The organism is Desulfobacterales bacterium (assembly GCA_029211065.1).
Lineage (GTDB): Bacteria > Desulfobacterota > Desulfobacteria > Desulfobacterales > JARGFK01 > JARGFK01.
The window spans coordinates 1-42,813 of record JARGFK010000033.1 but is presented as its reverse complement, the minus strand read 5'-3'; the positions used below and the strand labels follow the sequence as shown (position 1 = coordinate 42,813).

Below are 42,813 nucleotides of genomic sequence, written 5' to 3'. Positions count from 1 at the left end.
TAAAGCGGATCAACTTTTGAATGAATTTAGTCAATTAGATAATGTTCAATTGAACGCGCTCTAATTTGCTCAGACAGTTTGCCGACTGAAACAGAACCATCCGGCGGCTGGCGTAACAGTTCTATGGAGATCATTCAATTAGAACATTTTTGTGATAATAACCCTACATTACCAGCTGATTCATTTCAAAGATGGGCAGGCATATTGAAAGAACGATAAAACCGACAATGACCCCCATGACCAGTATCATGACCGGTTCAAGCAGCGAAGTCATGCTGACAACCGATGAGGTTACCTCATTTTCAAATACATCCGCGATTTTGTTCAACATTCGTTCCAGTTCACCGCTCTGCTCACCCACCTGAATCATCTGCAGAGCCAGACCCGGGAAGGCATTTGATGTGGAAAGCGCCTGATATAAACCCTGCCCTTTGCCGACGTCTCTGGCGGCGGATTCGATGGCATTTGAAATCAAGGTGTTGGCTGCGATATTTTTAACGATCTCCAGCGCCGGCAGCATGGAAACGCCGTTTTCCAGGAGAGAACCAAGGGTTCTGGCAAAGCGCGCCACTGCCAGCTTTCTGGCCAAGGGTCCGGTCAGGGGCAAGGAAAGCAGGAGCTTGTCCCAAAGATATCTTCCCCTAATTGTTCGGGTGATGCTTCTGAATACCGGGATCGCAACACCGGCAGCGAGCAACAGCATCCATCCATAGGATTTAGACAGGCTGCTGACAACGATCAATAGCCGGGTCGGCGCCGGCAGTACCTGATTCATTTCGCTGAAAACACTGGTGATGCTGGGAACAATATATGTCAGCAGCAGAATCAGAACAATGACACCGATAGCGGTCATCAGGGCCGGGTAGGCCAATGCGGATCGGATACGGATTGCCAAGGCCTGCTGTTTTTCGGTAATATCCGCAAGCCGATCCAGGACAATTTCCAAGGTCCCCGATGTTTCACCGGCATGAACCATGTTAATATAAAGGGATGAAAAGGTTCCCGGATATTGCGATATGGCGCCGGCAAAACTGCTGCCCTCGACAATGGCATCTTTTATTTGCGTCAAAAGTTTTTTAAACGAATGCGACTTGGTTTGTGGTATCAGGGTGTCCAGAGCGGTTACCAGCGGAAATCCGGCCCCCACCAGGGTCGCCAGTTGGCGGGTCATCAGGGAAATTTCAGACAAACTGATTCGGGAAAACGGGCGGGTGAATTCAAAAGCGCCGGCATCCTTTTTTGCGGCGGCATTGCCGGCCTCTTTGATGGAAACGGGAAAAACCTTTGAGGCCCGCAGCTTCTGTCTTACCGCGACGGCACTCTCGGCATCGATGACGCCTGCAATTGCTTTTCCCTTGATGTTCAAGGCTGAGTATTCAAATACCGGCATGGGATACACGCAAAATAGAGTGGATCAGGCAGACGGCTTTACAAGAAAATAAAAAAAGCTTCATAACATGACTATGGCGTCCTGCCGTCTATAAAAGATTTATGAAAAATGATCAATGTTATACTCATTTTCATAGCAGGGTTAAGCCGGGAAAGCAACAGTTTGACAGGGGGTTGTTGCCGTCGGACGTCGTTTTTCCGAATTACTGCAGGCTTTAATTCATTCCCTTTTTATGGTATTCGGGATGAGAAAGAGAACCATGAGAAAAGGATGGACTTTCTGAACAGGGTCTGCGCTTCGCTGTCGGTTCGAGGGGCGGGGTTAAAGCGTGTTCCCGACCGTCCAGCGGCGGAAGCGCATCAGACCGCGCTGTATGGTTGCTGAAATAAATAAAAAGGTTTTATAGAACGTTTCATTATCACAAGGAGAAAAAAATATGCCGGAATTCAAGTATCAGGACCCATTTCCGCTGGGTAAGGATGACACAAAATACCGTCTGTTATCCAGGGACTTTGTAAGCGTTGCTGATTTTGAGGGGGAAACGATGGTAAAAGTTGACAGGGAAGGGCTCTCTTATCTTGCCAACCAGGCAATGCGTGAAGTCTCTTTCCTTCTCCGGCCGCGACACAATGAGCTGGCCGCAAAAATTCTTTCCGATCCGGAAGCCTCCCCCAATGATCGCGGGGTTGCCGTTGCGATGCTGCGTAATGCCGAGATCGCTGCCAAATTCGAACTTCCCTTCTGCCAGGATACCGGAACGGCAACGGTGGTCGCCAAAAAAGGCCAACAGATATGGACCGGCTGCAATGACGAGGGATTTCTATCAAAAGGCATTTATAAAACCTATACAGAGGAAAACCTGCGCTATTCCCAGACGGCTGCGCTGGACATGTACAAGGAAGTCAATTCGGGCAATAATCTGCCGGCCCAGATTGACATCTACGCCGCTGAAGGCGCTGAATACAAATTCCTTTTTGTTGCCAAGGGAGGCGGCAGCGCCAACAAAACATATCTGTTCCAGGAGACCAAGGCGCTGCTCAACCCCGAATCTCTGGAGAAATTCCTTATCAGCAAAATGAAATCCCTGGGCACTGCGGCATGCCCGCCCTACCATCTGGCCTTTGTTGTGGGCGGCACCAGTGCCGAAGCCTGCCTGAAAACAGTCAAGCTGGCCTCTACCGGCTACCTGGACACGCTGCCGACAAAGGGAAACAAGGGAGGCCAGGCCTTTCGCGATCCGGACATGGAAGAAAAGCTTCTGAAAGCGGCCCGGGAAAGTGGCATCGGCGCTCAGTTCGGCGGCAAATACTTTGTCCATGATGTGCGTGTCATCCGCCTGCCCCGCCACGGCGCCTCATGCCCTGTGGGCATGGGTGTCTCCTGTTCGGCTGACCGCAACATCAAGGCCAAAATCAACAAAGACGGCATCTGGCTGGAAGCGCTGGACGCCCATCCCGGCCGCCTGATCCCGGATCAGTATCGTGGAAAGCATGAGCACGGTGTTGTCAAAATCGATCTTAATCAGCCGATGAAAAGCATCCTTGCCATCCTGACCCAATACCCTGTTGCCACCCGGCTCGCATTGACCGGCACCATTATCGTTGCGCGCGACAGCGCCCATGCCAGGTTCAAAGAGATCCTCGATTCCGGCAAGGCGCTTCCGGCATATCTCAAGAACCACCCCATCTACTATGCCGGCCCTGCCAAAACCCCCAAGGGCAAGGCTTCAGGCTCCTTTGGCCCGACTACGGCGGGTCGCATGGACGCCTATGTGGACATGCTGCAGGCCAAAGGCGGCTCTCTGGTAATGATCGCCAAGGGAAATCGTTCCCAGCAGGTGATCGATGCCTGTAAAAAATATGGGGGCTTCTACCTGGGTTCCATCGGCGGTCCTGCCGCTTTGCTGGCAGAGGAGCACATCCGCAAGGTTGAATGCATTGATTTTCCAGAACTCGGTATGGAAGCGGTCTGGCAGATCGAGGTGGTTGATTTTCCGGCTTTTATCCTGGTCGACGACAAAGGCAATGATTTCTTCAAGGGTCTGAGGTGAGCAAAACCGGCCTTAAACTTTCTTCCAAAATCCCCCCCACCCCCCTTTTTTAAAGGGGGGCGAGGGGAGATTTCAAACGCCTACAACCCTATGATACGCCTTCACCATGGCTACTTTCTTTTGTCTTTTACTAGTAAGTCGAGTTTCCAGTATACAACACCCGCTAGCGGATTTCGGTAGTAGGGCTCGGTTCGCACGAACCCCAGGGACTCATAGATCGTCATGGCCGCCTTGAGCCTGTCCAGCGTGTCCAGAAGCATCGTAGAATAATCCAGGAGAGTTGCCTCATCGATAAGGCGCTTGGCAAGAATTGTGCCCAAGCCCAGTCCTCTGAACTTCGGTTTGACGAAGAGCCGCTTCATCTCGCATATGCCATTGTCCAGCTTCCGCAATGCGCCGCAACCGGCTGATTCCTGTCCGTCCAGTGCCAGCAACAGAACGCCGTCAGGAGGAGCATACTTCCCGGGGAGTCCGGCAAGCTCCTCCTCAAAACTCTGGAAGCAGAGGTCAACATCGAGGTAGGCCTCATATTCCCGGAACAGGCGGCGAACTTCATCAATTTCGTATGGGGTCTCTGCTCGTTTGATCTTCATCCTTTTTTACCATATGGGTATGATTTTTGTAATTTTAAATTTTTCCTAAATCTTATTACATTATGCAACAAAAAAACTTTTCATCAATCTTCAATTAAGATACAGGCATCAGCCTGTTTGAGGATGTTCCACCTTATATAGCAGATCTATAAACAAAAAAAGGGCTTACAGCCTTCAATAGCTGCAAACCCTTTATTTATCTGGTAGGCGGTACTGGATTTGAACCAGTGGCTTCTACCGTGTGAGGGTAGCACTCTCCCGCTGAGTTAACCGCCCGATGGATTTATTTGTCGACGATTTTCTTTAGCTCCTTACCGACCCTGAAGAAGGGCAATTTTTTGGGAGGAACCGTAATTTTTTCACCGGTTTTAGGGTTTCGTCCGGTGTAGGCTTTGTATTCTTTCACTGTAAAGCTGCCGAATCCGCGGATTTCAACGCGATCCCCCCTGCCAAGGGATTCCATGATGGCGCCGAAAAACGTATCGCAAAAAATTCTGGCCTCTTTGGCACTGAGGAACATTCTGCTTTTGAGAATATCGACCAGTTCCGAGTTGTTCATGGAATCTCCTTAAAGTAATGACAGCAAGATTTAACTGCTTTTTTGTTTTATACTGACGAGATACTTTTCAAGTCAAGTCTTTTCTCGCGGGTTTTCATCATCACTGGCTTCTTCCGGTCCTGTGAAATCTTCCAGAGGGGTATTGTCCCCATGGATCAGTTCGGTTTGGGCGGATTCTTCGGGAAAGGCTTCATCCTCAAAAATCTGTTCTGAATGGGCTGAATCTTTCGGGGCGTCTTCATCCTCAAAAACCTGTTCCGACTCATCAGCGTCCCCCGTGGGCAGTTCATCCCCAGAGGATTCCGGCTCGGAAGAATCTTCCGGGGGCGATTCATCCAGCAGAGACCGGCCGAAGGATTCGATTTCCTTGGGAGTGGGCAGATCTTTAAGGTCTTTTAAGTCAAATACCTCCAGAAACTGTTTGGTGGTGGCGTATATGAGCGGGCGTCCGGGTATTTCCTTGCGGCCCAGAACCCGGAGGAACTTGCGCTCCAGCAGCAGGCGCAATATACCGCCGCAATCCACCCCGCGGATATGTTCGATATCGCTTCGGATGATCGGCTGCTTATAAGCGATGATGGCCAGTGTCTCCAGGGCGGCCTTGCTCATGCGGGGCGGATTCGGCTGTATCAGGCGCTTGATCCACTCGTTGTATTCCGGCCGGGTGCGGATCTGATAGCCGCCGGCGACTTCAGCCAAATAGAACCCGCCCGGGCGGGATTCATATTCATCTGAAAGCGCCTGGAGCGCATCCCTGATTTCTTTGGCGTCCGCCGTGGTGACCTGTTTGATCCGTTCGGTCGTAAGGGCGGTTTCGGCAACGAACAGTAAGCTTTCAATGATTTCTTTTAATTTTTCCATTATAAATAAAATAGCCTGATAATGCCGGTCTGTGAATGCTGCACGATCCGAATGAGATAAAGTTTTACCATTTCCAGGATTGCCAGAAAGGTAACGATAATATCACTTTTTGTGCTGGTTGCGGGAAATAACTCCGTAAACGTAACCGACCCCTTGGCTTCCAGAACATCGATAATTTCAGTGATCCGGTCTTTTACGGAAATTCTGTCGGTGCTGAAGTCTATTTTATGATCTCCGGGGAGGTTTTCAAGAATCTTTTGAAACGCATCAATTAATTCAAACAGCCCGATCTTGACAAACCGGTCATCCGTGTCCGACAGGTATTCCTTTAAATCGGGCGTCCGGACAAATGTGGAATCCCCCAGCAGGTGTCTTTTGGAAAGTTCTTCCGCCATTGATTTCATCCGGAGGTATTCCAGCAGCGGCTTGGTAATTTCCGAACGGGGGTCGATATCTTCATCTTCATATCCATGGGTCGGCAGAAGCATTCTCGATTTTATCTGTGTTAACGTGGCTGCCATAACAATAAACTCGCCGGCGAAATCGATGTTCATGAACTTCAGCCAGTCAAGGTATTCCAGATACTGCCGGGTAATCATTGCAATGGGAATGTCGTATATGTCAATCTCATTTTTTCTGATGAGATGGATCAGGAGATCCATGGGACCTTCGAAGATATCTTCCAGTTTGACGCTATAGCGTTCTTCCTGCATGGACCGTCCTATAATCTCATTGCGGCGCGCACTTCCGCCATGGTTTCTTGGGAGACGGCTGTCGCCTTCAGACAGCCGGATGCAATGATATCTGCTACAAGATCCGGTCGGGCTTCATAATGGGCCCGTTGTTGGCGGATCGGCTCAAGGGCCTTGGTCAGGTTTTGCGCCATGATTTGTTTGCATTCCACACAGCCGATTTGGGCGCTGCGGCATTCCGTATTAATGCGATCAACGGTTTCTTTGTCGGAATAGACCTTGTGGAACTCGAAAACATTGCAAACATCCGGATTGCCGGGATCGCTTTTCCGGGCGCGCTGGGGATCGGTGATCATTCCGGCCACCTTGGATGCAATCACATCAGGGGCGTCCGATAAAAATATGGCGTTTTGATAACTTTTGCTCATTTTACGCCGGTCGATGCCGAGAATTTTGGGCGTTTTGGTTAAAATCGCTTCAGGCTCCGGAAAAACATTGCCGTATAGAAAATTAAATTTGCGGGCAATCTCGCGGGTAATTTCAACATGGGGGACCTGGTCCATGCCCACCGGAACGCCGTCGGCCTTGTACATGATGATATCAGCGGCCTGAAGAACGGGATAGCCCAGGAAACCGAAGGTGGAAAGATCCTTGTTGCTCAACTGAACAATCTGGTCTTTGTAGGTGGGGTTGCGCTCCAGCCAGGGTACCGGCGTAATCATGGAAAGCAGCAGAAACAGCTCGGCATGGGCCTTAACGTGCGACTGCACAAACAGGGTGCTCTTTTCCGGATTCAGTCCGGCGCTGAGCCAGTCGATCATCATTTCGTTGATATAGCCGCCCATGGCGCGGGTATCTTCATAGTCACTGGTCAACGCATGCCAGTCGGCAATAAAGAAAAAACAGTCATACTGTTCCTGCATGTCGACCCAGTTCAGCAAAGCGCCGTGCAGATTGCCCAGGTGCAGCGGTCCGGTGGGGCGCATGCCGCTTAAAATCCGTTTCTTTTTTACCATTGTTAAACTCCTGTCAGCCAAAAATAAAAGCCAGGCCGTCCTTTCCCAGCGAAAATTTTATTAACGGGTTTAAAAAGTATGACATCAGTCGGTTGAGTGTGTTTATAAAGAGCAGGAAAATGATGAGGAGCATGCCCAGGCGTTCAAACCGAAAAAACTGTTTCTGGAGGGGTGCCGGCAATATCATTGCAAGAATCCGGCTGCCGTCCAAAGGGGGAATCGGGATCAGGTTAAAGACTGCCAGAACCGAATTGATAATGGCGCTATAACCCAGCATCATGAGAAGATCCATCCCTACCGGACGAATAAATGAATCGTACCATACCGGTCCATATTTTAATAAGGCCTGAAAACAGGCGCCGGACAGAAGGGCCAGGGTCAGGTTGGCTGCTGCTCCGGCCGAGGCCACCAACAGGGTCCCTTTGCGATAATTATGAAAATTATGGAAATTGACCGGCACCGGCTTGGCGTAACCAAAAATGATGGGTGATCCGGAAAACTTAAGCAAAGCGGGCAGAAGCAAAGACCCGAACCAGTCGAGGTGTTTAAGGGGATTCAACGTTAACCGCCCCGCCCGGCGGGCGGTATCGTCGCCCATGCGAAGGGCGGCATAGCCATGGGCCACCTCATGAATCGTTACCGCAAAAACAAGGGGGACCAGCATGACGATGATATGATTTAAATTAAAATTATTGAACATAATCCTTAACAAACTCGATTTCGTCGCTTCTGGATTTCAACTGGCCGTTTAATCTGGCGTAGCGCACCGCATATAGAATCTCCCGGTAAATCGGACCGGGTTCAAGACCCATTTCTTTCAATTCCTTGCCGGTTATCGATATTTGAACAGGACGCAAGTGCGTGTAGAAATAAGAAATATGTTTTTTAACCCGTTCATACCTGGTGGCGGCCATCATGTAAAGAATCAGTTCAACTTTAAAGCCGCAAAGTTTTTGATAGAGCAGGCTGTTGCTGATGGACTTTCTTTGTTCAAGCCACTTGAGACAGCGATTGGCTTCCATGCGATCTTTGCAGAAAAACTGCTGATAACGGGGAGCCAGTTCAAACCGCAGGCAGACTGCTTCCGATGTTTTCCTGTCAAAGTTTCTGATCAGCGCCATAAAATAAACGGCCCACTTCATATAGGATTCTTCCAGAAAAAGCAAATCATGCCAGGAGATGGCCTTTTTAACGGAATTGAACAGGTCGACCAGCTCCTTGTCAAACCGTATGCGGGGATGGATCACATTCAAGAGATTGTATTCATTCAACCGGACGATGGACGGGGTCGGGTTTTCTTCGGCCAGGATCAGGCGCAGTTCGGCAAAAACGCGTCGTCCGCTCAGGCTTTTAAAAAAATCCATTTTGACGGCATTTTCGATTAAGCTGGAGGTGAGCTTGCCGATGGCAAATCCAAATCGCTGCTCAAATCGAATGGCACGAAAAACGCGGGTGGGGTCTTCCACAAAGCTGAGGTTATGCAATACACGGACAGCTTTTGCCTTGATGTCCTTTTGTGCAGAAAAAAAATCGATGAGCGTGCCGAATTTTCCGGGGTTCAATTGAATCGCCAGGGTATTGATGGTGAAATCGCGGCGATAGAGATCCAGCTTGATGGAACTCATTTCCACGATGGGTAGGGCTGCCGGAAATTTGTAATATTCCATTCTGGCGGAAGCGACGTCGATCTTGAATCCGTCCGGAAAGATAATCACAGCCGTGCCGAACTTGCGGTATGAATGGATCCGCGCCCCCACCATTTTAGCGTATTTCCTTGCAAATTCAATCCCATCGCCTTCGATGACGATGTCAAGATCTTCGTTGGGTCGGTAAAGGAACAGGTCCCGGACAAATCCCCCGGCAACAAAAGCGCCCACGCCAAGTTCAGCGGCAACTTCGCCGATGTCTTTGAGAACACCGAGCAGCCGGTCCGAGAGCCGTTCTTTCATGAATTTTGCTATATTGCGGGTGCGTGCGCGCAGGGGTTCTTTCATGGGATCAAGAGATACTTCAGCCGCCCGCTGGGACTGACGCACCAGGACGTTCAACAGGTCGGTGCGGGTAACCACGCCGATAATCACCGCTTTGTCGATGACCGGCAGAATCCGCTGTTTATTTTCGATTATTTTTTCCTGTATTTCGGAAAGATCCGCATCCGGTCCCACAAAGGCGATTTCCGATGTCATATATTCCCGCACAGAGACATGGTCCAACTGGTGGTAAAGGGCCTTTTCAATAACCTGGCGGGAGATAAGTCCCAGCAGCCGGTCTTTGCCAGGGTTTTTTTCGGCAACCAGCAGGGCGTTGATATTATATCTTGTCAGCAGATTGCCGGCCTCTTTGCATGAGACATCGGCGCCGACGGTTATGGCGGGCGCCGACATCAGGTCTTTTGCCAGACGCCGGGATCGTATATTTTTATAAAGAATTTCAAGCAACTGTTGTTCGGCCTGGACCAGCGTCATCCCCTTAATGGTCGCAGCAGCGGCAAAATTGTGGCCGCCGCCGCCAAAGGGAGTGACAATCGCTCCCACATCCACTTCCGGGATCCGACTTCTGGCCACAATGTATACCTTGTCTTCCATGCGCGCCAGAGCGAAAATCGCATTAAGGTTTTCCATTTTAACCATTTTGTGGACCAGAAAAGCGAAGTCCGGCACATAATTATCCGTGGTCACACTGGTAATGATAATTTCAATGCCGTTGATGGTATAATTCGTCGTTGCCTGAATCATATCGTTGAGCAGCCCGATCTGCTCCGGACTGATTTCCCTGGCAATCAGGTTGGATATGATATTCAGATTCGCCCCTTTTGACAGTAATTCGGCGGCGGCCTTAAAATCCTTTTCGGTCGTCGAGCTGAATGTGAAAGAACCGGTGTCTTCATAGATTCCCAGGGACATAATGGTGGCTTCATCCGGTGAAATGTCGATCCCTTTTGCCAGAATCATTTCGGTCAGAATGCTGACCGTTGCGCCGGTGGGTTGAATCGCTTCGTAATGGCCCCGGATATCATTATCCATGGGTGGATGATGATCGAATATGTGTATTTCCAGATCCGGCCGAGTCAGAACGTCAGACAGCTTGCCGATACGGCTGGGTTGCCGGGTGTCCACCAGAACCAGCTTTTTTATTGAAGACAGGTCGATATCTTTCATGTCGGCCATGTTGAACAGGTAAACCATCGAATTAATAAAAAAATTTCGAAGATTTTTTTCCTGGGAACCCGGAAAGACCACCAGGGCTTCCGGGTAGAGTTTCTGTGCGGCCAACATGGAGGCAAGGGCATCAAAGTCGGCATTGATGTGCGTGGTAATGATGGTGATCCCTCTTTTTTTTGTCGACTGTTTCTTTGCCACGTCCATCTACCTGCTGGTGGTAAAATCAACTGACATGATCTATTGGTTTCTGCCCGGAACCGGTGGCGCTTGTACCTCTATACATAGATGGCGGTGATTATCAAGAACAAGATTCTATAATCTCCGTAAATATATTGATATTTTAACCTGATTGTGATAAAAGATCCAATGAATTATTTTCCGTGTTAACTCTCTTGCGGCAGCAAATCGTTTCTGAAGGGGTTAAAAGAAGGAGGGTAAGTTATGCCGGTTTTTACATGGGTTGGAAAAAATAGAAATAATGTAACTCAGAAAGGGGAGATGGAAGCCCCGAGTCAGGATGTCGTTCGAAACAACTTGCTCAGGCAAAAAATTACCCCCACCAAGATAAAGGCAAAACCCAAAGATCTATTTGAAAATGTCGCCTTTTTTCAGCCCAAGGTGGAAAAGGCCGATATTATGCTGTTTGCCAGGCAGTTTTCCACCATGATCGATGCCGGACTACCCATTATTCAGTGCCTGGATATCCTTCAGTCCCAGCAGGAAAACAAAACATTTAAAAAAATGCTCAAGTCGATCAAAGAGACTGTTGAAGGTGGATCCACCCTTGCAGATGCCTTGAAAAAATATCCCAAAGAGTTCGATGACCTTTTTGTCAACATGATCGCAGCCGGTGAAATCGGCGGTATCCTCGACAATATTTTGTCGCGCCTGGCGGCTTACATGGAAAAAGCGTCAAAATTAAAGGCCAAAGTAAAGGGCGCCATGACCTACCCCATCATTACCATCATCATTGCCGTTATCGTGGTGGCTGTGATCATGGTTTTTGTTATTCCGGTGTTTACCCAAATGTTTGCGGATTTCGGCGGCCAATTGCCGCTTCCGACCCGGATATGTGTGGCCATGAGCGATTTTGCAAGGAAGAATATTCTTTTCGTCCTTGGTGCTGTTGGCGGACTTGTGGTGGGATTTAAGAAATTTTACGCAACTGTCAAAGGTCGTATCGTGCTGGACGACCTTTTTCTCAAACTGCCGGTATTCGGGCCGCTGCTCCGCAAAGTCGCCGTCTCCAAATTTACCCGGACCATGAGCACCATGCTCACCAGCGGTGTTGCTATTTTGGATGCTTTGGATATCGTCGCAAAAACAGCCGGAAACAAAACCGTTGAAAAAGCGGTGTATCATGTCCGCTCGGGTATTTCCGAAGGCCGCACGATGGCCGACCCTCTTCTGGAAACCGGTGTTTTTCCTTCGATGGTCTGTCAGATGATTTCGGTGGGCGAATCAACCGGGGCGCTGGATACCATGCTAGGGAAAATCGCTGATTTTTATGATGATGAAGTCGATCAGGCTGTGGAAAATCTCACCGCCATGATTGAACCGTTTATGATGGTATTTTTAGGGGTCGTCATCGGCGGATTGGTTGTATCCATGTACCTCCCCATATTCCAGATGGCCGGTATGGTGGGTGGTTGACAAATGCCGAAGGGACGCTTCACAGATTTGCAGAACATGGCTTGCCGTTTTCCCGGGAACGGTGACAACGGTCGCCTTTTGTCCTAAATGAGCAGCTTGTACATAAAGCCTGAGAGTGATTTTTATCAAAAACTCCAATGGCTTATGTTGTCTCGGGTGCTGTTTACCTCGTTGCTTCTGGGGTCAACGATTATTCTGCAGTTGGGTGAAAGCGCTTCACCCCTGGCCCCCCCCCTTTTGCTCCTTTATGGTCTGATCGCCGGTATTTTTCTGCTTTCTTTTACGTATGCCGTTATTTTAAAATACGTCAAGCGGGGAATTCTATTTACCTACATCCAGATCAGCATCGACACCGTCGTGGTGTCACTGATTATATTTGTAACAGGTTGTTATTCCAGTATATTTTCTTTTTTATACCTGGTAATCATTATTTACTCAAGTATGCTCCTGTTTCGAAGGGGGAGCATGATCATGGCTGCTCTGTGCAGCATCCAATATGGTATCATGCTGGACCTGGAGTTTTATGGCATACTAAAGCCGTTAAATGCCGCAGGGGTAACCCTGAGTGCCGCCGATTATGCCGGGAGCCATGTTCTTTACAAGATCATGATCACCATGGTGGCCTGTTTTGCGGTCGCTATTTTAAGCAGCCTTTTATCGGAAGAGGAAAGAAAGACCAAAAAAGAGCTGGCGGCCATGGAGGATCACGTCAAGCGGGTTGAAAAGCTGGCTGTTGTGGGAGAGATGGCCGCCGGTCTGGCGCATGAAATTAAAAATCCGCTGGCCTCGCTAACGGGATCGATTCAGCTTTTAAGTGAAGATATTGATTATAATCCACAGCATGAAAGGCTGATGCAGATTGTCTTGAGAGAGGCGGATCGGTTAAGTTCCCTTGCCAGCAACTTCCTTTTGTTTGCCAAACCGCCGGCCGGGAAAACTGAGGCCATCGATCTTGGCAAAGTCTTATCTGAAGTGGTCGAATTGCTCGACAAGACCACCAAAAAAGGTCGGGATGTTTCCGTAACGAAAACAGTGACACCGAATGTCTGGGTTCAAATGGATGCGGGGCATTTGCGCCAGATTTTATGGAATCTACTGCTGAATGCGGCTGAAGCCATAGATGGGAGCGGTCGTATCCAAATACAATTGTATCCATCAAAAAGCAGGTTTGCCTGCATTGAAATCAGCGATGATGGCTGCGGCATGACCCGAGAAACGCTGGAATCGATTTTTGACCCTTTTTTCACAACAAAACCAGGGGGAACAGGATTGGGACTTTCCATAGTCCACAGCATACTTGAGTCCTATAACGGCTGGCTGGAAGTGGAAAGTAAAATCAACGAAGGGACCACGTTTACCTTAAAATTTAGGCTTATCCGACCACCAACTTAAACTTGACACCCATCTGTAAATAGGTTACCTGATTCAAATTAATCTTTTTATTTCATTTATATTTTTGCGGTTATGCAGACAAAATTTTTTGTTTGATTCACCCAAATGAGGTGACCGCGATTGAATATTTTAACTTTTTAAGTGACGGCGGTATCTCATGGATAAAAATAAACCAAGCGATGTCATAGAAAATCGCAGGCAGAAACTTGCCGACTTGATACATATGGATGTCGAGCTTTTTCCGAATGACACCAAGGTTTCCGATACGGTTCTTGAAATTAAACACGCTATTGAAAAAGAGAGCATTGACGTTGCCGAAAAAACGCCTGTTTTCTGTGTGGCCGGTCGTCTGATGGCGATCAACCGGTTTGGGAAAACCGCTTTTGTGCGTTTCCGCGACCGAACCGGACAGCTTCAGGCCTACATTCGAAAAGATCAGGTCGGTGAAAAAATCTACGAGCTTTTCCAGCAGATCGACGTCGGCGACTTTGTCGGCCTGAAAGGATCGGTGTTTCAAACAAAGACGGGTGAATGGACCCTGCTGGCCCAGGAAGTCAAGCTGATCAGCAAGACCCTCCGACCGCTTCCGGAAAAATTTCATGGCCTGAAAGACCACGAAAAGCGTTATCGCCAGCGATACCTTGATTTGATTATGAATCCCCACGTGCGTGATATTTTTATCAAGCGGAGTCAAATTATACAGGCCATAAGGGTATTTCTGCTCAAAAGGGATTTCATGGAAGTGGAAACACCCATGATGCAGACCATTCCGGGTGGCGCCGAAGCAACCCCCTTTAAGACCCACCACAATGCACTGGGAATGGATCTTTTTTTAAGGATCGCACCTGAACTCTATCTCAAACGTCTGGTGGTGGGGGGGTTTGAAAGGGTTTTCGAGATTAACAGAAGTTTCCGCAATGAAGGGATTTCCACCCAGCACAATCCTGAATTTACCATGCTGGAATTTTACCAGGCTTACGCAGATTATCATGACATGATGGATTTAACGGAGGAAATGTTTCCCGCCATCGCTAGGGAGTTGATTGGTTCGGATTCAATCACCTATCAGGGAGATACAATAGAATTGGGGAAAAAGTGGCAGCGAATGGCTCTGACAACAGCGTTGGAAAGAATAGGCGGGATTGACCCCGAGCTTCTTAAAGCCAAGAATAAAGAGGGCTTGTTGGCATTTGCAGCCGATAAGGGGATTCACATTACCAAGAACGGGCGCTGGGGAAAAATTGTTACAAAACTTTTTGATGCACTGGTGGAGCCCCATCTTATCCAGCCCACATTTATTACCGGATACCCGGTGGAAGTGTCCCCGCTTTCGCGCAGGAACAGAGAGACACCCGACCTGACGGACCGGTTTGAACTTTTCATCGCCGGACGTGAAATCGCCAATGGATTTTCTGAACTGAATGATCCCAATGAACAGAAAGAACGTTTTCAACAGCAGGTCGAAGACCGGGAAGCCGGGGATGAGGAAGCGCACTACATGGACCTGGACTATATTGAAGCGCTGGAATATGGAATGCCGCCTACCGCCGGAGAAGGAATCGGAATCGATCGGCTGACCATGTTGTTAACAGATGCCGCCTCTATCCGGGAAGTCATTCTCTTTCCCCATATGAAGCCGCTGGCAAAGGACAGCAGCAGTGATTAAAACGACTAAATCGAGCCGTTGCAGCTACCGGCTGAACCTAAACACGCAAGGCCAATTGAATCATGTCTTTTGAATTGTTCATCGGCGGCCGTTATCTCAGATCCAAACAGCGCCAGGCCTTCATATCGCTCATTACCGTATTGTCCATGGCCGGCGTTACCGTCGGTGTCATGGCCTTGATTGTTGTGATAGCGGTCATGTCCGGCGCCGAAGCGGATTTCAGGTCGCGCATCCTGGGACTGGAACCCCATGTGGTTCTGATGCGACACGGCGGGCTTTTTTCAGACTATCGCCGTATTCTCGAGCGGATCCAAAGTGTTGAAGGGATTGAATCGGCTGCGCCTTATATTTACAGCCAAATCATGCTGCGTTCATCATCCGGGGTGTCCGGCGCCGTCTTGAGGGGGATTGATCCGGAATCGATTCAGCCGGGAGGAAAAACAAACCGTCAAACATCATTTGAAGAAGTATCCGCAAAGCTGTCCGTTAAAAACGGGGAAGAAAAATCGCCGGATGCCGCGCCCGCGATTATTCTGGGGAAGGAACTGGCCGCCGCGTTGGGGCTTGTGGAAGGAGAATCGGTTTACCTGCTGTCTCCCCGGGGAATGATTTCGCCAATCGGGCATGTACCGGTTATGAGACGGTTTAGGGTCGCCGGTATCTTTGAATCCGGCTTTTATGAATACGATCAGTCCCTTGCCTATATCCATCTGCAGGAAGCACAGCAGCTTTTGCGAATGACGGATGCCGTAACCGGTGTGGGGATCCGGGTTAAAGACATTTATAAGGCCGATCAGGTCGCGAAAAAGGTGGTGGCGGCGCTAGGGTTTCCTTATTGGGCCAGGGACTGGATGCAGATGAACAAGAACCTGTTTTCGGCGCTTAAGCTCGAGAAAAAAGCCATGTTTATCATATTGACCCTGATTGTCCTGGTTGCCGCTTTTAACATTGCCAGCACCCTTATCATGATGGTGATGCAGAAGACTAAAGATATTGCCATTTTAAAGGCCATGGGGGCCAGGGATCAAAGCATTCGAAAAATTTTTATTTTTAAGGGTATGGTCATTGGCTGCGTGGGCACCACGATGGGATTGTGTCTGGGATTTTTGGGATGTTTTTTATTGAAACGCTACAAGTTTATCGAGCTGCCGGGAGATGTGTATTATTTTACGACCCTTCCGGTAAAACTGGAATTTTTGGATGTTTTTCTGATAGCATCTGCCGCGATGGTCATCTGCTTTTTAGCGACACTTTATCCGGCCCGGCAGGCCTCAAAACTCAATCCGGTCGAGGCCATTCGATATGGTTGATTTCCAAGGATCAGTGTTCAAAAAGCCACATAACGGAAAGGGCGGCCCCGTCGACTCGGAACCGGCTGATTTTATTCATGCTGCCGGCATATCAAAAACGTTCAGCCATAACAATGTCCGGCTTGAAATTTTAAGGGGAGTCAATTTCAGCCTGCAGAAAGGTGAAACCGTGGCCATTGTGGGTGCTTCCGGCATCGGCAAGTCGACGCTCCTGCATATTATGGGGGCGCTGGACCGGCCTGATAAGGGGGCGCTCTGGTATCAGGGAAAAAATGTTTTCCTGTTCGATGATGATGAACTGGCTGTCTTTCGGAATGAATCGGTGGGCTTTATCTTTCAGTTTCATCATCTCCTGCCCGAATTCACCGCAATTGAAAACGCCATGATGCCGGCACTGATCAAGGGCTGTAAACCCCAACTTGCCGAGGAATCAGCAGAAACCATACTCGTCCGGGTGGGGCTCAAGGACCGGTTGCACCACAAAATCGGTAAACTTTCCGGAGGGGAGCAGCAACGGGTGGCATTGGCCCGGGCACTTGTCTTAAATCCGCTCTTGCTGCTGGCCGATGAACCGACCGGGAATCTGGACAAGCACAACAGTGAACAGGTCCACGAGTTATTGCTGAAGTTGAACCAGGATTTTAACACGACATTGGTTGTTGTGACCCACAATATGGAGCTTGCCGGTTATATGTCAAGGTCTGTGACGCTTAGCGAGGGACAGTTGGTTGACGCCTGAATACGGCATAAAAATTGATGGGAATCAGGTTTAATGTTGACAGCCGAAGGTAATAGAAAAGAATGAATATCTTTAGACAAATTCCAGGTGATAACATCTAAGGGCATCTATGATTAAACGCATCGGTTTTTTGATAATTTTGATGACATGCCTTCTGGCGGGGCCTGCCGGTTCGAAGGAATCTTTACGCGTGGTGGTGTTGCCGTTTGATGTTTATTCCCAGGAAGACCTTTCCTATATGGGGGTGGAGATCCCCGGGGTTATTCTGAAACAGCTGTCCGAAGATGGTGCAGGGGTTGTGGATGTAAATACCGCGGCCGGATTGCTCCCCAAAGAGGGGTCGAGAACTTTGGATGCGTTTCGCAGAATCGGTATCCAAACCGGTGCGGATTATGTTGTCTGGGGAAGCTTGACCTGGATCGGCACAAAATTCAGCATGGATGCAAAAATGGTTGAAGCCATCGGGGAACGTCCACCGGAAACTTTCTTCACGGAAGGCGATGGCATTGAAAACCTTTTTGGAACAGTTAAAGAACTTGCCCAAGATATCGGGTCGAAAATTTTCAAGTGGAAAAAAATTATTGATATCCGCGTTGACGGAAATAACCGGATTGAGGCGGATGCGATTCGCAAGCAAATTCAAACAAAATCCGGAGATTTATTTCAGACCGGAAATCTTTCAAAGGATCTGAAAGCAATCTATTCGATGGGATATTTTGATGATGTCCGTATCCTGTCAGAGGACGCCCCCGGCGGTAAAATAATCATATTTAATGTAAAAGAAAAGGCAACCATCCGGTACATCCGGACCAGCGGCAACCGGGTTTATGATGATGGAAAAATAAAGGAAAATTTAACCATAAAGACAGGGTCCATTCTGAATATTTTCAAAATCCATAATAATATTGAACGGATTGAGGCCCTATACAGGGATAAAAATTATCACAATGTCCGGGTTACCTATGATATTCAGCAGCGGGACAACAATCAGGCGGATCTGACATTCGTCATTGATGAAGGCGCAAAAATTCGCATCGAAAAAATTACCTTTATAGGGAATAATGCATATTCGGAAAAAGATTTGAAAGGGTTGATGCAGACCTCGGAAAAGGGCTTCTTTTTCTGGCTGACGTCTTCAGGCGAATTAAATAAGGAAAATCTGAACCAGGATGCTGCCAAACTGGCTGCTTTTTATCACAACAAGGGGTATGTCGATGCCAAAATCGGTGAACCCCAGGTTGAATTTAAAGACACCTGGATTGAGATTACCTTCAGGATAGAAGAGGGCGCTCAATATGGCGTAGGAGCGGTCGACATCAGCGGCGATCTCATCCTGCCAAAGGAAGACTTGCTTAAAAAAGTAAAAATCCTAAACGAAAAATTCTACAACCGGGAAATTATTCGTAACGACGTGCTGTACCTCAGCGATCTTTATTCAGACGAAGGCTATGCCTATGCCAATATTTCCCCGGCGGTCGACAAGGATCCGGAAAAACGGATCGTTAATATCATCTATCAAATCAACAAGGGCCGGCAGGTATATTTTGAAAGAATACTCATCGGGGGCAATACCAAGACCCGGGACAAGGTCATCCGTCGTGAACTTCAGGTGTATGAACAGGAGCTATACAGCGGATCACGTCTCAAACGCGGCGTCCGCAATCTTTACCGGCTGGATTACTTTGAGGATATCAAGGTGGCCACGGCAAAGGGCGACAGCGATGACAGCATACTACTCAAAATCGACGTGACGGAAAAACCCACCGGCGCTTTTACTTTCGGCGGCGGGTACAGCTCCCTTCAGGATTTTTTTGTCACTGCTTCCATTACCCAACGAAATTTTTTGGGAAGGGGGCAGACGCTTAAGCTTCAAGGCGAGATCGGCGGGAGATCCGACCAATACACATTAAGCTTTACGGAGCCGTGGTTGTTTGATATTCCTTTGTCGGCCGGTTTTGACATTTACAGTTGGAACTATGATTATGACACCTATGAAAAGGATAGTCTGGGTGGAGCGCTCAGGTTCAGCTATCGGGTATTTGATTTTACCCGTGCCGGCATAACGTATAAATACGATCGGGCGGATATCAGTGACATCACGGAGGATGCCGCCGATTCCATTAAAGAACTTGAAGGAATCAATATTACCAGCAGCATAACGACTTACATCAATTATGACTCCAGGGACAGGCAGTTCAATCCCACTGAGGGGTCCGATCACAGCCTGTCGTTTCAATATGCCGGACTTGGCGGCAATATCGGCTTCAGCAAAATTACAGCGGAAACCGGCTGGTATATCCCGCTGTTTTGGGGAGTGGTTAATTTTCTGCATGGTAAAGCCGGTTCTGTCACTGAAAATTCCGGCATGCTGCTGCCGGATTACGAAAAATTTTATCTGGGCGGTATGAACTCGATGCGGGGGTTTGACTGGCGCGGTATCCACGCCATTGACGAAAACGGCGACGAGATCGGGGGAGAAAAATTTGTACAGTTTAATTTCGAGATATTAATTCCCTTAGTTAAAAAGCAGGGCCTGGTGGGCGTTCTTTTTTATGATACCGGAAACGTATACGGCAAAGACGAGAGCATGTCTTTGAGCGGCCTGAGACAAAGTGCCGGGTATGGTATCCGGTGGTTTTCTCCCATCGGGCCGATCCGGCTGGAAAACGGATATATCATTGATACGAAAGAAGGTGAAAGATCCGGAGGCCGCTGGGAATTTACCATGGGTTCGGCCTTTTAACCAAAAATACAAATATTTTAGAAAATTAAAATTATTTTCAGAGGGGGAAACATGCGGTCTTTACAAACTATTTTAGGGATAACACTCTTTACTTTTTTCTTTGGGACTTTTTCGTCTTACGGTGCCGATGTCGCCAAAATCGGCGTGATCGATTTTCAAAGGATCTTAGAGACCTCCAGTGCCGGCAAAGCATCCCAGGCGGAAATTACGAAGCAGGGGAAAGCTATGGAAACCGAGCTTAAGAAAACTCAGGAAGAGCTGGAAGAAATCAAAAAAAGAATTGATCGCGAAGCACTGGTGATGACCAGGGAAATGCGGGAAGAAAAAGAGAGAGAATTTAGAATTAAGATAAATGACTTTAAAACCCTTGAACAAAAATTTAAACAGGAAATTAATAATCTGAACAAAAGGCTTGTCAAGCGGCTGCAGGATGATGTGTTTGCCCTGGTGGAAGAAGTCGGGAAAAAAGAGGGGTATCTGCTGGTGGTGGAAAGAACGGAAGGTGGGGTGGTGTATGCCCCCAATACCATCGATATCACCGATAAGCTGATCCAGCTGTATAACACCCGATTCGCCCAGAAAACAGACAAGAAAGAAAAGAGCGAGAAAAAATAAAGGAATCGTGGTTTTGGTTGATAGATATTCATCTGAGATGACCATAACACTTGCTGCTCTGTCTGAAATGGTAGCGGGAAAATTCAGCGGCGATGGGGCCAAAATTATCCGGGGAGCTGCTCCCTTTGAGGCTGCCGGCGCCGATGACGTCACCTGGGCCGGGGATGCCATATTCCTAAAAAAAATGGATGTGTGCGGGGCGGGCGTCGTTATTGTTCCCCATGATTTTAAAGGAACGTCCGTCATCAACTTGATTTTTTCAAAAAACCCTCAGGCGGCGTTTGCAAGGGCGCTGACATTTTTTTATCCTCCTAATAAACAAAAACCCGGCGTTCATCCGCAGTCCCATGTCGGCAGCAACGTGGTGATGGGTAAGGATGTTGCCGTTGCGCCTTTTGCGGTCATTCAGGACAATGTGACCCTGGGGGATCGCGTCAGCATCCATTCCAACGTCGTGATCGGCGACAACGTTGTGATGGGAGACGATGTGATTCTGTTTCCGAATGTGACCATTCTGGAACGGTGCCGCATCGGCAACCGGGTAACCATTCAGGCCGGCACGGTCATCGGCAGCGATGGCTTTGGATATGCGCCGGACGGAAGGACGTATCTAAAAATCAGGCACACCGGAATTGTCCAGATCGACGATGACGTTGAAATCGGCGCCGGCAATACCATTGACCGGGCAACCTTCGGCAAGACCTGGATCCAGCGGGGCGTCAAGACCGACAACCTGGTTCATATCGCCCATAATGTCACGGTGGGGGAAGATACAATCCTGGTGGCCCAGGTCGGTATTGCCGGCAGTGCGACCATCGGCAAGCATGTGATCGTGGCCGGGCAGGCGGCTATTTCCGGGCACCTGGAGATTGGCGACGATGTGATTATCGGCCCCAGGGGCGGGGTGTCAAAATCTCTTCCCAACGGAGCGGTGGTGTCGGGAGGGCCTGAAATGCCGCATCGAACGTGGCTGAAGGTTCAGCGGATTATGCCCAGACTGCCCGAGTTAAAAAAGAAGATTGACGAATTAGAAAAAAGATTGAAAGAGCTGGAAAAAAAATAAATATCCGACTCCGGAGGGGGTTTTTTTTGTAACTTGATGCTTGGCAGTTGTATTTTATGGCATAAAGATCCAAAGCAGGGTTACAATACTTTGAGAGGTCTATCATTCTAAGGGGGTGAAATGGAAAAAAAATACGATATCCAGGGAATTCTGAAATTATTGCCGCATCGCTATCCCTTTATTCTGATCGATCGCGTTCTTGAATTAATACCCGGCGACCGGATTGTCGCCCTTAAAAACGTCACCATCAACGAACCTTTTTTCCAGGGGCATTTTCCGGCCTTTGCGGTCATGCCGGGCGTGTTGATTGTTGAGGCGATGGCCCAGACCGGCGGGGTGCTGTATCTCGATTCTCAACCCCCGGAAAAAGGGGGTGCGCTGGTTTATTTCATGGGAATGGACAAGGTAAAATTCAGGAAGCCGGTGGTCCCCGGTGATCAGATTATTTTTGAGGTGAAGCTGCTCAAACAAAGGCTGAAAGCGATTAAAATGGCGGGAACGGCTAAAGTCGACGATAAGGTCGTTGCCGAGGCGGAGTTAATGGCAACATTTGGAGAGTGATGATGATACATTCAACAGCAATTGTGAGTTCCAAGGCGGAGCTGGATACAAACGTCGAGATCGGGCCCTATTCCATCATCGGGGAGAGTGTTTTTATCGGATCCGGTACGGTTATCGGGTCCCATGTCGTGATTGATCCTTATGTCACGATCGGTCCGGATTGTAAAATATTTCAGTATGCCGCCATTGGCGCCGTACCCCAGTCGCTCAAATTCGAGGGCGAAAAAACATATGTTAAAATCGGACGCGGCAGTATGATCAGAGAATTTGTGACGATTCACCGGGGGACCGGATTCGGCGGCGGTGTAACCGAAATTGGTGAAGAAAACTTTCTGATGGCCTATACCCACATTGCCCATGATTGTAAAATCGGACGGAAAGTGGTGATGGCCAACAATGCGACCCTGGCAGGGCATATCACCATCGGGGATTATGCCACGGTGGGCGGGCTGGTGGCGATTCACCAGTTCGTCAAAATCGGCGATTATGCCTTTATCGGCGGAAAATCCGCGATCCCTAAAGACATCCCCCCCTATGTGATTGCTGCCGGTGACCGGGCCAAACTTCACGGCTTGAATCTGGTGGGTCTCAAACGCCAGGGGATGTCCCCCAAAACGTTATCTCTGCTGAAAAAAGCGTACCGGATTTTCTTCCGGATCGGGCTGACGGTTAATGAAGCCGTTGAAAGAGTTCGGGCGGAAGTTGAGCAGGTACCTGAAGTGGTGAAGTTTATCGAATTCATTAAATCGTCCGAGCGGGGTGTAACCCGTTGAAATCGCCGACGATTGCGGCAAAAGCATCGGGCGTTGGATTACTCCCATGCAAAGGAACACCAAAACCATGCGGATAGGGCTGATTGCCGGCAGCGGCCAGTTCCCCATCATTTTTTCCAAAAAAGCACGGTCGAAAGGCTTTAGCGTCTATGCCGCGGCCCATCACCACGAAACGGACCCGACGCTTGAAGCGTATGTTGATGCGATCAAATGGATTCATCTCGGTCAGATCAAGCGATTGCTGCAATTTTTTAAGGAAAACAATGTAAGCGAAGCCGTCATGCTGGGCGCAATTAATAAAACGCGGATGTTTTCGGACGTGAAGCCCGACATGAAAACCATCTCTTTGATCGTCAAGATGCGCCATACCCATGATGACGGTATTTTAAGAGCCTTTGCCGGTGTGCTTGCCGATGAAGGCATCCAGGTCAAACCGTCTACCTTTTTGCTGCCGGGCCTGCTGGCGCAGAAGGGGTGCTGGACAAAACGCAGGCCTGCCAAAGCTGAAAGGGCCGACATGGAGCTGGGGTGGAAACTGGCCAAAGAAATCGGTCGTCTGGATATCGGCCAGTGTGTGGTGGTGGGGGGCGGGTCGGTCCTGGCGGTTGAGGCTATCGACGGTACGGATGCGACCATTCGGCGCGGCGGTCAACTGGGGAATGGAACTGCGGTTTTGATTAAAGTCAGCAAACCGAATCAGGATTTAAGATTCGATATGCCGGCTGTGGGGGTCGAAACCATTCAGACCATGAACTCGGCCGGTGTAACCGCGCTGGCGCTGGAAGCCTGCAAAGCGGTTGTCTTTGATCGACAGGAGATGGTTGAACTGGCGGATGCATGCGGGATTGCGATTGTGGCGATGGAATAAGATAGAAAAGGATTCAAGGGGTCAAGGGTTCGAGTGAAAAGCAAATAGGCTGTTAAGCTGGAAGGCTTGGAGGCTGTGAGGCTGGGAAGATAGGAAACAGAGAATGGCACTTGCCGCAAAGGACAAACAAAAAAATCGAAAACTCCGGGTGGCTGTCATCGGGACAGGATATCTCGGTAAATTTCATGCTGAAAAATATGCGAAAATGGATGATGTCGATCTGGTGGGCGTCGTCGATATCAATAAAGCCCAGGCTGAAGAAGTCGCCCGGAAAGTAAATACAAAGGCGTATGAAAGTCATAAAGAAATTTTAGACAAAGTGGATGCGGTCAGCGTGGTGGTGCCCACACCGGCGCATTTTGCCGTCAGCAGAGATTTTCTGGAAAACGATGTGGACGTTCTCATTGAAAAACCGATGACGCAGACCCTGGCAGAAGCGGACGAGTTGATTCGGTTTTCAGAGAAAAGAGGGCTCATTATTCAGGTGGGGCACCTTGAGCGATTCAACCCGGCGGTGGTTGCCCTAAGAGATAAGGATATCATAAAAAAGCCGTTGTTTATCGAGTCCCATCGATTAAGCATTTATCAGGAACGTGGAACCGATGTCAGCGTCGTATTGGATCTGATGATCCATGATATTGATATCATATTAAACTTTGTCCGCGCCGAAGTTAAGAATATTCATGCCGCCGGAGTTGCCGTTATTACCAGGCATATCGATATTGCCAATGCGCGCCTTGAATTCGAAAACGGCTGTGTGGCCAATGTGACCGCCAGCAGGATTTCGATGAAAAACGAACGCAAAATCCGGCTCTTCCAGCGGGATGCCTATATCTCGGTTGATTTTGCCAAACGCGAGATAACCGTCATCAACCAGGGCGATAAGACCGGGGAAGGACTGATCCCCGGGATGCAGGTCAATCAGCTTAATTTTACCCAGAGAGATGCATTAGAGGATGAATTAAGCGCGTTTGTCGGGGCTGTCAGGCGGCGAGAGGTTCCGGCGGTGACCGGCCAGATGGGAAGAGAAGCGCTGCATATCGCCTTGAATATCATGGACCAGATTCACTCCGCAAACCGCCGGTTTTCAGGTTTGTGACACCATGGAACCATTGCAGGCACCCAAATGTGTCATGATCATCACCGGAGAAGCTTCCGGCGATCTGCACGGGTCCCGGCTGGTAAGGGCCATGCGCAAACGCTCACCGGACCTTTTCTTCTGCGGCATCGGCGGTAAATTCCTCAGGGAAGCCGGGGTCCGGATTCTGGTGGAAGCCGCGTCGCTTTCCGTTGTCGGGCTTACCGAGGCCATATCCAAAATTCCGGTGCTTGCAAAGGGAATGGGGGTTGTTAAAAAACTCTTAAAAAGCCTGCGGCCGGATCTTCTCATTCTCATCGATTTCCCGGATTTTAACCTCCATGCGGCGGCAATCGCCAAAAAGCTCGATATTCCCGTTCTGTATTATATCAGCCCTCAAATCTGGGCCTGGCGGTCCGGCCGGATCAACAAAATCAAAAAGCTCGTGGACCATGTGGCTGTGATACTGCCGTTTGAACGGGATTTATACGCGGCCCATGATATCCCCGTAACATTTGTCGGCCATCCGCTGCTTGATGGCGAGCAATATGCAAATAGCCCGGAAGCTGGTGCGACCGTCCCTGATCATTCGACAATCGGCCTGCTGCCGGGGTCAAGGGAAAGGGAGATTTTGCGGCACCTGCCGATTATGCTTTCGGCTGCGCGGCAATTGATTCGACAGACCCCGAATTTAAAATTTGCGGTTTCACTGGCTCCCACGGTCACACGGGAGCTGGTTGATTCGATCATAAAAACGCACGGCAGCGATATAAAGACGGAAATTATATCTGAAGGGGTGGACCAGGTCTTCAAGCGCTGCGGGTTCGCCATTGTGGTGTCAGGGACCGTTTCCCTGGAGGCGGCCATATCCGGAACCCCCATGGTCATTATTTACAGGGTGTCCCTCCCCAGCTACTGGATGGGAAGGGCGCTGATTCAAGTGCGGTACATGGGGCTGGTGAACCTTATTGCCGACAGAGAAATCGTTCCCGAACTGGTTCAGGGCCAGGCCTTTCCTGAAAATATCGCTGCAAAAGTAACGGCGATGTTAGGGGATGCAGCCGGCCTGGATCAGCTGCGAAAAGAGCTGCGATCTGCCGTCGGCGCCCTGGGCGGCCCGGGGGCATCTGATCGGACGGCCGCCGTTGCAATGGCCCTGCTGGAAAAATAATAATGAAAAAATCATCACCCCCGTGGTTTGAAGAACTGAAATGGAAGCTGATCGGCATATTCGGCAAGCTGCTGGTGGATCTGCTGTTTAAAACAACCCGGATTGAGACCATCGATTTCGAAAAGGTAGCATCCATCATCGGAAGCCGCAGGTTTATCTTTGCCTTCTGGCATTCGCGTATTCTGCTCATCAGTTTTCTTTACCAGGGGTGGAATGCGGCAATCCTCGTCAGTCAATCCCAGGATGGAGAGTTCATCGCCCGAACGCTTCAAAGACAAGGCCATGATACCTTCAGGGGGTCAACTACGCGGGGGGGGCTGCGGGCGCTTTCTCAAATGATAAAAAATTTAAAAGAAAACCGCCGGCCGGCCGGGATCATCCCGGACGGGCCCCAGGGCCCGCGCTTTAAAGTTCAGCCCGGCATCATTATGCTGGCAAAAAAAACCGGCTTGCCGATCGTACCGGTCACTTACAGCGCCAGCCGCATAAAAGTATTCAACAGCTGGGACCGCTTTATACTCCCGATGCCATTTGCCGGATGCCGGATCGTTTATGGCGATCCTGTCCGTGTTCCCGAAAACGCTGACCCGGAGACGGTGTCCGCTTGTCGGTTGCGCCTGGAGGAGGAACTTTGCCGGATTACCACAAGCGCGGATCGTTTTTACGGTCATATGATATCCTGACGATATGAAAACTGTAAAACTGCCTAAAATAAAAGAGCGTCATAAATACCTGCTGGCGCTGATCAAGGAAAATCGCTTCAGGCTTTATCTTTCCATCGTCTCCAGCATACTGGTGGCGGCGACCACCGGGGCAACCGCGCTTTTGATCAAAAACGTCATCGACGACATCTTCATCGCTAAAGACGTCGCCATGCTCTGGAAGCTCCCCTTTGTGGTCATCGGTATATTTTTAATCCGCGGCGTCGGTCTTTACGGCCAGGAATACTTCATGAGTTATGTGGGGCTTAACATCATCAAGCGCCTGCGGGACAGCCTTTACAGCCGCATCCAGGATCTGCCCCTTTCCTTTTTCCATCGGATGAAAACCGGCGTTCTGATGTCGCGAATTACCAATGATGTCGCTTTGATCCGGTCAATGGTATCCGATGCCGTGAAAGCAGCCTTCAGGGATTTCTTTACCATCATCGGGCTGACAATTGTTATATTTTACCGCGACTGGAAGCTGGCACTGATCGCCATTATCATTTTGCCGGTTGCATTCTTTCCGGTTTTTGAATTCGGCCGGCGGGTACGTCGATTCACCACCCGAAGCCAGGAAGCCATGGCGGAACTGTTTGCCTTTTTGCATGAAACCTTTGCGGGTTCAAAAATTGTCAAGGCTTTTGGGATGGAGCCCCATGAAAAAAAACGCTTTTTTATAAAAAATCGGAGGCTGTTTGATTTTGAAATCAAGGCGGTCATCGCCAAGGCGCTTTCGCCGGCGATCATGGAACTGCTGGCCGGCGTCGGGGTTGCTTTTATCATCTGGTATGGCGGTAAAAGCGTATTTGAGGGCTCGTCTACCCTGGGAACATTTTCATCTTTTATCGGGGCGGTTCTGATGCTTTATGATCCGGTTAAAAAAATCAGCCGGGTCAACAATGCCATTCAGGAAGGTCTGGCCGCAGCAGACCGGGTCTTTGACATCATTGAAACCGAATCCGATATCCGGGACCCCGAACGCCCCGTGAAGATAACACCCGGTCCTCACAGCGTTATGTTTAAGGATGTTTTTTTTAAATATGAGGGGAGTGATGACACCCTGATCCTGAAAAATATCGATCTGAATGTTTCCGCCGGCGAGATTCTGGCGCTGGTGGGCATGAGCGGCGGCGGCAAGACATCCCTGGTCAATTTGATTGCGAGATTCTATGACGTCAGCAGCGGGGCTGTTCTTATCGACGGAATTGACATTCGTAACGCCGCTATCGTGTCCCTGCGCAGTCAGATCGCGATGGTTACCCAGGAACCCATTCTGTTTAACGATACGGTCCGCAACAACATCGCCTATGGCAATCCAGATGCATCGGCCGAAGCCATTGAAAATGCGGCCCGGGCGGCCTATGCCTATGATTTTGTCCAAAGCTTTCCGCACCAATTCGATACCACCATCGGCGAACTGGGCAGTCGGCTCTCCGGGGGTGAAAAACAGCGGATCTGCATTGCCCGGGCGCTGCTGAAAGATGCACCGATACTGATACTGGACGAAGCCACTTCATCCCTGGACGCCGAATCTGAAAAACTGGTACAAAAGGCCCTTGAAAATCTGATGAGGGGGCGAACGACCTTTGTGATCGCCCATCGGCTTTCCACCATCGCCTATGCCCACCGGATTATCGTGATTTCCGACGGCCGAATCGTCGAAGAGGGCAGGCACGATGAACTGATGGCCCGCCGGGGTGAGTATTTCAAACTTTATCAGATGCAGTTTGCAAACGAAACACAAGCAGAATCCCACCCGGACGGGTGACTGAAACGATGTGGCCATTGATCGAAAAAATAGATGTCAGTCTTTTTTATTTGATTAACACAGGCGGAAAGAACGCATTTTTCGATGCGTTGATGCCGTTTGTTTCAAATGAAAAGAATTTTTATGTGCCCCTGCTGATCGCCTGGCTGTTATTCATATTAGCGGGATCGCGGGTATCCCAGCGGATCGTTCTAAAGCTGGAAAAAGTCAACTTCCCGCCGCTCTCTATCCCGCTGCGGCAGTTTGCGTTTGTTCAGACGAAGATCAAGCTTCGAATCGTTGCCATCGCCATACTGGCACTGATATCTTTTTCAGAATGGATCAGCTCGGGCGTTTTAAAGCCGCTGTTCGACCGGCCCCGGCCCTATCATTCCCTGTCGCACGTTCATCTGTATGATAGAATGTTTAAGACTTGGAGTGTCACCCCTGAATTAAAAACGATTGTCCGGGGGGAATCCCTGTCACTGCCATCCTCTCATGCGACCAATATTTTTGCAGCAGCCTTTTTCTTAAGCTTTTTTTTCAGAAAATTATGGCCGTTGTTTTACCTGATCGCCTTCCTGGTGGGTTATTCCCGGGTCTATCTGGGGGTTCATTTCCCCTTTGATGTTCTCATCGGCAGTATTGCCGGGACACTTTGCGGGCTCCTGCTTGCCGGGATCAGCCGCCGGGTAATCCAATTTGCCCTGCAGTTGCAACAAAAGGGTCTATTGAAAAAAAAACAGGGCGTTTAATGAAACTATCCATTATCATTCCGGCATATAATGAAGCGGATCGAATTGTGGGCACCTTAACCCAGACGCTTGCCTATCTGGAGCGGCAGGACTACCCGAGTGAAGTCGTCGTGGTCAGTGACGGCAGCAAAGACGAAACCCGCGAGGTTGCCGGCAGCTTCCAGACGAAGGGTAAGGTTGTCTTAAAGGCATTGGAGTATCATCCCAATCGGGGAAAGGGATACGCCGTCCGCTACGGCATGTTAAGGGGTAGCGGCGACATCATCATGTTTATGGACGCCGACTATTCCGTTCCCATCGAAGCGGTGGAAAGGGGCCTGGCCCTGATCCGGGAGGGATTTGACGCGGCGATTGCCTCGCGGGCGCTGAGCGGATCGGTGGTCACCCAGCATCAGAACTTTTTCAGGGAGCTTTCAGCCAAGCTTTATACCGTCATTCAGAATTTTTACCTCGGCATCCGCTACCCGGACACCCAGTGCGGGTTTAAAATATTTACCGCACCGGCCGCACGGAATCTCTTTGCCCAACAAAAACTGGACAGTGTTATATTTGACCCCGAGATTCTCTGGCTGGCCAAACTGAACAACTTTAAGGTTGCTCAATTTCCGGTGGTCTGGCGCCACGCTGAGAATTCGCGGATTCAGTATGACAGCTTGAAAAAATCGCTGTTTGTCTTTCAGGAGCTGTTCAGAATCAAGAAACTTCACCGGCGGGAATGATCAGGACATAACTTTCTATTTTAGAGTGGCTCTCTCTTTATTCCCGCACGAAAAACCTGGTATTCAAGGCCAGGTCAGTTAGTGGCCCTGCCTTGCGAAATGAGAAGGCTCTAAATTCGAAGCACGAAATTCGATTTTCGGATTTATAGTTTTTTTTGTGGATTCTTCAGGAGTTGTTCCTATCCCCCGGCGCTTTGAGATACAGTGAAAATACCATCCCCGCAAATGATATCACCGCCGCCGCTAAAAACGGGATGGTAAAAGACCGGCTGATGTCGGCGATAAAACCTCCAATGGCCGGTCCCAAGGCCTGGCCGATTCCGAAAAACAGGGTGATGAACCCCAGCCCGGCCGGGGCCAGGCGGGGGCCGACAAAATCACCGGCTGCCGCCGCCATGATGGTGGGAATGCTCCAGGCGGTCAGTCCGAACGTGATTGCCGACAGGTAAAATCCGTATTTATTTTTGATCAAGGCAAAGATGAGGTAGGAAATTCCCAGAACGAGATAGGCCAAAGCCGCACCTCGGCTTCGGCCGAGACGGTCGGAGATGCTGCCCCAGATCACGCCGCAAAAAACACTCAACCCGCCCACCAGCGCCCATAACCCGCCGGCCCAGGCGGGTGAAAGCCCCATTTCCTTTACCAGATAAGCGGCAAAGAAAACCATATAGATGATATAAGACAGGCCGTAGAAAAAGTAGACAATCCCCAGGTACCAGACCGAAGGCATGGTATATACGTCCGTCCATTGAAGGGAGGAAACCTTAACGGCTGAGGCCGCCGGGCTTGCAGATTCCTGCGGGATGGCGCCAATTGGCAGAAGACCCTTTTCGTCCGGCCGGCTGCGGATCAGGAGAGACACGACGCCTGCGATCAACAGGACCGTTCCGCCCAGGATATACCAGGAAAAGCGCCAGCCGCTGGGACCGTATGCGGCCAATATGGGCGGCACCAACAGACCGGATATAAGCGTGCCTGCGCCGATTCCGGCCGAAACAATCCCGGTTGCAAACCCCCTCCGGGTGATAACAAACCAGGCCGAACCCAGCGCCATGGCCGGAACATAGGCCGCACCGTTGCCCAGACCGGTTAAAAATCGCATGGTCAGGGCAAACCCGAAAGATTGGGCCAGCCCCGTCAACATCATGGTGATGCCCATCAGGATCAGCGCCAGGGTAATCACGATGCGGGTGCCATAGCGGGCCGCCAGAAATCCGCCGGTGATGGCCATGGTCAGATACCCGACAAAGTTTCCGGTGCCCAGCAGCCCCAGTTGGGTGTAATTAAACTGGAGGCCGTCCTTCATGGCCGGCAGGATGATGGTATAAGACATCCGTCCGAAGCCGTGGGCGGCAATGGTGGTCAGGAGCCCCATGAAGATGACGATCCAGCCGTAATGAATTCTGTTACCGCTCATTTCGACCTCCTATATCTTTTAAGACAGAGTTGTTGGTTGCATCCGCACATATCGCTGCAGGATTAGCAGGGAGTCCGGAGTGATTTTCAGACTATCAGTGTTTGTGAGAATATCGGAGACCGCCATAAATCGGCCGCTTTCAATTTCTTCTTTCTGAAGCGTCATATCGCCGTTGTATTCGCAGCGATAAACCCGGCCCCAGACCCGACAGTGTTCATCGCTGTAAAAACAGTCAAAGAGTTCGGTGAGGGGAACGCCGCGGATGCCGAGTTCTTCAAACAGTTCCCGTTCCGCCGACTGGCGGTAGGTTTCCCCTTTTTTCACCACACCGCCGCCGGCAATGTCATAATACCCCGGGAAAACATCCTTGCTTTGGGTGCGCTTGTGGATAAAAAGACGCTCTCTGCGGTCAAATACCAGGATGTAGGATGCGCGGTGGGGCAGATTCATCCGGCGCATGGCGGATCGCGGTTCAGCCCCGACGACCTGATTGTGTTCATCGACAATTAATACGATTTCGTTATCGCTCATTTCAGGTTGTTATAGCGAAAAAAAATGATACTTCTCCGGATCTATTTTTCTTGCGGCATCGCGATGATTTCTTTAACCTGGAGGCTGAAAAAGTCTTTGGAATGGGCGGGTCTGATGACGCAGGCCACATCCGCGCCGCGGGCTGAACCGCCCAGTGCAATGATGTCGTCCTGCATGGAAATGGCGCCGGAATCGGCCGCCATGACAGCCACTTCAACTGCTACTTTAAATCCTCGCCCGAACAGCTTGCGCAGGGTATCTGCCACAATTTCAATCCGGCTGATGCCGCCGCTGGTCCTGGATATCGCTTTTTCGATGCCGGAAAAACTGTGGGTCTGGGAAACAATGGCTGCACCCAGTGCTTTCAGCTCGGCTTCATGACCGGGATCCACATCCCACTTGCCTTTTTCATGGGAACCGTAATGATGCGTCACGGCTACGGTGCGGATCCCCGTGCCTTTCAGCGCGTCGGCCATGGCAACACCCGTTTTCCCCGAGGTGCTGGCAACAACGACTTCCTTGATGCCAAGTTCCAGGGCGCGTTCCTTGGCTTTCTGGATTACCTGCGGGGTGTTCTGCTCTCCGGGCTGCCGGAAATAAACAATGGATTTCTGCAAGACAATACCTCTCTCTCCGGTTTCTTTGATTGCAGCGCTTCTGTGTTAAGGCTCTTAGGCTGAAGACCGAAGGCAAATATACCGCCCGTGCCAACTGCCTACTGCCTACTACGTAATGCCTACCCGTCACTCGTCCCGCGTTACGATTTACTCGCAACCAACCTTGATCCTCGTTCCCCGCCGATCCCTGACCCCCAGTCCCTGATATCTGTCCCTTCAGGTGTCAGCCGGCCCGGATATCGTTCTGATCCGGCGGCACCCAGCGGAGTCCCCCCTTAAAGCCATAGGCCCGGTAAAGAAAAAAGGATTTGACCGGCGTTACTTGGCTTTGATCAGAATAGAAAACTTTTTGGCGGTAGATTTTCAGTTCGATGGGCGGGTCGACTTTTTCAAACACCTGGTTCAGCCGGGTGATATGACTGTCTGGTTCATAGGTAACCCCCACGGCATTCCAGCCGATCAAGTCTTTGTCCTTCCACCAGTAGTCATACACATTCGGTCTTTTCCATTTGTTGATGGAGACGGTCCGGGGCTGTCCCGGGGTGTAAAAGGCCAGTTCGCTGGCGGTTTGATAGCGCAGGCCGAAGAAAAAGGTTTTTTCCGGCATCGGCATCTGCCGGCGGAGCTCTTCCGCTTTAATTCCCAGCTCCCGCCAGCCGGAGAGTTCCGTGGCGGTGCGATCCAGTTTCAGCGGTATCGGCAGAATCGGCCAGACAACCTGGAGCAGGATCAGGGCGGTAATGCAATAGGCGGTTCCCACCGTCCATGACCATAATTTGTGACCCGATGAAAGTTTCTGGGGGCGAAAAATATCTTTTGTCTTTTCTGTAAAGAATGCTGCGACCATTATGCAGGCGGTCAGGTATCCGGCCCCCGGCCAGTTGCCGTAGACCCGGGTATGAAGACTTAGAAAACCGAAAACCGCAAACATGGGGACTGAAGTGAAAAAAAGAAAGGAATAGATCCGTCGTTCGACCTGGTACTTTTTAAAAAGAACCATCAGCCAGGCCCAGAGAACCATGAGAAAGACCAGGGGGGACAGGAGTCCGGCCTGTGAAGCCATGAAATCCCCGAAATATTTCCAGTGGATCGAAAATTGCTGGTTGGCGCCCCCGATGTAGGCCACATGCCGCACGGAGTTCCAATCGTTTTGGGCGTTCCACAGGATGACCGGCAGGAACAGCAGCGATCCCAGCAAAACCCCGACGTAGGGACGGAGGCCGGCAAGTCTCTTGCGATAGGGCGGGCAAAAAAGGCCGAAAAGGTATGCCCCGGGCAAAAAAATAACCATGGTGTATTTGCTGAGCAGGCCGAAGCCGAACCATAGTCCGCCCATGATCCATTGCGACCATTCATCGCTTTCATAGGCGCCGGCCACATGGTAACAGGCCCCGGCCCATGCCGCCGCCTGCAGTCCGTCCGGCGTGGCCAGCAGCCCGCCGACATTGAACTCAAGGATTGCCTGGCTTAAAACCGCAGTCTTAAATGCCGTTTCGGGTCCGATCCACCTGTTGGCGATCAGAATCAGATAAGCCGAGGCCACGGTCATGGCGATCACCGAAGGCAACCGCACGCCAAGTTCAGTGTGGCCGAATAAGGCTGTTGTCAGTTTGATGGCCCAGGCGATCATGGGGGCCTGGTCGTGGTATCCCCAGGCAAGGTGCCGGCTCCACTGCCAGTAGTTTGCTTCGTCCGGAACCAGCGGAAACAGGCAAGCGTAAAATAGTCGGAAAAGACCGAAACCGATTATCCAGAACCACGCCATCTTAAAGTAGTACTTGTCGTCGGCTATTGTCATGGATCAGGATTAATGTTTGGGGATCTCAAAGTCAAGGGAATTCAGCGGGCGAACACTATATTAAGGCAGCGCCTATTGACTTAATTTATGATGTCAAATAAGATAGTTATTCAATATAGAGCATCATCAGAAGGGTTGTTAAGTACATCTGCACGTAGATTTTGTGGCGTATTTAGCAAAATGGATTTAAACAAACTTCATTAAAGAAATCCCCCTACCCCCTTTAACAAAGGGGGAAAATATTCTCCTCCCTTTCGAAAAGGGAGGCTGGGAGGGATTTTTATTCGCCAGGTTTCTTTAGCGAATTAAAACGTCATTGAATTTATGTTCATATTTAAGGGGTCAAGGGCTCAAGTGAAATTCAATACGATTATTAACCGCTATATCTTTAAGGAGCTAATCCCGCCGTTTGTCATCAATCTGTTTTTTCTGACCTTTATTTTTCTGATGACGAAAATTCTCGATATCACCAATCTGGTGGTAAATTATAAGGTCAGCCTGTGGGCGATCGTGTTGATGCTGATTTATTCCATGCCTTTTTTTCTGGAATTCGTAATCCCCATGTCCGTTATGATGGCGGTATTGCTGACCTTTTTGCGCTTGTCCAGCGATAATGAAATCGTGGCGCTCAAGGCCGGAGGGTGTCATATCTACCGATTGCTTCCGCCGGTTTTTCTTTTTGCCTTCATCGGCTGGGCGCTGACAAGTTTCATGGCGATTTATGCCTTGCCCTGGGGCAAGCTTTCATTAAAAGAGTTGTCCTTCAAGGTGATTTCTTCAAACATTGACATCGGCCTCAAAGAGCGGACTTTCAGCGACAGCTTTGACGGTGTAATGCTTTATGTGAATCAGGTCGACCTTAAGAACAAAGCCCTGGTGGATGTGTTCATTGAGGATCAAAGAACCCCGAACCTGATCAGTACCGTGGTGGCGTCAAAAGGGAGACTGTTCAGCAATCCCCAGGACCTGCAGTACCGACTGCGGTTGTATAACGGAACCATTAATCAGGTCGACATGAAGAGCCGTTCGGCCCACTCCATCAATTTCGACACCTATGACATCACCCTGGATATCAAGCGGATGGCACAGCCGGTCCGGGGGGGCGGCGATAAAGACGAAGAAGAAATGGATCTGGCCGAGCTGCGGCACTATTTGAAAAATACCTCCCTCAAAAACGACCAGTATTATCTGACCCTGATGGAATTCCATAAAAAATTTTCAATTCCGTTTGCGTGTTTTGCACTCGGACTGCTGGCTGTTCCGTTGGGGATACACTCCCGTTCAGCCAGACGGTCTTATGGCGTAGGGTTGGGTCTGGTTTTCTTTTTAAGCTATTATATCCTTCTCTCCGCCGGTTGGGTGTTTGGTGAAGCCGGGGTTTATCCGCCACTGATCGGCATGTGGGTTCCGAATGTCGTGATGGGGGGTATCGGGTTTTTTCTGCTCAGGCAAACCGCCCGGGAGCGGACCTTTCAGATGAATTTTCTGTCCCGGTTGATAAAAAAACGGGAACGATGCTAATACAAAGACTGTCTAAAGATGATGCCGATAATTCATAAGTATATCATTCGCGAGGTTCTTAAATACCTGACCATTGTCCTATTCATGGTCGTCGGCATCTATATTGTCGTGGACTTTTTTGAAAAGATCGATGATTTTCTGGAAGCAGGGCTGCCGTTTTCCAGGGCGCTGATATTTTTTGTCTACAAGGCCCCTTTCATCATCGCCCAGATAACACCGGTCGGACTCCTGCTGGCGGTGCTGGTTGTTTTCGGCCTGATGAATAAAAACAATGAAATCATCGCCCTGAAAAGCGCCGGGGTCAGCATTTACCACCTGTTAAAACCCATGATCGCCATGGGACTGCTGGTGAGTTTATTAATGTTCTTTCTTTCCGAGGTGGTTGTCCCCCTCACTGTCGGGCGGGCCAATCATATCTGGTTAAAAGAGGTCCGCAAAGAAGCCGCTGTTTTATCGCGAGAGAAGAATATCTGGATGAAAGGAAACCGCGCCATCATCCATATCAAACATTATGACCCGCAGATACCGGCCATTTACGGCATTTCACTAAACTATTTCGACGGGGAGTTCAGACTGGTGCGAAGGGTTGATGCCCCCAAAGGGGTCTATCAGCAGGGGCAATGGGTATTGTATGATATTATGGAGCAGAATTCAATTTCGCAACAAGGAAATTACACCGTCGAATTCTATCCGGAGCGTGTTGAAAAACTGGAATTCATACCTGAAGATTTAAAGCGGGTGGCCAATAAATCAGAAGAGATGAGTTTTAAAGAACTTTATGCCTACATCCGCCGGATCGAATCGGAAGGTTACGATGCCACCTCCCAGCGCATCGATCTATATGCCAAGTTTGCGTTTCCGTTTGTATGTCTGCTGTTGAGCATGGTCGGCACCGGGATTGCGATTCGCGGGAAGTTAAAGGAAGGACTGCCGGTCAGTATCGTTTACGGACTGGGGGTTGCCTTCCTGTACTGGGTTTTTTACAGTTTCAGCGTGTCGCTGGGCCGCGGTGAAATGCTGCCGCCCCTGCTGGCTGTCTGGGCAGCCAATTTTGTTTTTCTCTGTCTGGGCGTCCTGATGCTGATGCATGCAGAGTGAGGCTCCTTGTGATTTTCGTTTATAATATCCTGTTGTTTATTGCGACGGTGCTGGGGCTCCCTCTGATCCTGTCTGCTTTACTGGCTTCCAAGAAGATGCGCCGGACGTTTCCCTTTCGGCTGGGGTTTAAACGTCTGCCTGCCGCTATCGATTGCCCGGAAGTTCGCAAAAACATAAAAAGTCCGGTCTGGATTCATGCATTGTCCGTGGGCGAAGTCTTGTCCGCAGTTTCATTGGTAGCGGAATTGAAAAATAAAATAGAAAATTACAGCATCTTTTTTTCGGTTTCCACCCAAACCGGCTATGAAGTGGCAAGTCGGCGTTTAACCGGGATTGTTGATGCGATTTTTTTCTACCCTTACGATCTGGCCTTTTCGGTCAGGCATGTTGTGAAAAAGATCAACCCCGCGCTGGTCGTTATCGTCGAAACCGATATCTGGCCGAATTTTTTACATGAGATGACTCTGCGCAAGGTGCCGGTTCTGCTCATCAACGCCCGGCTTTCAAAAAAATCCTTCAGCGGCTACAAACGATTTGCTTTTTTTTTCAGGTGGATGTTTTCCGGGCTTTTAAAAATCTGTGCGCAGTCTTCCCTGGATGCGGAACGCTTTCGGCGGCTGGGCATCCCTCCCGGCCGGATCATCGTGACCGGAAACGTGAAATTCGACCAGAACGATGACCCGGTTCCAGACGATCAGATACAGCAGTGGCGCCGGCGGTTGAAAATCGCTTCGGGGAAAAAAGTCTGGCTGGCGGGAAGCACTCATGAAGGTGAAGAAGCGGTGGTTAGGGATGTTTTTATCCGGCTGCAGCGCAACCATTTTGATATGACCCTGATGGTGGCGCCCCGCGACCCTCTGCGCGCCGCTGCGGTTGTCCGCCTGTTTCAGCAGGCGGGCATAGCGACCGCGCTTGTTTCACACCTGTCTTCCCATAAGGAGGCGCGACCGTTCGATGTCATTATCGTCGATACCATCGGCGATTTAAGGGCTTTGTATGCCTTGGCCGATATGGCCTTTATCGGCGGCAGCCTGGTGGATTGCGGCGGCCACAATCCGCTGGAACCGGCGGCATTTTCCAGACCGGTCCTTTTCGGGCCGGATATGAGCGATTTTATTGCCATCGCCCGGATGCTCCTTGAATCCGGGGGGGCACTGCAGGTTCGCGATGCCTGGGAACTGTCCACTGCTGTCCACATGCTGATGGAAAACAGTCTGAAAGCAGATGAGATGGGACGAAACGCGTATCGGGTGTTCTGCGAAAACAAAGGCGCGGTGAGAAGAAATTTGGAAATTATCGTAAATGAATTATCTGACAAACAAAGTTCAGTCCGCCATGACGGACGACAGCGGCAGATGTAATCTGTTTGATTTGTTGCTGTATCTGCTTTCACGACTTTATGCGGCAGCCTTGAAGGGCCGGCAGGTCCTTTACCGGCGGCACTTGCTGAAAACAAAAAAGTTGCCCTGCCGGGTTGTTTCAATAGGAAATATTACCGTGGGCGGGACCGGTAAAACGCCCATGACCGTTTATGTGGCCCGGCTGGTGCAACAGCTCGGATATAAAGTAGCGGTTATCAGCCGGGGGTATAAAGGCGGCGCTGAAAAAAACGGGGGGATCGTCAGTGACGGGCAACGTATCTGCATGACACCTGCAATGGCCGGCGATGAGCCCTATTTGCTGGCGGAAAGTCTCAAGGGGATCCCGGTGCTGGTGGGCCGGGATCGGTTCAAATCCGGGATGGCGGCCATTGGGGCGTTCGGCGTTGACGTGGTGGTGCTGGACGATGCCTTTCAGCACATCGGGCTGGAAAGGGATATCGATCTGGTCCTGTTGGACGATCGTCGCCCCTTCGGCAACGATCACCTGCTGCCCAGGGGGACGTTAAGGGAGCCGGGAGAAGCGCTGCTGCGGTGTGATGCCGTTATTCTGACGCGGTCTCCAAAAGAAAAAACAGCAACGGTTGAAAAGATCCGGAAAATGGCGCCCCGCCGGCCTGTTTTCAGGTCCCGTCATATGCCGATGATCGCACGGGTGGTGGGTTCGAAAGAACCCGCCGGCCAGACGGCGTCGCCTGCGTTGGGTCCGGAAGGGATGAAACAGGTGCGGGTTTTCGCGTTTTCCGGGCTGGCGAACAATCGTAATTTTAGAGATTCGCTGACGGAAACGGGGTGTCCATTGGTGGGCTTCAGCGCTTTTCCGGATCATCACCCTTATACCGATCAGGATCTCGCCGCTATCCTGCAAGCGGCCCGGCAGGCGGGTGCTGAGACCCTGGCAACGACCGAGAAAGATTTCAGCAAAATTTCAGGAAGAATCCACTGGCCCCTGAAGCTTGTTGTCATCGGCGTCCAGGCCACATTCGGAGAAGAGGAAACGGCTTTTCGGGATTTTATCCAAGATCGGCTCCATGCATGATGATACCAACGCAACTGAAAAATAGTGATGCAACCCCCCCTCGCGGTTTGAAACCGCTCAAGGTCGTTTCATTTTGGGATGGTCGCCTGGGTCATGAAAAACAGACCCGCGGGGTCCTGGCGGCCCTGGCCAAATTAATGGACATTGGGGAGACTGCCGCAATTTAAATGGGAAATTTCAGTTTGTTGCATAACGAATAGAATTGGAATTGGTGCTTCAGTCAAAATGAAAAAAGAGGTTAAGAAGTTTATTGCCGGCAAGGTTATTTTGGTTGCCAAACCCTGGAAAGGGGGACTTAGCAACTATTTTTTCCGGGCGTTACAAGATTTGTCTGAACATGTAAAATGGTTTTTTACTTACCCTGTGGGACTTAAAGACAAATTGGATTATAGAAAAAATAAAAAAAAATGGGGAATGCGGCTGGCAGAAGAAATCGCTTCAACTGAATACGATATTGCGATCTTTATTAATACGATCAAGGAATTTTCAGCTTTAGATCACTCGGATAAGCACGTCATATGGATTACTGATGACCCACGGCTGGTTTTGGGACAGCTTGAGCCATTTGGGCGCGTTTACCTTGCTGATCCCGGCTATAGAGATGAAGTGGTGCCTCATCTTAAAAAACAAAAGTTCGGGGGAATTCTTCCATTTGCGCACCTTCCGGAAATCCACAAACCTTTCAAAGCGGTCAATACCCAACATGACGTCTGCTTTATCGGCAATCAGGATCCCAAACGTGACATCTATTTGAAGGCCCTCTTATCCAGCAGGATTGATTTTAAGGTGTATGGTAACTATTTCCTCAAAAGCTCACTTTATTGGTTACATCCCAGAAGTTTTTCCCCGCCGGTCTCCAATTACGTAATGGGAAAAATTTACAGCCAATATTCTATCTCGCTTAATATTCATGCCCAAGTCGTGCGGGAGGGGACCAATATGCGTACCTTTGAGTGTGCTGGATATGGGATTACGCAAGTTGTCGAATTCAGATCCGGACTCTCCGAATATTTTGAACCGGACAAAGAGATAATTTTTTTTCGATCACCCAGGGAGATGATCGAAAAAATAGAGGCATTGAGAAAAAATAAAGTCCTATCTCATAACTTGGCTAAGATGGCAAGAAAGCGTGTTTTATCAGACCACACTTATCAACATCGTGCCAAAACCATTATTGAAGGTTTATAACAATATGATCAACAAAATTTTTTCTTTCAAATTGGACCATATAAAACATCCAATAGCTATTCAGGCTTCCCTCATTTTATTGGCGTTGGCCCTGATCGGCTTATATCTGCCCGGAAAACTTTCATCATTTTTGGTAATTCCTGCCCTGTTTGTCACGTGGGGATATCGCTCAGTAATACAAATAGATAGACAGATCAGAATAGCATTTTATCTGCTTCTTGCCTACTTGATCTTCTTTACGTTGTTTTCTCAAAGTGTCAGTCATTCTGCAGATGGGGTATATAATGTTTTGAGAGGGTGTCTCTTTTTTCCGTTTGCACTCGTTTTTGCGGAATTAGCGCGACGCAAAGGACTTTTATTTGTAAATCTTCTGGCTTTTATTGTTATTTTGGGGAATTTTCTTTTTTTACATGATCCGGAAAATCATTTCTTTTTCTCTTATTATAAGAACCCCAACAATGCCGCCGTGCATCTGGTCGGTCTTTGCATCTTGGTTTTGCCACTTGTTCGAAACAAGAAATGGTCATGTCTATCCCTTAACTCGATAATAAGCATTGTAGGGGTAGCAATAGGATTATATCTTTTAATTTTAACAAATTCAAGAGGTGCATGGCTGGGTGTATGCTGCGCTGTAATGATTTGGGGGTCGATCAGACGAGATATTCAGACTTGGATTCGACTAACAGTCTGCGGGGCCATGCTTCTCGGTCTTTTTGCACTCTTATACTACTTAAATTACAAAGGCTTTCAACTCAGCCTTCGTGGAGGCGTTTGGATTGCTTTATTGAAGGCCACAGTTCAGGAACACCTCTTCCTGGGATTTGGCATTGGCTGTGTGAAGCCTCTCGCATTTTTGAAGGGTTTGGTCCTTTTTACAGCCCATAATGTTATATTAGAGGTGTTTGTTTGCAGTGGGATACTAGGACTTATATGGGTATTTACCATTTGTTTTGTATTGAAACGGCATTTGATGCGTTTCATTTATCATAAAAATACTCTCTGGAGCATGGGAATTCTGGGTCTAAGTGCCTTTTTGATTATGGGGCAATTTGATTTGCAATTCTTTGCTTTTAGATTTATGGGCAGCCTTTCTTTTTTTATCGGTTTGATTTACTCTCAACGCCGACAGGTGTTTTTGCAGCAGTGATGCGGCCGTTCGCCAAGCAGGGGTGTCAAACGGCAGGCTTCAGCGGCTTTCCGGATTATCATCCATACCGCGATGGGGATATTGCCAAAATCGGCGCCCAAGTCTTGTTCGGAGAGGAAGTAGGACGTTTCTGGAGTTTATTCGGGATCGGCTGGATTGATTATGAGTAAACCGCGACCTGCAAACATTGATACAAATTACCCCGACGGACTGGAATCGCTGCGGGTGGTTTCTTTCTGGGATGGCCGCCTGGGTCATGAAAAGCAGACCCGGGGCGTGTTGAATGCTTTGTCGAAATTAACGGTCATTGAGGAGGCTCACCGGATGGTTAATCCCCTTTCCTGGGCCGAGCGCATCCGGGCATGGCTGTCATTTATTGCCTTGCTGATTCGGCCGGTTGTTCCAAGGCATGGCGAAAACCGTGCGGACCTGATCATCGGGACCGGTTCCGCCACCCACATTCCCATGCTTCTTTTTAAAAAGAAATGCGCCCGGGCCAGGGTGGTCACCTGCATGACGCCTGATTTTCCTTTCAGAGACCGGATGGACCTGTGTTTTGTTCCGCAACACGACCGGCAAAAGCTGCTGGATAATATATTCAAGACCATCGGTCCTCCCAACAATGTCGCATACACGGACACCCATGATCATCGAAGGGGTCTGATCCTGGTGGGAGGGTTGGATCCCAAGAGCCATCACTGGGATTCCGAAGCATTGATGGATCAGGTTAAGACCCTTGTGAAAAAAAGGCCGGACCTGCGTTGGACCATTTCATCATCGCCGCGTACGCCGCAGGAGACGCTTCACCAATTGGAAGACCTTGCCGCCCGAATCGACGGAGTGGAATTTTTCAACTCGATAAATACACCGCCTGGGTGGATTGAACAGCAGTATCAACAGAACTTAACGGTTTGGGTAACTGCTGACAGTGTTTCCATGGTATATGAAGCCTTAACCGCCGGGTGCCGTGTGGGAATCCTGCCGGTTCGCTGGCGCCAAAAATACAATAAATTTCAACAAAGCCTGGATTTTCTGGCAGCGAATAACTATGTTACCCCTTATGACACCTGGCTGACAGCCGGACATTTTACCGCAACGGGCGTGCGCCTGGATGAGGCCTCCCGATGTGCACAGGAACTGTTGAGGAGATGGTGGCCGAATCGATTACAGTAGTGCAAATGCTCCCTGATTTGGAAGGC

Annotated in this window: 39 protein-coding genes and 1 tRNA gene; 27 read left to right on the top strand and 13 right to left on the bottom strand. The window is 49.7% G+C overall.

The features are described from left to right. Positions 1-163 precede the first annotated feature (163 nt). Positions 164-1,390: a type II secretion system inner membrane protein GspF gene (gspF, locus tag P1P89_09450; protein ID MDF1591724.1), complete on the bottom strand. Its 1,227-nt coding sequence runs from the start codon at positions 1,388-1,390 to the stop codon at positions 164-166. A 436-nt stretch (positions 1,391-1,826) separates the two neighbouring features. On the opposite strand from gspF, the gene P1P89_09445 reads away from it, so the two are divergent. Beyond that, positions 1,827-3,440: a fumarate hydratase gene (locus tag P1P89_09445; protein ID MDF1591723.1), complete on the top strand. Its 1,614-nt coding sequence runs from the start codon at positions 1,827-1,829 to the stop codon at positions 3,438-3,440. Positions 3,441-3,550: 110 nt separating this feature from the next. Here the strand turns inward: P1P89_09445 and P1P89_09440 are convergent, their stop codons facing one another. The 8 genes from P1P89_09440 to P1P89_09405 form a co-directional block, all read right to left on the bottom strand. Then, positions 3,551-4,033: a GNAT family N-acetyltransferase gene (locus P1P89_09440; GenBank protein MDF1591722.1), complete on the bottom strand. Its 483-nt coding sequence runs from the start codon at positions 4,031-4,033 to the stop codon at positions 3,551-3,553. Positions 4,034-4,234: 201 nt separating this feature from the next. Continuing rightward, positions 4,235-4,309, bottom strand: a tRNA-Val gene (locus P1P89_09435). A 7-nt stretch (positions 4,310-4,316) separates the two neighbouring features. Further along, positions 4,317-4,592 carry an integration host factor subunit beta gene (locus tag P1P89_09430; GenBank protein MDF1591721.1) on the bottom strand — a complete coding sequence of 92 codons (276 nt, stop codon included), beginning with the start codon at positions 4,590-4,592 and terminating at the stop codon, positions 4,317-4,319. A 72-nt stretch (positions 4,593-4,664) separates the two neighbouring features. Next, complete coding sequence (gene scpB, locus P1P89_09425; GenBank protein ID MDF1591720.1) at positions 4,665-5,453, bottom strand: SMC-Scp complex subunit ScpB; 789 nt, start codon at positions 5,451-5,453, stop codon at positions 4,665-4,667. After that, on the bottom strand, positions 5,453-6,166 hold the full coding sequence (locus P1P89_09420; protein ID MDF1591719.1) for a segregation/condensation protein A: 714 nt from the start codon (positions 6,164-6,166) through the stop codon (positions 5,453-5,455). The genes scpB and P1P89_09420 overlap by 1 nt, the downstream gene beginning before the upstream one ends. 8 nt (positions 6,167-6,174) lie before the next feature. Further along, complete coding sequence (trpS, locus tag P1P89_09415) at positions 6,175-7,161, bottom strand: tryptophan--tRNA ligase (GenBank protein MDF1591718.1); 987 nt, start codon at positions 7,159-7,161, stop codon at positions 6,175-6,177. A 13-nt stretch (positions 7,162-7,174) separates the two neighbouring features. Continuing rightward, on the bottom strand, positions 7,175-7,861 hold the full coding sequence (locus tag P1P89_09410) for a site-2 protease family protein (GenBank protein ID MDF1591717.1): 687 nt from the start codon (positions 7,859-7,861) through the stop codon (positions 7,175-7,177). Further along, positions 7,851-10,526: a CBS domain-containing protein gene (locus P1P89_09405; protein ID MDF1591716.1), complete on the bottom strand. Its 2,676-nt coding sequence runs from the start codon at positions 10,524-10,526 to the stop codon at positions 7,851-7,853. The genes P1P89_09410 and P1P89_09405 overlap by 11 nt, the downstream gene beginning before the upstream one ends. Positions 10,527-10,763: 237 nt before the next feature. Between P1P89_09405 and P1P89_09400 the strand changes: the two genes are divergently transcribed. The 17 genes from P1P89_09400 to P1P89_09320 all read left to right on the top strand — a co-directional run bounded on the left by P1P89_09400 (position 10,764) and on the right by P1P89_09320 (position 29,879). Next, positions 10,764-11,975, top strand: coding sequence for a type II secretion system F family protein (locus P1P89_09400; protein ID MDF1591715.1), 1,212 nt, complete (start codon positions 10,764-10,766; stop codon positions 11,973-11,975). 156 nt (positions 11,976-12,131) lie between these two features. Further along, entirely contained in the window at positions 12,132-13,367 is a 1,236-nt protein-coding gene (locus P1P89_09395) for an ATP-binding protein (protein MDF1591714.1), read from the top strand. Between the two features lie 157 nt (positions 13,368-13,524). Then, positions 13,525-15,033 (top strand): lysine--tRNA ligase, encoded by a 1,509-nt coding sequence (lysS, locus tag P1P89_09390; GenBank protein ID MDF1591713.1) that lies wholly within the window; start codon positions 13,525-13,527, stop codon positions 15,031-15,033. Positions 15,034-15,095: 62 nt separating this feature from the next. Beyond that, positions 15,096-16,343, top strand: coding sequence for a lipoprotein-releasing ABC transporter permease subunit (locus P1P89_09385; protein MDF1591712.1), 1,248 nt, complete (start codon positions 15,096-15,098; stop codon positions 16,341-16,343). Positions 16,344-16,356: 13 nt separating this feature from the next. Continuing rightward, the gene (locus P1P89_09380; protein ID MDF1591711.1) at positions 16,357-17,082 is read left to right on the top strand and encodes an ABC transporter ATP-binding protein; all 726 of its coding nucleotides are present in this window, start codon (positions 16,357-16,359) and stop codon (positions 17,080-17,082) included. Positions 17,083-17,224: 142 nt separating this feature from the next. Beyond that, positions 17,225-19,825 carry an outer membrane protein assembly factor BamA gene (gene bamA, locus P1P89_09375; GenBank protein MDF1591710.1) on the top strand — a complete coding sequence of 867 codons (2,601 nt, stop codon included), beginning with the start codon at positions 17,225-17,227 and terminating at the stop codon, positions 19,823-19,825. Between the two features lie 51 nt (positions 19,826-19,876). Further along, on the top strand, positions 19,877-20,440 hold the full coding sequence (locus P1P89_09370; GenBank protein MDF1591709.1) for an OmpH family outer membrane protein: 564 nt from the start codon (positions 19,877-19,879) through the stop codon (positions 20,438-20,440). A 13-nt stretch (positions 20,441-20,453) separates the two neighbouring features. Then, the gene (gene lpxD / locus P1P89_09365) at positions 20,454-21,503 is read left to right on the top strand and encodes a UDP-3-O-(3-hydroxymyristoyl)glucosamine N-acyltransferase (protein ID MDF1591708.1); all 1,050 of its coding nucleotides are present in this window, start codon (positions 20,454-20,456) and stop codon (positions 21,501-21,503) included. 120 nt (positions 21,504-21,623) lie between these two features. Beyond that, positions 21,624-22,064 (top strand): 3-hydroxyacyl-ACP dehydratase FabZ, encoded by a 441-nt coding sequence (fabZ, locus tag P1P89_09360; GenBank protein ID MDF1591707.1) that lies wholly within the window; start codon positions 21,624-21,626, stop codon positions 22,062-22,064. Positions 22,065-22,066: 2 nt separating this feature from the next. Beyond that, positions 22,067-22,837: an acyl-ACP--UDP-N-acetylglucosamine O-acyltransferase gene (lpxA, locus tag P1P89_09355; protein MDF1591706.1), complete on the top strand. Its 771-nt coding sequence runs from the start codon at positions 22,067-22,069 to the stop codon at positions 22,835-22,837. A 46-nt stretch (positions 22,838-22,883) separates the two neighbouring features. Beyond that, on the top strand, positions 22,884-23,705 hold the full coding sequence (lpxI, locus tag P1P89_09350) for a UDP-2,3-diacylglucosamine diphosphatase LpxI (protein ID MDF1591705.1): 822 nt from the start codon (positions 22,884-22,886) through the stop codon (positions 23,703-23,705). A 103-nt stretch (positions 23,706-23,808) separates the two neighbouring features. Continuing rightward, the gene (locus tag P1P89_09345) at positions 23,809-24,804 is read left to right on the top strand and encodes a Gfo/Idh/MocA family oxidoreductase (protein MDF1591704.1); all 996 of its coding nucleotides are present in this window, start codon (positions 23,809-23,811) and stop codon (positions 24,802-24,804) included. A gap of 4 nt (positions 24,805-24,808) precedes the next feature. Then, complete coding sequence (gene lpxB / locus P1P89_09340; GenBank protein MDF1591703.1) at positions 24,809-25,954, top strand: lipid-A-disaccharide synthase; 1,146 nt, start codon at positions 24,809-24,811, stop codon at positions 25,952-25,954. Between the two features lie 2 nt (positions 25,955-25,956). Then, on the top strand, positions 25,957-26,637 hold the full coding sequence (locus tag P1P89_09335; protein MDF1591702.1) for a lysophospholipid acyltransferase family protein: 681 nt from the start codon (positions 25,957-25,959) through the stop codon (positions 26,635-26,637). 4 nt (positions 26,638-26,641) lie between these two features. Further along, positions 26,642-28,426 carry an ABC transporter transmembrane domain-containing protein gene (locus tag P1P89_09330; protein ID MDF1591701.1) on the top strand — a complete coding sequence of 595 codons (1,785 nt, stop codon included), beginning with the start codon at positions 26,642-26,644 and terminating at the stop codon, positions 28,424-28,426. A gap of 8 nt (positions 28,427-28,434) precedes the next feature. Then, positions 28,435-29,160 (top strand): phosphatase PAP2 family protein, encoded by a 726-nt coding sequence (locus P1P89_09325; protein MDF1591700.1) that lies wholly within the window; start codon positions 28,435-28,437, stop codon positions 29,158-29,160. Beyond that, positions 29,160-29,879, top strand: a complete 720-nt coding sequence (locus P1P89_09320) for a glycosyltransferase family 2 protein (GenBank protein ID MDF1591699.1) — start codon at positions 29,160-29,162, stop codon at positions 29,877-29,879. Before P1P89_09325 ends, P1P89_09320 begins: the two co-directional genes overlap by 1 nt. Before the next feature lie 166 nt (positions 29,880-30,045). Here P1P89_09320 and P1P89_09315 read toward each other — a convergent pair whose 3' ends face one another. From P1P89_09315 to P1P89_09300, 4 genes are all read right to left on the bottom strand, one after another. Continuing rightward, positions 30,046-31,296: an MFS transporter gene (locus P1P89_09315; protein ID MDF1591698.1), complete on the bottom strand. Its 1,251-nt coding sequence runs from the start codon at positions 31,294-31,296 to the stop codon at positions 30,046-30,048. An 18-nt stretch (positions 31,297-31,314) separates the two neighbouring features. Next, positions 31,315-31,827: an NUDIX hydrolase YfcD gene (yfcD, locus tag P1P89_09310; GenBank protein ID MDF1591697.1), complete on the bottom strand. Its 513-nt coding sequence runs from the start codon at positions 31,825-31,827 to the stop codon at positions 31,315-31,317. Positions 31,828-31,868: 41 nt separating this feature from the next. Continuing rightward, on the bottom strand, positions 31,869-32,444 hold the full coding sequence (locus tag P1P89_09305; protein ID MDF1591696.1) for a pyruvate kinase alpha/beta domain-containing protein: 576 nt from the start codon (positions 32,442-32,444) through the stop codon (positions 31,869-31,871). A 223-nt stretch (positions 32,445-32,667) separates the two neighbouring features. Continuing rightward, positions 32,668-34,242, bottom strand: coding sequence for a glycosyltransferase family 39 protein (locus tag P1P89_09300; protein MDF1591695.1), 1,575 nt, complete (start codon positions 34,240-34,242; stop codon positions 32,668-32,670). A gap of 354 nt (positions 34,243-34,596) precedes the next feature. On the opposite strand from P1P89_09300, the gene lptF reads away from it, so the two are divergent. From lptF to P1P89_09255, 9 genes are read left to right on the top strand one after another with little or no spacing between them, the layout of a single operon-like run. Next, positions 34,597-35,763 (top strand): LPS export ABC transporter permease LptF, encoded by a 1,167-nt coding sequence (gene lptF, locus P1P89_09295; GenBank protein ID MDF1591694.1) that lies wholly within the window; start codon positions 34,597-34,599, stop codon positions 35,761-35,763. An 18-nt stretch (positions 35,764-35,781) separates the two neighbouring features. Further along, positions 35,782-36,861 carry an LPS export ABC transporter permease LptG gene (gene lptG / locus P1P89_09290; GenBank protein ID MDF1591693.1) on the top strand — a complete coding sequence of 360 codons (1,080 nt, stop codon included), beginning with the start codon at positions 35,782-35,784 and terminating at the stop codon, positions 36,859-36,861. A gap of 8 nt (positions 36,862-36,869) precedes the next feature. After that, positions 36,870-38,222: a 3-deoxy-D-manno-octulosonic acid transferase gene (locus tag P1P89_09285; GenBank protein ID MDF1591692.1), complete on the top strand. Its 1,353-nt coding sequence runs from the start codon at positions 36,870-36,872 to the stop codon at positions 38,220-38,222. Next, positions 38,164-39,279 (top strand): tetraacyldisaccharide 4'-kinase, encoded by a 1,116-nt coding sequence (gene lpxK, locus P1P89_09280; GenBank protein MDF1591691.1) that lies wholly within the window; start codon positions 38,164-38,166, stop codon positions 39,277-39,279. The genes P1P89_09285 and lpxK overlap by 59 nt, the downstream gene beginning before the upstream one ends. Continuing rightward, complete coding sequence (locus P1P89_09275) at positions 39,276-39,446, top strand: hypothetical protein (protein MDF1591690.1); 171 nt, start codon at positions 39,276-39,278, stop codon at positions 39,444-39,446. Before lpxK ends, P1P89_09275 begins: the two co-directional genes overlap by 4 nt. 58 nt (positions 39,447-39,504) lie before the next feature. Then, a complete protein-coding gene (locus P1P89_09270) occupies positions 39,505-40,467 on the top strand; it encodes a glycosyltransferase (GenBank protein ID MDF1591689.1) in 963 nt (320 codons plus the stop codon). A 4-nt stretch (positions 40,468-40,471) separates the two neighbouring features. After that, positions 40,472-41,614, top strand: a complete 1,143-nt coding sequence (locus tag P1P89_09265) for an O-antigen ligase family protein (GenBank protein MDF1591688.1) — start codon at positions 40,472-40,474, stop codon at positions 41,612-41,614. Then, positions 41,614-41,784, top strand: coding sequence for a hypothetical protein (locus P1P89_09260; protein ID MDF1591687.1), 171 nt, complete (start codon positions 41,614-41,616; stop codon positions 41,782-41,784). Before P1P89_09265 ends, P1P89_09260 begins: the two co-directional genes overlap by 1 nt. Then, positions 41,777-42,787, top strand: a complete 1,011-nt coding sequence (locus tag P1P89_09255) for a mitochondrial fission ELM1 family protein (protein MDF1591686.1) — start codon at positions 41,777-41,779, stop codon at positions 42,785-42,787. Before P1P89_09260 ends, P1P89_09255 begins: the two co-directional genes overlap by 8 nt. Positions 42,788-42,813: the final 26 nt, after the last annotated feature.

Excerpts from the sequence above, each read along its gene's own strand:
- gspF (MDF1591724.1), bottom strand. The coding sequence starts at position 1,390 with ATGCCGGTATTTGAATACTCAGCCTTGAACATCAAGGGAAAAGCAATT.
- P1P89_09445 (MDF1591723.1), top strand. The coding sequence starts at position 1,827 with ATGCCGGAATTCAAGTATCAGGACCCATTTCCGCTGGGTAAGGATGAC.
- P1P89_09440 (MDF1591722.1), bottom strand. The coding sequence starts at position 4,033 with ATGAAGATCAAACGAGCAGAGACCCCATACGAAATTGATGAAGTTCGC.
- P1P89_09430 (MDF1591721.1), bottom strand. The coding sequence starts at position 4,592 with ATGAACAACTCGGAACTGGTCGATATTCTCAAAAGCAGAATGTTCCTC.
- scpB (MDF1591720.1), bottom strand. The coding sequence starts at position 5,453 with ATGGAAAAATTAAAAGAAATCATTGAAAGCTTACTGTTCGTTGCCGAA.
- P1P89_09420 (MDF1591719.1), bottom strand. The coding sequence starts at position 6,166 with ATGCAGGAAGAACGCTATAGCGTCAAACTGGAAGATATCTTCGAAGGT.
- trpS (MDF1591718.1), bottom strand. The coding sequence starts at position 7,161 with ATGGTAAAAAAGAAACGGATTTTAAGCGGCATGCGCCCCACCGGACCG.
- P1P89_09410 (MDF1591717.1), bottom strand. The coding sequence starts at position 7,861 with ATGTTCAATAATTTTAATTTAAATCATATCATCGTCATGCTGGTCCCC.
- P1P89_09405 (MDF1591716.1), bottom strand. The coding sequence starts at position 10,526 with ATGGACGTGGCAAAGAAACAGTCGACAAAAAAAAGAGGGATCACCATC.
- P1P89_09400 (MDF1591715.1), top strand. The coding sequence starts at position 10,764 with ATGCCGGTTTTTACATGGGTTGGAAAAAATAGAAATAATGTAACTCAG.
- lysS (MDF1591713.1), top strand. The coding sequence starts at position 13,525 with ATGGATAAAAATAAACCAAGCGATGTCATAGAAAATCGCAGGCAGAAA.
- P1P89_09385 (MDF1591712.1), top strand. The coding sequence starts at position 15,096 with ATGTCTTTTGAATTGTTCATCGGCGGCCGTTATCTCAGATCCAAACAG.
- bamA (MDF1591710.1), top strand. The coding sequence starts at position 17,225 with ATGACATGCCTTCTGGCGGGGCCTGCCGGTTCGAAGGAATCTTTACGC.
- P1P89_09370 (MDF1591709.1), top strand. The coding sequence starts at position 19,877 with ATGCGGTCTTTACAAACTATTTTAGGGATAACACTCTTTACTTTTTTC.
- fabZ (MDF1591707.1), top strand. The coding sequence starts at position 21,624 with ATGGAAAAAAAATACGATATCCAGGGAATTCTGAAATTATTGCCGCAT.
- lpxA (MDF1591706.1), top strand. The coding sequence starts at position 22,067 with ATGATACATTCAACAGCAATTGTGAGTTCCAAGGCGGAGCTGGATACA.
- lpxI (MDF1591705.1), top strand. The coding sequence starts at position 22,884 with ATGCAAAGGAACACCAAAACCATGCGGATAGGGCTGATTGCCGGCAGC.
- P1P89_09345 (MDF1591704.1), top strand. The coding sequence starts at position 23,809 with ATGGCACTTGCCGCAAAGGACAAACAAAAAAATCGAAAACTCCGGGTG.
- lpxB (MDF1591703.1), top strand. The coding sequence starts at position 24,809 with ATGGAACCATTGCAGGCACCCAAATGTGTCATGATCATCACCGGAGAA.
- P1P89_09335 (MDF1591702.1), top strand. The coding sequence starts at position 25,957 with ATGAAAAAATCATCACCCCCGTGGTTTGAAGAACTGAAATGGAAGCTG.
- P1P89_09330 (MDF1591701.1), top strand. The coding sequence starts at position 26,642 with ATGAAAACTGTAAAACTGCCTAAAATAAAAGAGCGTCATAAATACCTG.
- P1P89_09325 (MDF1591700.1), top strand. The coding sequence starts at position 28,435 with ATGTGGCCATTGATCGAAAAAATAGATGTCAGTCTTTTTTATTTGATT.
- P1P89_09320 (MDF1591699.1), top strand. The coding sequence starts at position 29,160 with ATGAAACTATCCATTATCATTCCGGCATATAATGAAGCGGATCGAATT.
- P1P89_09315 (MDF1591698.1), bottom strand. The coding sequence starts at position 31,296 with ATGAGCGGTAACAGAATTCATTACGGCTGGATCGTCATCTTCATGGGG.
- yfcD (MDF1591697.1), bottom strand. The coding sequence starts at position 31,827 with ATGAGCGATAACGAAATCGTATTAATTGTCGATGAACACAATCAGGTC.
- P1P89_09300 (MDF1591695.1), bottom strand. The coding sequence starts at position 34,242 with ATGACAATAGCCGACGACAAGTACTACTTTAAGATGGCGTGGTTCTGG.
- lptG (MDF1591693.1), top strand. The coding sequence starts at position 35,782 with ATGATGCCGATAATTCATAAGTATATCATTCGCGAGGTTCTTAAATAC.
- lpxK (MDF1591691.1), top strand. The coding sequence starts at position 38,164 with ATGAATTATCTGACAAACAAAGTTCAGTCCGCCATGACGGACGACAGC.
- P1P89_09275 (MDF1591690.1), top strand. The coding sequence starts at position 39,276 with ATGATGATACCAACGCAACTGAAAAATAGTGATGCAACCCCCCCTCGC.
- P1P89_09270 (MDF1591689.1), top strand. The coding sequence starts at position 39,505 with ATGAAAAAAGAGGTTAAGAAGTTTATTGCCGGCAAGGTTATTTTGGTT.
- P1P89_09265 (MDF1591688.1), top strand. The coding sequence starts at position 40,472 with ATGATCAACAAAATTTTTTCTTTCAAATTGGACCATATAAAACATCCA.
- P1P89_09260 (MDF1591687.1), top strand. The coding sequence starts at position 41,614 with ATGCGGCCGTTCGCCAAGCAGGGGTGTCAAACGGCAGGCTTCAGCGGC.
- P1P89_09255 (MDF1591686.1), top strand. The coding sequence starts at position 41,777 with ATGAGTAAACCGCGACCTGCAAACATTGATACAAATTACCCCGACGGA.